Source organism: Chitinophagales bacterium (genome assembly GCA_040877935.1).
Classification (GTDB): Bacteria; Bacteroidota; Bacteroidia; order Chitinophagales; family CAIOSU01; genus JBBDNB01.
On sequence record JBBDNB010000048.1, the window covers coordinates 115,343 to 173,013 of the forward strand.

Annotated in this window: 54 protein-coding genes (2 of these 54 running past the window's edge); 18 read left to right on the plus strand and 36 right to left on the minus strand. The window is 39.5% G+C overall.

From position 1 onward, the window contains the following. Window positions 1–562, plus strand: the 3' portion of a protein-coding gene (locus WD048_13590; protein MEX0813246.1) for a hypothetical protein. It extends 320 nt beyond the left edge of the window; only the last 562 of its 882 coding nucleotides appear in the window; its start codon lies off the left edge, out of view; the stop codon is at window positions 560–562. Window positions 563–567: 5 nt separating this feature from the next. Here WD048_13590 and xerD read toward each other — a convergent pair whose 3' ends face one another. After that, window positions 568–1,485, minus strand: coding sequence for a site-specific tyrosine recombinase XerD (xerD, locus tag WD048_13595; protein MEX0813247.1), 918 nt, complete (start codon window positions 1,483–1,485; stop codon window positions 568–570). A gap of 122 nt (window positions 1,486–1,607) precedes the next feature. Here xerD and WD048_13600 point away from each other — a divergent pair, with 122 nt between their 5' ends. Then, on the plus strand, window positions 1,608–2,051 hold the full coding sequence (locus WD048_13600) for a type II 3-dehydroquinate dehydratase (protein MEX0813248.1): 444 nt from the start codon (window positions 1,608–1,610) through the stop codon (window positions 2,049–2,051). 6 nt (window positions 2,052–2,057) lie between these two features. Here the strand turns inward: WD048_13600 and WD048_13605 are convergent, their stop codons facing one another. Beyond that, window positions 2,058–3,830, minus strand: a complete 1,773-nt coding sequence (locus WD048_13605; protein MEX0813249.1) for a T9SS type A sorting domain-containing protein — start codon at window positions 3,828–3,830, stop codon at window positions 2,058–2,060. 216 nt (window positions 3,831–4,046) lie between these two features. Here WD048_13605 and WD048_13610 point away from each other — a divergent pair, with 216 nt between their 5' ends. Further along, window positions 4,047–4,769 (plus strand): T9SS type A sorting domain-containing protein, encoded by a 723-nt coding sequence (locus tag WD048_13610; GenBank protein ID MEX0813250.1) that lies wholly within the window; start codon window positions 4,047–4,049, stop codon window positions 4,767–4,769. A 38-nt stretch (window positions 4,770–4,807) separates the two neighbouring features. Here the strand turns inward: WD048_13610 and WD048_13615 are convergent, their stop codons facing one another. Further along, the gene (locus WD048_13615; GenBank protein ID MEX0813251.1) at window positions 4,808–5,320 is read right to left on the minus strand and encodes a TlpA disulfide reductase family protein; all 513 of its coding nucleotides are present in this window, start codon (window positions 5,318–5,320) and stop codon (window positions 4,808–4,810) included. Between the two features lie 134 nt (window positions 5,321–5,454). Between WD048_13615 and WD048_13620 the strand changes: the two genes are divergently transcribed. From WD048_13620 to WD048_13655, 8 genes are all read left to right on the plus strand, one after another. Further along, entirely contained in the window at window positions 5,455–7,050 is a 1,596-nt protein-coding gene (locus WD048_13620) for a DUF6029 family protein (protein MEX0813252.1), read from the plus strand. 9 nt (window positions 7,051–7,059) lie between these two features. Further along, window positions 7,060–7,914 carry an Omp28-related outer membrane protein gene (locus WD048_13625; protein ID MEX0813253.1) on the plus strand — a complete coding sequence of 285 codons (855 nt, stop codon included), beginning with the start codon at window positions 7,060–7,062 and terminating at the stop codon, window positions 7,912–7,914. A 12-nt stretch (window positions 7,915–7,926) separates the two neighbouring features. Further along, window positions 7,927–10,368 (plus strand): phenylalanine--tRNA ligase subunit beta, encoded by a 2,442-nt coding sequence (gene pheT / locus WD048_13630; GenBank protein ID MEX0813254.1) that lies wholly within the window; start codon window positions 7,927–7,929, stop codon window positions 10,366–10,368. Window positions 10,369–10,371: 3 nt separating this feature from the next. Next, window positions 10,372–10,674: a hypothetical protein gene (locus WD048_13635; GenBank protein MEX0813255.1), complete on the plus strand. Its 303-nt coding sequence runs from the start codon at window positions 10,372–10,374 to the stop codon at window positions 10,672–10,674. A 5-nt stretch (window positions 10,675–10,679) separates the two neighbouring features. Continuing rightward, the gene (locus tag WD048_13640; protein MEX0813256.1) at window positions 10,680–10,970 is read left to right on the plus strand and encodes a cell division protein ZapA; all 291 of its coding nucleotides are present in this window, start codon (window positions 10,680–10,682) and stop codon (window positions 10,968–10,970) included. Window positions 10,971–11,040: 70 nt separating this feature from the next. Continuing rightward, entirely contained in the window at window positions 11,041–12,603 is a 1,563-nt protein-coding gene (gene rny, locus WD048_13645; protein ID MEX0813257.1) for a ribonuclease Y, read from the plus strand. An 11-nt stretch (window positions 12,604–12,614) separates the two neighbouring features. Next, a complete protein-coding gene (locus tag WD048_13650) occupies window positions 12,615–13,193 on the plus strand; it encodes a DNA-3-methyladenine glycosylase I (protein ID MEX0813258.1) in 579 nt (192 codons plus the stop codon). Window positions 13,194–13,279: 86 nt separating this feature from the next. Then, entirely contained in the window at window positions 13,280–14,185 is a 906-nt protein-coding gene (locus WD048_13655) for a YihY/virulence factor BrkB family protein (GenBank protein MEX0813259.1), read from the plus strand. 45 nt (window positions 14,186–14,230) lie between these two features. Here the strand turns inward: WD048_13655 and WD048_13660 are convergent, their stop codons facing one another. From WD048_13660 to WD048_13690, 7 genes are all read right to left on the minus strand, one after another. Further along, a complete protein-coding gene (locus WD048_13660; protein MEX0813260.1) occupies window positions 14,231–14,515 on the minus strand; it encodes an SDR family oxidoreductase in 285 nt (94 codons plus the stop codon). Continuing rightward, on the minus strand, window positions 14,479–14,763 hold the full coding sequence (locus WD048_13665; protein MEX0813261.1) for a hypothetical protein: 285 nt from the start codon (window positions 14,761–14,763) through the stop codon (window positions 14,479–14,481). The genes WD048_13660 and WD048_13665 overlap by 37 nt, the downstream gene beginning before the upstream one ends. Before the next feature lie 96 nt (window positions 14,764–14,859). After that, a complete protein-coding gene (locus tag WD048_13670; GenBank protein ID MEX0813262.1) occupies window positions 14,860–15,474 on the minus strand; it encodes a YdcF family protein in 615 nt (204 codons plus the stop codon). 163 nt (window positions 15,475–15,637) lie between these two features. Further along, the gene (locus WD048_13675; GenBank protein ID MEX0813263.1) at window positions 15,638–16,564 is read right to left on the minus strand and encodes a lipoprotein signal peptidase; all 927 of its coding nucleotides are present in this window, start codon (window positions 16,562–16,564) and stop codon (window positions 15,638–15,640) included. A gap of 7 nt (window positions 16,565–16,571) precedes the next feature. Beyond that, a complete protein-coding gene (locus tag WD048_13680) occupies window positions 16,572–16,958 on the minus strand; it encodes a TraR/DksA C4-type zinc finger protein (protein ID MEX0813264.1) in 387 nt (128 codons plus the stop codon). Between the two features lie 3 nt (window positions 16,959–16,961). Beyond that, on the minus strand, window positions 16,962–20,393 hold the full coding sequence (gene ileS, locus WD048_13685; GenBank protein ID MEX0813265.1) for an isoleucine--tRNA ligase: 3,432 nt from the start codon (window positions 20,391–20,393) through the stop codon (window positions 16,962–16,964). Beyond that, a complete protein-coding gene (locus WD048_13690) occupies window positions 20,374–22,740 on the minus strand; it encodes an MMPL family transporter (protein MEX0813266.1) in 2,367 nt (788 codons plus the stop codon). Before WD048_13690 ends, ileS begins: the two co-directional genes overlap by 20 nt. 167 nt (window positions 22,741–22,907) lie before the next feature. On the opposite strand from WD048_13690, the gene WD048_13695 reads away from it, so the two are divergent. After that, window positions 22,908–25,280, plus strand: coding sequence for a two-component regulator propeller domain-containing protein (locus WD048_13695; protein ID MEX0813267.1), 2,373 nt, complete (start codon window positions 22,908–22,910; stop codon window positions 25,278–25,280). Window positions 25,281–25,286: 6 nt separating this feature from the next. Continuing rightward, window positions 25,287–25,997, plus strand: coding sequence for a DNA repair protein RecO (gene recO / locus WD048_13700; GenBank protein ID MEX0813268.1), 711 nt, complete (start codon window positions 25,287–25,289; stop codon window positions 25,995–25,997). A gap of 32 nt (window positions 25,998–26,029) precedes the next feature. Here the strand turns inward: recO and WD048_13705 are convergent, their stop codons facing one another. The 9 genes from WD048_13705 to WD048_13745 form a co-directional block, all read right to left on the minus strand. After that, complete coding sequence (locus WD048_13705) at window positions 26,030–27,220, minus strand: M20 family metallopeptidase (protein MEX0813269.1); 1,191 nt, start codon at window positions 27,218–27,220, stop codon at window positions 26,030–26,032. After that, window positions 27,217–27,630 (minus strand): hypothetical protein, encoded by a 414-nt coding sequence (locus WD048_13710; protein ID MEX0813270.1) that lies wholly within the window; start codon window positions 27,628–27,630, stop codon window positions 27,217–27,219. The genes WD048_13705 and WD048_13710 overlap by 4 nt, the downstream gene beginning before the upstream one ends. After that, on the minus strand, window positions 27,627–28,292 hold the full coding sequence (gene deoC, locus WD048_13715; protein MEX0813271.1) for a deoxyribose-phosphate aldolase: 666 nt from the start codon (window positions 28,290–28,292) through the stop codon (window positions 27,627–27,629). Before deoC ends, WD048_13710 begins: the two co-directional genes overlap by 4 nt. Beyond that, window positions 28,279–31,608, minus strand: coding sequence for a preprotein translocase subunit SecA (gene secA / locus WD048_13720; protein MEX0813272.1), 3,330 nt, complete (start codon window positions 31,606–31,608; stop codon window positions 28,279–28,281). Before secA ends, deoC begins: the two co-directional genes overlap by 14 nt. Before the next feature lie 281 nt (window positions 31,609–31,889). Further along, window positions 31,890–33,221 carry a DGQHR domain-containing protein gene (locus WD048_13725; GenBank protein ID MEX0813273.1) on the minus strand — a complete coding sequence of 444 codons (1,332 nt, stop codon included), beginning with the start codon at window positions 33,219–33,221 and terminating at the stop codon, window positions 31,890–31,892. Beyond that, on the minus strand, window positions 33,208–33,834 hold the full coding sequence (locus WD048_13730; protein ID MEX0813274.1) for a hypothetical protein: 627 nt from the start codon (window positions 33,832–33,834) through the stop codon (window positions 33,208–33,210). The genes WD048_13725 and WD048_13730 overlap by 14 nt, the downstream gene beginning before the upstream one ends. A gap of 790 nt (window positions 33,835–34,624) precedes the next feature. Next, window positions 34,625–35,710 carry a Fic family protein gene (locus tag WD048_13735; protein ID MEX0813275.1) on the minus strand — a complete coding sequence of 362 codons (1,086 nt, stop codon included), beginning with the start codon at window positions 35,708–35,710 and terminating at the stop codon, window positions 34,625–34,627. A 616-nt stretch (window positions 35,711–36,326) separates the two neighbouring features. After that, window positions 36,327–36,905 carry a nucleotidyl transferase AbiEii/AbiGii toxin family protein gene (locus WD048_13740; GenBank protein MEX0813276.1) on the minus strand — a complete coding sequence of 193 codons (579 nt, stop codon included), beginning with the start codon at window positions 36,903–36,905 and terminating at the stop codon, window positions 36,327–36,329. A 53-nt stretch (window positions 36,906–36,958) separates the two neighbouring features. Further along, on the minus strand, window positions 36,959–37,276 hold the full coding sequence (locus tag WD048_13745) for a T9SS type A sorting domain-containing protein (GenBank protein MEX0813277.1): 318 nt from the start codon (window positions 37,274–37,276) through the stop codon (window positions 36,959–36,961). On the opposite strand from WD048_13745, the gene WD048_13750 reads away from it, so the two are divergent. Further along, window positions 37,275–38,804, plus strand: coding sequence for a GH3 auxin-responsive promoter family protein (locus WD048_13750; GenBank protein ID MEX0813278.1), 1,530 nt, complete (start codon window positions 37,275–37,277; stop codon window positions 38,802–38,804). The genes WD048_13745 and WD048_13750 overlap by 2 nt on opposite strands. Window positions 38,805–38,834: 30 nt before the next feature. Here WD048_13750 and WD048_13755 read toward each other — a convergent pair whose 3' ends face one another. From WD048_13755 to WD048_13795, 9 genes are all read right to left on the minus strand, one after another. Next, entirely contained in the window at window positions 38,835–39,530 is a 696-nt protein-coding gene (locus WD048_13755; protein MEX0813279.1) for a DUF2490 domain-containing protein, read from the minus strand. Then, window positions 39,530–40,099 carry a hypothetical protein gene (locus WD048_13760; protein MEX0813280.1) on the minus strand — a complete coding sequence of 190 codons (570 nt, stop codon included), beginning with the start codon at window positions 40,097–40,099 and terminating at the stop codon, window positions 39,530–39,532. The genes WD048_13755 and WD048_13760 overlap by 1 nt, the downstream gene beginning before the upstream one ends. Before the next feature lie 89 nt (window positions 40,100–40,188). Continuing rightward, the gene (locus tag WD048_13765; protein MEX0813281.1) at window positions 40,189–40,614 is read right to left on the minus strand and encodes a hypothetical protein; all 426 of its coding nucleotides are present in this window, start codon (window positions 40,612–40,614) and stop codon (window positions 40,189–40,191) included. Between the two features lie 415 nt (window positions 40,615–41,029). Beyond that, entirely contained in the window at window positions 41,030–41,497 is a 468-nt protein-coding gene (locus WD048_13770; GenBank protein MEX0813282.1) for an RES family NAD+ phosphorylase, read from the minus strand. Beyond that, complete coding sequence (locus tag WD048_13775) at window positions 41,497–41,994, minus strand: antitoxin Xre/MbcA/ParS toxin-binding domain-containing protein (GenBank protein MEX0813283.1); 498 nt, start codon at window positions 41,992–41,994, stop codon at window positions 41,497–41,499. Before WD048_13775 ends, WD048_13770 begins: the two co-directional genes overlap by 1 nt. 140 nt (window positions 41,995–42,134) lie before the next feature. Beyond that, window positions 42,135–42,425, minus strand: a complete 291-nt coding sequence (locus tag WD048_13780) for a helix-turn-helix transcriptional regulator (GenBank protein ID MEX0813284.1) — start codon at window positions 42,423–42,425, stop codon at window positions 42,135–42,137. Between the two features lie 161 nt (window positions 42,426–42,586). Next, entirely contained in the window at window positions 42,587–43,906 is a 1,320-nt protein-coding gene (locus WD048_13785; protein ID MEX0813285.1) for a S41 family peptidase, read from the minus strand. Between the two features lie 356 nt (window positions 43,907–44,262). Further along, a complete protein-coding gene (locus tag WD048_13790) occupies window positions 44,263–44,961 on the minus strand; it encodes a hypothetical protein (protein ID MEX0813286.1) in 699 nt (232 codons plus the stop codon). Between the two features lie 102 nt (window positions 44,962–45,063). Next, complete coding sequence (locus tag WD048_13795) at window positions 45,064–45,333, minus strand: hypothetical protein (protein MEX0813287.1); 270 nt, start codon at window positions 45,331–45,333, stop codon at window positions 45,064–45,066. 198 nt (window positions 45,334–45,531) lie between these two features. Here WD048_13795 and WD048_13800 point away from each other — a divergent pair, with 198 nt between their 5' ends. Continuing rightward, complete coding sequence (locus WD048_13800; protein ID MEX0813288.1) at window positions 45,532–45,723, plus strand: hypothetical protein; 192 nt, start codon at window positions 45,532–45,534, stop codon at window positions 45,721–45,723. After that, window positions 45,711–46,016: a type II toxin-antitoxin system RelE/ParE family toxin gene (locus tag WD048_13805; protein MEX0813289.1), complete on the plus strand. Its 306-nt coding sequence runs from the start codon at window positions 45,711–45,713 to the stop codon at window positions 46,014–46,016. Before WD048_13800 ends, WD048_13805 begins: the two co-directional genes overlap by 13 nt. Window positions 46,017–46,166: 150 nt before the next feature. On the opposite strand, the gene WD048_13810 is transcribed toward WD048_13805, so the two are convergent. From WD048_13810 to WD048_13825, 4 genes are all read right to left on the minus strand, one after another. Further along, on the minus strand, window positions 46,167–47,495 hold the full coding sequence (locus WD048_13810) for a TolC family protein (GenBank protein MEX0813290.1): 1,329 nt from the start codon (window positions 47,493–47,495) through the stop codon (window positions 46,167–46,169). Window positions 47,496–47,667: 172 nt separating this feature from the next. Beyond that, window positions 47,668–50,754 (minus strand): efflux RND transporter permease subunit, encoded by a 3,087-nt coding sequence (locus tag WD048_13815; protein ID MEX0813291.1) that lies wholly within the window; start codon window positions 50,752–50,754, stop codon window positions 47,668–47,670. After that, window positions 50,751–51,818 carry an efflux RND transporter periplasmic adaptor subunit gene (locus WD048_13820; protein MEX0813292.1) on the minus strand — a complete coding sequence of 356 codons (1,068 nt, stop codon included), beginning with the start codon at window positions 51,816–51,818 and terminating at the stop codon, window positions 50,751–50,753. Before WD048_13820 ends, WD048_13815 begins: the two co-directional genes overlap by 4 nt. After that, window positions 51,815–52,324, minus strand: a complete 510-nt coding sequence (locus WD048_13825; protein MEX0813293.1) for a MarR family transcriptional regulator — start codon at window positions 52,322–52,324, stop codon at window positions 51,815–51,817. Before WD048_13825 ends, WD048_13820 begins: the two co-directional genes overlap by 4 nt. Before the next feature lie 193 nt (window positions 52,325–52,517). Here WD048_13825 and WD048_13830 point away from each other — a divergent pair, with 193 nt between their 5' ends. Further along, window positions 52,518–52,745 (plus strand): hypothetical protein, encoded by a 228-nt coding sequence (locus tag WD048_13830; GenBank protein ID MEX0813294.1) that lies wholly within the window; start codon window positions 52,518–52,520, stop codon window positions 52,743–52,745. Then, window positions 52,712–53,071, plus strand: a complete 360-nt coding sequence (locus tag WD048_13835; protein MEX0813295.1) for a hypothetical protein — start codon at window positions 52,712–52,714, stop codon at window positions 53,069–53,071. The genes WD048_13830 and WD048_13835 overlap by 34 nt, the downstream gene beginning before the upstream one ends. Before the next feature lie 196 nt (window positions 53,072–53,267). Here the strand turns inward: WD048_13835 and WD048_13840 are convergent, their stop codons facing one another. The 4 genes from WD048_13840 to WD048_13855 form a co-directional block, all read right to left on the minus strand. Continuing rightward, window positions 53,268–55,688 (minus strand): TonB-dependent receptor, encoded by a 2,421-nt coding sequence (locus WD048_13840; protein ID MEX0813296.1) that lies wholly within the window; start codon window positions 55,686–55,688, stop codon window positions 53,268–53,270. Window positions 55,689–55,783: 95 nt separating this feature from the next. Continuing rightward, a complete protein-coding gene (locus WD048_13845) occupies window positions 55,784–56,833 on the minus strand; it encodes a peptidylprolyl isomerase (GenBank protein MEX0813297.1) in 1,050 nt (349 codons plus the stop codon). Between the two features lie 23 nt (window positions 56,834–56,856). Next, on the minus strand, window positions 56,857–57,210 hold the full coding sequence (locus WD048_13850; GenBank protein ID MEX0813298.1) for a hypothetical protein: 354 nt from the start codon (window positions 57,208–57,210) through the stop codon (window positions 56,857–56,859). A gap of 5 nt (window positions 57,211–57,215) precedes the next feature. Further along, window positions 57,216–57,671: the 3' portion of an amidohydrolase gene (locus tag WD048_13855; protein MEX0813299.1), read on the minus strand. The gene runs 315 nt beyond the window's last position; the window shows 456 of its 771 coding nt (coding positions 316–771); the start codon falls outside the window, past its right edge; it ends in the stop codon at window positions 57,216–57,218.

Here is a 57,671-nt window from a genome sequence, read left to right on the forward strand (position 1 = left end):
CAAAGCAGTTGTTAAGAAAAATGGCGAAACATTTCTCACTGTACCTTTAAGTGATATTCCTCCAGGAACTTATAAATACCTGAGAGTTTCACTGGGCTATCAGAATTTTGATATTGATTTTAATGCTGTTGGTAATAGTTTCACCGGGACGCTTGCCTCTTTTGTGGGATTCGAAACCTATATCACTTCTTTTGAAGTGGATGAAAAAACACATACTGTGAATGCCAATAAAAAGCAAGGCTATTGGGCATTTGAAACACACAATGTGCCTGCCCCATATGATAAAATAATTGATGATCAGGCTCCAGGCACTACTGTTGTAAATCCTATAAATAGTACATCACCAATACCTCCCGGCTCTTGTTTGGTAACCGGCACTTTTGATCCGCCCCTGGAAATTACCGGGGAAGAATCAGGGGTTGAAGTTACTGTTTCGCTTTCAACCAATAAGAGTTTTGAGTGGAAAGATGAAAATGGAAATGGTGAGTATGATGTAGACCAAGAGGAGCAGGTGGTTGATATGGGATTGCGTGGCTTGAAAGCTTTTGCAACTAAGAAATAAGCATCCTATTTTCTTTTATTCCTCGGGTGAAAGCTTAACAATGTATCTTTTAAATAGGCACTGTCGAGATGTGTGTATATTTCAGTGGTTGTAATAGATACATGTCCCAGCATTTCCTGCACTGCCCTCAAGTCTGCGCCACCTTCTACCAAATGTGTAGCAAAAGAATGGCGAAAAGTATGCGGGCTAATTTTTTTCTTAAGTCCTGCTTTTTCCGCCAGTTGCCTGATAATGGTAAAGATCATTACACGTGTAAGGGATTTTCCCCTGCGGTTTAGAAAGAGATGGTCTTCAAAATCTCTTTGAATTGCTTGATGCACGCGCACTTCCTCCATGTAAATTTTAATAAACTTAGCGGCATCTCTACCAATAGGTACCAGCCGCTCTTTATTTCCTTTGCCAGTTACTTTTATAAAACCCACATCAAAATACAAATTGGAGATGCGCAGTTCAGTGAGCTCAGACACTCGCAATCCACAACCGTAAAGCGTTTCAACAATCGCTTTGTTGCGCATTCCTTCAGCTTTGCTCAGGTCTATAGCCTCAATTATGCTTTGAATTTCCTCATAACTCAATACATCGGGAAGTTTTCTTGAAAGTTTTGGGCCTTCGAGCAGCTCGGTCGGGTCAATTGTGATAATGTCTTCCATTAGTAAATAACGGTAATAGGCCTTGATTCCTGAAATAATGCGTGCCTGCGACCTTTCATTGAGCAGCAATTCGTGAATATGACCGAGAAATTCCTGGAGCTCATTAAGTGTAATTTGATCCGCTCTTTTCCCTTCCAGCTGAATGCAGGAAAATTGAGCCAATTTATTGATGTCTCTGATATAGGCATCAACGGAATTGTGGGACAGTGAACGCTCTAATTGCAGATAGTGCTTAAAACCAATGATACTGCTCTTCCAGTCAATTGCTGCCATAGTTTTGCGAATGATGAATTTACCCGGATTGGCTGATTTTCTCTGGCAAACCTGTTATGTAACATACAAGTTTGTTTTTAGGCCAAGACGGGTTAAATTTATGAAAATAAAAATCAAGGCAAATGCACTGCCTTTTATTTATGGCAAAGAAAAAAATCATCATCATCAATGGGCCCAATTTAAATCTATTGGGAAAGAGAGAGCCGCATTTATATGGCTCGCAGGATTTCGAGTCCTATTTCAATGATTTGATAGAGTCCTACCCCGATCTTGATTTATATTATTACCAAAGCAATATTGAGGGTGAGCTGATTGATATGCTTCAAGAAGTAGGTTTTAGCTACGAAGGGATTATACTTAATGCCGGAGGATATACCCACACATCCGTTGCACTTGCAGATGCGGTTGCAGCCATTGATGCTCCAGTAATAGAAGTGCACATTACCAATCCTTATGCGCGTGAAGAAGTCCGCAGAAAATCTTTATTGAGCCAATATGCAATAGCTCTGATTGCCGGGTTTGGCTTGCAGGGCTATCGCTATGCTTTGGAATACTTTGACAGATAAACGCTGCTATTTCTGAATAATAAATTTCTCACTTGTCATTTCCTTACCCGATTGCAACTGAAGAATATACATTCCATTGCTCAGGTTTGCAGTATTGATCCTGAAGGTATTGCTTCCTGACAATGTGCCTGTTTCAAATTCTTTTACCAGCCTGCCCATCTGATCGTAAATCCTGATACTGCTTTGTTTGGCATCCAGGTTTTTTACCTCATAGCTCAGGTAGAGTTCATTTTGGGCGGGGTTGGGGTAGAATTTCAGGGTATTTCCTGATTCCATTTCTGAAATGGAAGTTTCTTCTTCAGGGATACTGACATCAGGTTCGGCCTTTAAATTGATGTAATCGGCCTGTACAACTTCTTTGGTAGAATTGTTCTGAACAAAAAACACTACTGCAAGTTCATCTTTGTCATAAACATTTTTAAGCCCCCATTTTCCTGATAAGCTAAGCATGTCTCCGTTCTGCATTGGATCCAGGCTTGTTCCAAATTGATTAGGCACCATGTACTTCATTACATAAGGAAAGTGGGTTTCACCATTCGTGCCCGGAGGGTTATTAAACCATATTTCTTCTTCTACTACTACCATATGTACTACATGCCCTACGGGTATATCACCTGTAGCATTGAGAACAGCGGAAAACTTGAGCGTATCATTATTTGCTGTATCTGTATGAAGTTCTATATTCAGGTCTTCAAATTGTGCAATTGTGGGGATTGTAACAGCAGATTCCAATGTGTCACTGGTAAAATACACTGGATGTTCTTTAAAGTAATTTCCGTTGTAAACCATATGGGGTACACCACTGATGTTTCCATAATAGCTCCTGCGGCTTTCAACATGTTGCGGGTTGTGGTCGTACATAGGATCTGGCCCTACCCAATCTGTTTCGTATGCAATGGCATAGGTGTGTGAAGGCCGCGACATTACTTCTTCCAAAAGTGGTGGAACATATATGGCACAATATCCGCAGCTCGCACCTGTCCATAGTTCAACCAATCCATTTCTGGTTTTTTGAAAAACTTCAAGGGAATTAATCAGTTCATCGTTGTTTGGATTTTCATCTTGAAGTCCGTTTACATTTGTTAGCCATACTTTCAGCTCTTTATTTCCAATACCTGTTGCTTTCCATCCCAGATCAGCTGTTAATTCCTGGCTTGCGCCCGGAGCAATATTTATTCCAAAGAAATTTTGTGTTCGTGTTGGTTCAGAATCTACCGTCCAATGCAGCTTTACACTTTTGACGGTATCTTTTCCTGAATTCTGCAGCGTTGCTTTCACAAAGTTTTCGAAGCCTTTGCTAATTTTTCCACTGGGGGAAATTTTTGTAAGCCCAAGGTCAAGGTTTGGCAAAGGAATGGAAAACTCAAATTCAAGGAGCTCATCATAATCATCTTCTTTATTACTGAAAATCAGAATATTATCAACTAAAATAGTTATTTCAGTTCCACCATCTCCATAATCATCATATAATTTCAGAAGTAGATCAGAAGGATATGGAACACAAAAATCAAAATTGTAAGAAGCATTTTCGTTGTATGCTCCGGGATCAGTTTCATCAGCGATTTGTTGTCCTGGTGGTTTTGCGTTGGGGTTTCCACCAAATTGTAATACACTGTTGTTTGATTGATCGATAAGTTCCCAGTAGGCTTCATAACCCCAATTGTCAGTGGAAAGTTGAATTGTTACATTAATTTCTCCAGAGGGACACTGAGCATAAACAGGATGGGTTATGCCAATTATAAGAAAGAGCATTGTGAACCCAATAAATAAATTTTTCATGTGTTTGTGTTTATCTTTTATGGTCACATGGAACTCACAAAACAAAAAAAATTGAGCGTATTCATGTGTGTCAATTTTTTTTTGTCATGTTCGTTTCATCTCAAATTTTAAAGTCATCAATTATTATGGTCTTAAAGTTAAACTTTTTTAAAAACCTAACATCAAAATTGCTCCTTGATTTTCTTTTGCGTATATTCGATTAGCGAATTTTTTCTTATGAAAAGGCAATTTATCTTTCTTATTCTCGTTTTGCTCGGCTTCTCGGTATGGGCGCAAACATTTGTTGTTGATGAGGATTCTGTATTTAAAAGCGGGTATGCTGATAATGAATTTATAATTGTCAAGAATAATCTGGAAACTCCCTCTGATTTTGATACTGTTCGTATAAGGTGGGAAAGAATCGTAGAAGATATCCCTTCAGAGTGGGGCGGCACACGAATTTGCGATAATAAAATTTGCCATGGTAAAACAGTAGGGGTATCCCCCATACCTGCAGTAATTTCAGGTGAGAAGAAAAATAATATAGATGTATATTTCATCCCGGATAGTACTGAAGGTGAAGGGGTTGTTCACCTTCGTGTATGGAATGAAGACAATCCTTCAAATAGTGATACATTGGTTTTTACTGCCAAAGCGGAAGGCTATAATATAGAAACTTCCACTGAAGATAAGATTTCAGACAATCCGAAAATCAAAGTTTACCCCAATCCGGCAAGGGACTTTATTTACCTGAGAGATTTGCCCTATAATAAAGATGTAAATGTTGAAGTCTATAATATTCTCGGAAGGAAAATGCTGAGTGAATCTTTTAACTCCGGTTCTTCTGCTACAGAACAGCGCATTGACATCAACGATTTGCAGAAAGGCATTTACCTTGTGCGTGTTTTTGACGATCAAATGAATATTATAGCTACACACTCTATTTCTAAAGTGAAGTAATCAGCTTTTTTTATTTTTTGGTGAATTCCGACCAATCGTTATTTCATTAAAGCCTTGATTTTATCTTCCAGAATAAACTCATCACCGGGTTTATAGCCGGAATGTACGGATACAATCTTACCTTTTTGATCGGTCAAAACGGTATAAGGGGGCATTTGAAAATTTAAGGCTCTTTGCAAATCCCTGTTGGTATCCAATAGAATGATGTATTCCCATCCACTGCCATTTACCATTGATTTTACTTTGCCCGTATTTCGTGAATCATCAATTGAAACAGCAACAAGCTCCATATCGTAATCTTCCTGCCAGTAATCGTAAATCTCCGCAATACTGTTCAGTTCTTGCTTGCACGGGCCACACCAGGTTGCCCAAAAATTGACTACAGTGACTTTTCCTTTGCCGACATAATCTCTGATATTGACACTTTCACCTGTCAGGGTTTTGAGTTCAATGCTGGGCAACTCCTTTTCAGTAAAAGCTTCTTTTACCTGGGCTTTCACTGAAATGCCAAAAATAAAAAGAAAATAAATTAGTATGAAAATCGGCTTCATAAATTTCTGTTTTTTGATTTACAGCTCAAACTGCTGATTTTATTGATATAAAATCACAACTTTGCGATTTATATTTCCGGGCATTCCTCTGCTAACTTAAGAATTTAATGAGACATTCAGTCTTTTTAACAATTATGATTCTTCTCTCCCTACCTGATCTATTTGGGCAGGGCAGTTTTTTTGGCGGCTTGCAAATGAACAATTACTTCTACATCTATGATAGGGATATTATTCAAACAGGCATACCACAATATGAAAACCTGAAGTCCTCAACAGACAGCTGGCTCAATTTAAATTACAATAACAATGATTTTAACCTGGATGCAGGACTACGGCTGGATCTGTATTTGAACTCAAACTTGCACAACAGAACTTCGGCATATTCTGCACAGGGCATTGGTACTTTTTATATCAGAAAGCGCATTCCGGCAGCAAACATGGAGATTACAGGGGGCTATTTTTACGATCAGTTTGGAAGTGGCATTGTTTTTCGCGCATACGAAGATCGAGCACTTGGAATAGACAATGCAATACTTGGTGTGCATGTGAAATATAATCCAGTAGAATACTTGAGAATCAAAGCATTTGCCGGAGTGCAAAAAAACAGATTGGATTTGCACAGGCCTGTAATAAAAGGTGTAAATTTTGAATCGGACTTTTTTATTAAAAAGAAAGTCCAACTTATTCCCGGTGCCTCACTTGTGAACCGAACTATCGATCAGGAAACTATGAATGTGATAGTCTCTGAGATTGAATTGTATCCTGAGGAAGAACGCTTCGTGCCCAAGTACAATGCTTTTGCCTATAATATTTACAATACACTGAATGTCGGAAATTTTGCATGGTATGTGGAATATGCTGGAAAAACTTCTGAAGCTATTCGCGATTTGGATGATCAGTTGAAAAACAGAATGGGACATGTGTTTATGTCATCATTGAATTATTCCCTGAAAGGTTTTGGTGCTTCGCTGCAATTTAGAAGAACAGAAGACTTTCAGTTTAGAACCAGCCCGAATGAACGATTACTTGAAGGAATGGTAAGTTTTATGCCACCCATCAGTCGTCAGAATTCAGTTCGTTTGGCAGCGCGCTATAATGCTGCTCCACAGGAAATTAGTGAAATGGGTACCAGCCTGGATATTACTTTCAAACCTTTCAAAAAACTGATTGTGACATTAAACTATTCTGAAATTGGGGGGCTCAACAAACAATTTATAGCAGATGCCAATCCTTATTTTAGGGAAGTTTATGCCGATTTTAATTTTAGAATCTCAAGGAAAATAAAGCTTGACCTGGGCTATCAAATCCTGCGCTACGATCAGAAATTTTATGAAGGAGAGGCTTATACACCGGATTCGCGTGCAGTAATGGCACATACTTATTTCTCAGAACTGGTTTACAGGATCAACCGCAAACATTCGCTGCGTATAGAATTGCAACAAACCTTTACTGATGAGGATTACGGCAAATGGATTTACGGCTTGATTGAATACAATCTGGCACCCTGGTTTTCACTTTCTGTTTCAGATATGTACAATTATGCACCCAATGAAGGACGTGTAGATAAAGCCATTCACTATTATTCTGCCTTTGCAGGTTTTACTTACAAGGCTAATGTTTTTAATTTAGCTTATGTGCGACAGGTAGAAGGAATTGTTTGCACAGGAGGCGTATGCAGATACGAGCCAGCTTTTAACGGTGTGCAGTTTAGCATTAATACCACTTTCTAAAACGAGGAAATGTACTTTAAAAAATCAGGGATTTTCTTTTTGCTTATCGGAGTTTTCTTTTCCTGCGAAGAAATCGGGCCTGAAATTCGTTTGACAGATCCCGAAGTTTCTGTTGAATTGGTAGATACAAGCTATTTGCTCACTACAATACCCGCTGCGCAAGAAAAAAGAGTGCTTATAGAAGACTTTACGGGTGTAAAATGTATTAATTGTCCCAAAGGGCATGATATGGTTGATGATTTGCGAGCAGCTTATCCGGGAAAAGCAATTCCAGTGGCCATGCACAGTAATTTTTTGGCAAATCCCTATGCCGGAGATCAGGATTTACGAAGCCCAGAGGCACAATCATTAGATCAAAGACTGGGTCCCACAATTGCAAAACCTACCGGTGCTGTAAATAGAGTAGAAGTTAATGGAGAGCAGCTTTTTTTCATCAATGAATGGGCGCAAATATGTAGTGATGAAATTGCAAAAAACAACATAATAAATGTGCATCTGGAAAATACGGCAACAGAAACTGAGCAGGTATTGGTAAAAGTGCGGCTTGAATTTTTAGAGGAAATTCAAGAAGCCCTCTCTATTTCTGTATTTTTGCTGGAAAACGATATCGAAGTTACACAGCTTACACCCGATGGAGAAGATGAAGCGTATATTCACAACCATGTGCTCAGAAGAACTTTAACGCCATTTGCAGGGTCAAGTCTTGAACTTACTGTATTTGAGGCCGGAAGGGTTATAGAGAAAGAATTTGAACTGATCACTTTTGAAGAAAGCTGGAATCCTCAAAATTTTGAAGTCGTTGCATTTGTTCATCAGTCTGACGGTAATCTAACAGTTTATCAGTCGGCTGTCTTAAAGCTATAATTAAAAAAGTAAATGAAAGTATCATACAACTGTTTAAAGGAATTAGTAGATTTTGAGCTTGAACCTGAAGCACTGGCAGAGGTATTGACAGATACCGGCCTTGAAGTTGAGGGAATAGAAGAATACAATGGCCCCGGAAATGGCATGGAAGGGTTACTTGTTGCAGAAGTAAAAAGTCTTAAATCACACCCTGATGCAGATCGCCTGAAAATTGCAGAGGTGAATGATGGCTCAGGCAAATTACTGCAAGTAGTTTGCGGTGCACCTAATATTGCAGAAGGACAAAAGGTTGTTTTAGCCCCTGTTAACAGTACGCTTTATCCCGAAAAAGGCGAACCCTTTAAAATTAAAAAATCCAAAATCAGAGGAATGGAATCCTTCGGGATGATCTGTGCAGAAGATGAAATTGGCCTGGGGATTAATCACGATGGAATAATGGTTTTAGATAAAAGTGCAAAGGTAGGGCAGCCTTTTTCCAAATACCTCGGTATCCAAAAAGACACTATTCTTGAAATAGGACTTACACCTAATCGCTCAGATGCCATTGGCCATATTGGTGTAGCCCGTGATATTGCCGCTGCACTTACTTTTCAGGAAGAAAAAGAATATGAGCTCAAATGGCCGGCAAGTTTCCTGGAACTGGAATTAGACAACAAAAACTGCCCGGTTCAGGTAGCGGTAAAAGACCCAAAAGCATGTCCCCGATACAGTGGTGTGGTAATTGAAAACATTAAAGTGGAGCCTTCTCCATTTTGGTTGCGCGAAAGATTACTGGCTTTGGGTGTACGCCCAATCAATAACATTGTAGATATTACCAATCTGGTTTTGCACGAATTTGGCCAACCACTCCACGCTTTTGATTTAAAAGCAATTAAAGGCTCAAAAATTGTGGTACAAAAATTAAAAAAGGGCAGTAAATTCATCACATTGGATGAAGCAGAGCGCAAACTGCACGAGGATGATCTGATGATTTGCAATGCCAAAGAGCCTATGTGTATGGCAGGTGTTTTTGGCGGAATAAATTCAGGTGTAAAAGCTGAAACAACTGCTATATTTCTCGAAAGTGCCCATTTCGAAGCCATTGGAATAAGAAAGACTGCCAATCGTCATTTATTGCGTACCGATGCAGCTCAGAAATACGAAAAATCAACAGATCCAGAAATCACCATAAAAGCTTTGGGACGTGCTGTGCAACTAATTACTGAAACAACAGGGGCACAGGTAAATGGTACTGCCTGTGATTATTATCCCAAGAAAATTAAACGAGCAAGTGTTGATCTGAAATTCTCTTATCTGGACAAACTTTGTGGCATAAGTATTGACAGAAAACACATTCATACCATATTGGACAAACTTGACATTGAAATTGTACTTGAAAAAAAAGATACACTGAACCTGAGTGTCCCCACTTACCGGGCAGATGTGAAAAGACCGGCAGATGTAGTAGAAGAAATTATCCGTATCTACGGGCTCAACAATATTCCCGTTTCTGAAAAAATGCAGATGAATCTATCTTTTTCTGAAAAGCCCGATATTGAAAGTTTCAGAAGAAAAACAAGTGAATTTTTGGCGGGAAAAGGATTCTCTGAAATGGTGAACAATTCCATTACCCAATCGGCTTATTATGAGAAAGCCAAAAGCCCTGAGCGCAAACAACTGGTGAAACTGCTGAAACCTTCCAACAGTGAACTGGACACTTTGAGGAGCAATATGCTATTTCCTGTTTTGGAACGTATGGCATTTAATCTGAACAGAAAAAACAGTCGGCTTAAGTTTTTTGAATTTGGGCATACTTATTTGCAAAAAGAAAAGCTGGCTTTTGCTGAAGAGGCACATTTAATATTAGCGACCACCGGTAATATTTATGATGAAAGCTGGATGCAGGATGAATTAAAAACTGATTTGTATTTTTTAAAACCGATTGTAGCATATATTCTGAGTTATCTTCCCCAGGAATTTAAAGTGAAGCCATTGGAAAACAATCCTTATTACAATAGTGGACTGGATTATCTTATTGAGGGCAAATCAATTGCGCAACTGGCTGTTGTTGACAATGAATTGGCAGAACAGCTATTTGATATTGATACAGAGGTGACAGTTGCCGATATCAACTGGACTTTGCTTTGTGAAAAGCTTGGAGAAACTAAAATTCGCTTTAAAGAATTGCCAAGGTATCCCTCAGTGCGCAGAGATTTGGCTTTGCTGCTTGATAAGGAAGTACATTTTGCAGATATTGAAAAAATTGCCAGAGAAGAAGGTAAACAACTTTTAAAAGCAGTAAATTTATTTGACATTTATGCAGATAAAAAACTGGGAAGCGGCAAGAAATCATATGCAGTGAGCTTTGTTTTCCAGGATAAGGATAAAACACTTACAGATAAAGCCATTGATAAAACGATGACCAAACTGATAAAGCGTTATGAGACTGAACTTTCAGCACAGTTAAGAACTTAATTTATGAATCAGGATTCCGAAATACGTCTAAAGGCATTGCGTGGCAAAATTTCTGATTTTGCAGAAAAATACAAAGAAAAAGAGCTTCGTATCCATGCGCTTGAAAAAGAAAACCTTAATTTAAAGGCCGAATTGAAAAACAAGTTGGAATTCATTGCTGAAATGGAGGAGAAATTGAAAGTTGTGAAGCTTGCAGGGCAAGTAAGAGGAGAAGAAAAAGATAATTCGGCAAACAATATGCTTAAAAATAAGTTGAACGAATATATTAAAGAGATTGATAAATGTGTTGCCTTATTGAACAATTAAGGTAGATGGAAAATAAAGACTTAATCAATATAAATCTGTTAATTGCAGACCGCCCCTATCCCTTGAAAATAAAACCCGAGGAGGAGGAAATGGTCAGGAAAGTAGCGAAAGAGATCAATGAAAAAGTAAAACAATTTCAAAATCGCTACGCGGCAAAAGACAAACAAGATTACCTGGCCATGTGTGCCTTGATGATGGGCGTGGAAAAAGCTTCCAATGCTAAAAACAAGGATAGTCTGGGTACTGAAGTAGCGGAAACAATAGATGATATTGAGTCTTTAATAAACAGCTTGTAAGGCTGTTCCTTCCCTTAAGCCTATTGGGCAATACGATTTTTTATTACTGTATTAAAAAATAGAGAAAATTATGACGTGGATAATTACAATAGTCGTGGGACTTGTTGCGCTTGCAGCAGGTTTTTTTATTGGCAAAGCACTTTCGCAAAGTAAAGCCAGGATAGAAGAAGAGCAAGCTAAAATCAACGCACAAAGAATTACAGAAGAAGCCAAAAAAGATGCAGAAAATATTCTCAAAGACAAGCAACTTGAAGCCAAAGAAAAATTCTTTCAGAAAAAAGAGGAATATGACAAATACCGCCAGGAGAAATCTAGGAAATTAGAAGACCGCGAGCGCAATCTCAAGCAAAAAGAAGATCAGGTGCGGAATCTGCGCGAAGAGCTAAAGCGCGATAAAGCTGCTTCAGACAAAATTAAAGAAAGCCTTAGCCAGCAATTGGAATTGGTCAATATTAAAAGAGAGGAGCTTGAAAAATCACAGGGTGAAACCATCAAAAGACTGGAACAACTTTCAAAACTTTCGGCAGATGAAGCTCGCGAAAAAATGATGGAAGTCATCAAAGAAGAGGCGCGCTCTAAATCCATCAGTGTAGAAAAAGACATAGTGGATGAAGCTAAGCTAAAAGCTAAAAAAGAAGCCAAACGCATTGTGCTGCAAACCATTCAAAGAACAGCTGCAGAGCAAACCATTGAAAATTGCGTTTCGGTGTTCAATCTCAAATCAGACGATCAGAAAGGACAGATAATCGGTCGTGAAGGTAGAAATATCCGTGCACTGGAATCAGTTACCGGAGTTGAAATTATAGTGGATGATACACCCGAGGCCATAATTATTTCGGGATATAACCCTATCAATAGAGAAGTAGCCCGGCTCTCGCTTCAGAAACTGGTGGCAGACGGAAGAATTCACCCGGCACGTATTGAAGAAGTGGTAGGCAAAACCAAAAAATTATTAGACGAACAAATCCTTGAAATAGGAGAGCGAACAGTTATTGAAATGGGTATTAACGGCCTGCATCCTGAGCTGGTTAAGCAAATAGGAAGAATGCGTTTTCGTTCTTCTTACGGACAAAACCTCTTGCAACACTCTCGCGAAGTCGCTAACCTTTGTGCGACTATGGCGGCAGAACTCGGGCTTGATGCTAAGAAGGCAAAAAGAGCCGGAATGCTGCACGATATAGGTAAGGTGCCAACAGAAGAATCTGAATTGTCACATGCCCTGCTGGGAATGAAATGGTGTGAGAAATATGGTGAACACCCTGAAGTTTGCAATGCTGTGGGAGCACACCACGATGAAGTAGAAATGACCGGATTGCTATCGCCTATTATCCAAGCTTGTGATGCTATTTCTGGTGCACGTCCTGGAGCGCGAAGAGAAATCATGGAAAGCTATATCCAAAGAATCAAAGACCTGGAGAACCTGGCGAAAAGCTATGATGGCGTACAGAATGCATATGCCATACAGGCGGGAAGAGAACTTCGCGTGATTCTTTCTAGCGATTTAATGGATGATAAAAGTGCAGATTTGCTGGCCTATGAGATAGCACAAAAAATCCAAGACGAAATGGTTTACCCTGGCCAAATCAAGATCACTGTGATTCGTGAGAAACGAGCAGTGGGCTATGCGAAATAGAATGCTGAAATATGCCTGAAGAAAAACCCCGCTGCGAATGGTGCCTGAAAGACCAACTTTATCGCGATTACCACGATAAAGAATGGGGCATTCCCCAGTACGACAACAAAAAGCTTTTTGAACTCCTAATTCTTGAAGGTGCACAAGCGGGGCTAAGTTGGCATACTGTATTGAAAAAAAGAGAAAGCTACCGCCAGGCTTTCGAGCAATGGGATATAGAAAAAATTGCCCGTTACGATGATGCAAAAAAAGCAGAATTACTCAATAACCCCGGTATTATTCGCAACAGGTTAAAAATAGCTGCAACCATCAGCAATGCGCAAGCATATTTGAAAATGCAGGAAAATGGCGAGGGTTTTTCTGAATTCATTTGGTCATTTACAGCGGGGAAGCCAATTGTCAATCATTTCAACAGTTTGAATGAGCTACCGGCTAAAACAACTCTTTCCGACAAAATGAGCAAAGCCCTAAAACAAAAAGGCTTTCGTTTTGTAGGCAGCACTATTTGTTATGCTTTTATGCAGGCGGCAGGTTTGGTGGATGATCATATGCTTTATTGCTGGAAACGCAGTACCAATCAATCAGGTTAACGCATTATTTAAATAAAAAACTTTAGTGTGTTTAAAACAAACTAAATTCAGCTTGTTTATATTATTGGATTCTACATTTAGCCATAATGATAAGTTACTACTTAAAAATTTTCTACAAAGCCATTAAGAAATTTCCGAGTGATGAACCTATGGAATATGCATCTTCTATAGGCTTCTATACTATTTTTTCGCTTCCCGCTATTTTGGTAATTGCAGTATATGTAGCAAGTGTAACCTATGAAGATGAACTTGTGCGGCAAAACTTAATGGAACAGATCCAGACCATAACAGGACCTCAAAGTGCGGTTGCAGTGGATAAAATATTAAGCAATGCCGGTACTATGGGCGATGATTTTTGGACCAAAGCTTTTGGGTTAGGTGTTTTAATATTTAGTGCCACTACTGTTTTTGTCTCTTTACAAGATGGGCTTAATAAAATATGGAGAATCAAAGCAAAGCCAAATAAAGAAGTAATTTCTTTTTTCATTAACAGACTATTGTCTTTAGCTATGGCCGTAAGTTTTGGGTTTTTGCTCCTGGTTACATTAGTCCTGGATACTGTAATTGCAATCCTTAACTCTTTTATTACAGACCTGCTTTCGGGGGCTGCTTTTTTCGTTATTACAGGTATTAATCTCTTATTTTCATTTGGTGTGATAACCGTGATGTTTGCTATAATTTTTAAAGTTTTGCCCGATGCGGTAATCAAATGGAAAGATGTATGGGCCGGAGCATTTGTTACTACCTTATTATTCACTATAGGTAAGTTTCTTATAGGATTTTATTTAGCCAATAGCCCTATTAGCACAACTTATGGTGCAGCTGGCTCCCTGGTATTATTGTTGGTCTGGGTGTATTACTCCTCTTTGATTGTGCTATTTGGAGCGGAATTCACATATACTCACGCATTGGAAAGAGGCCATAAAGTAATCCCTAAAAAACATGCAGTGGTAGTAAAAGAAACTGAAGGAAATACCAGTACTACTGAATGAAAGCTTATGAATTTGAAGTGCATGTTGAGTTATAGCTGGGGCAATTTATTGTGCTACCCAGCCACCATCTACAGTTAAGGCATGTCCGGTTACAAATGATGAGGCGTCAGAACAAAGCCAGATAATAGCTTCTGCCACTTCTTCAGGCTCGCCCATTCTACCAACAGGTTCCATATCTTCAAACTGCTTTTCTACTTCTTTGACTTTTCCGGTAAACCGGTCAATCATTGGTGTTTTGATAATTCCGGGACAAACGGAATTTACACTTATGCCCTGTTTGGCATATTCCGGGTTTAATTGCTGCCTTGCTTTACGCCCAGAGAATGGAATTCTTGACCATTAATCGTATAAGCTTTGTAATTTGCTGCATGCCAGCCATTGATCCATTTAAGATCTACATTTACATTGCCGGTAACAATAGAGTCTATTTGTCCGCCATGAACATAGGTGTCAACAGTGTTCACTACATTTACTTTTTGATTGCCGGGCAATATGCCTGCATTTTGTAGTACTATGACCCAAATACCAGCTCCAATAACAGCTAATATTGCTTTAAGTGATAGGTTGTTCTTGTCCATTGATTAAGCTATTTAATTCAAAAAAAATGTGGTAATATTCTTGTTTTTATGATATTTGATACACCTCCTGTATCTTTCTAAAGATAGAGTATTGAATCAATATCTCCACCAATAATACAGTAGCTTTATGTACTCATTGTTGACATTGATCATGTCCTGTTCATTTTGCCACCAATAGGGAGGATCGTGTCTGCGTATATGTCCCCGCACTATAGTTTTTATACCCCGGTCTTTGAATTTTTCTTTAAAAGTTTGCTGAATTCTGCGCGTATGAAAAGCACTGCTTACAATGATCACTGTTTTAAATCCCTGCTTTTGGCAGTAATCCAAAATGGCTGCTGATTCTTCAAAAGTGCTGCTCCCTTCAGGCAATATTTTAACATGCTGTTCGGGTATTTGCATGCTGTGGATCAAAAAATGTTTGATCAGCTCAGATTCTTTGTAATTAAATCCCAGTGCACGAAGGTCTTGCGGTACCACTGAGCCCATGCAAATAATAGTATCGGAGTAGCCCTGAAAATAAATATCCATTGCTGCCATACCGCGTTCGAATGGCCCTCCGGACAACACAAAAATAGCATCGGATTTTTCTAAGGGATCTTCGGCAATCAGGTAATTGCCGGTAGCATAAAGAATTTGAAATTTGAAAAGGTAAGCAGATAGAGGCAACAGGCTTATAAACAGAATTGCTATAAGTCCTTTCTTTTTCATGTGTTAAAAATTTTTCTGCGAGTACCAAAAATGCAGAAAAAATTTTGCACACATGCCTGCCCGAACTGGGACAGGCGGGGAACCGCTTCGCTCTCACATGAATTTATTTTAGTCATCCTCATGTGTGAAGTTTTTGATTAAAAAAATTCATGTTCGTTTCATTTTAGTGACGAATTTCGAAATTGCTGAAATCTTCAGAAGCTTTATCCAGATTTTCTATAGTCACATTTTCCACTTCGGCATTTTCCGGCCCTTGTTTGCACCACTCTATCAACTGATCAATTTCTGTTTTTAATCCCAAAGCTTCAATAAATACTGTACCGCCTTCCAGGTTCTGAACATAGCCTTTTAATCCCAGTTCTGTTGCTTTATCCTGGGTTGATTTGCGAAAAAATACGCCCTGCACTTTTCCACTGATCTGAATAGTGACTGCTGTTTTTTCCATTGCTGCTTTTTCTTTTAGTTTCTTTTTTTCTTTTTCGCTCTCATCCTCAGCAAAAAAGGACTTTTGAAAAACAATGATGATAAAGACCCCTACTGTAATTGCTGCATCTGCAAAATTAAAAACCGGCCGGAAGAAAATATAATATTCACCACCAAGAAAAGGCACCCAATCTGGTGCATATCCCTGTAATATAGGGAAGTAGAACATATCTACAACTTTGCCGTGAAAGTAATCGGAATAGCCACCACCAGCTGGTAAAAATTCCGCTACCCTGTTGATGCTGTCAGAAAAGACAACACCGTAAAATACACTGTCGATGATATTGCCTATTGCTCCTGCCAAAACCAATGCAATGCTGTAAACCAATCCTTTGTGGATTTTGTCGCGAATAAGTGTATAGAGGTAAAAGCCAATAAGTGTTACGGCAACTATACGAAAAAGGCTCAATAGGAGTTTACCTGTTCCATCGCCAAAACTCATTCCGAAAGCCATGCCTTTGTTTTCGGTGAAATGTATCTTGGCCCATTCACCAAATAGCACAAACTCCTGACCGAGGTACATATTGGTTTTGATCCAGATTTTAATAACCTGATCAATCAGTACTATAGCCAGAATTAAAGTTACCGGTTTGAGGTATTGTTTCAATGCTTTGCTAGTTTTTATTCTGAGCATTTTTAGCTTCAATGCTCAAAGTAGCATGTGGTACAGCTTTTAGTCTTTCCTTGGAAATCAGCTTACCGGTTTCACGACAAATTCCATAGGTTTTATTGGCAATGCGCTCCAGTGCTTTTTCCAAATGGTCAACAAATTTCATTTGCCTTGCAGCCATTTGGTTCAGGTATTCTTTTTCCTGTGTGGCAGCACCATCTTCAACTCCACCAAATTTAAAATCACCTCCTATGGATGATTCCGAGGAAGTATTGATCTGGTCTTGCAAAAATTTCAATTCTTTTCTTGCAGATTCAATCTTTTGCTCTATAAGTTCTTTAAATTCAGCCAATTCAGCGTCTGAATAGCGTGTTTTTTCTTTATCAGCCATTTCTTAATTTTTTGATATTTCAACAATTACAGGAACCCCATTTACATCAATAGTAGTTCCGTTTTTTATTTCTGAATTTTCCGACAGGTTTTCTGCCAAAACTTCGGTGCAAATATACTCCTTAAATCGAATTAGTGCAGACTTGATTTCTGTTTGCCCATCTAATGTAATATTTATTCTGTCTGTTACCTCAAATTTTAGATCTTTCCGCAAATTTTGAATTTTATTCACAAATTCCCGGGCATGTCCTTCATCCACCAAATCATCAGTTAGATTGATGTCTAAAGCCACTGTAACACCTTCGTCAGAGGCAACCAGCCATCCGGGAATATCTTCCGAAGTAATTTCCACTTCTCCCCTCTTTAGATCAATTTCTTCGCCATCAATATCTAGTCGAGTAAAACCTTCTTGTTCTATTTTTGATATATCTTCTTGCGAAAAAGCCGCTAATGCCTGGCTCACCGCTTTCATTTTTGGCCCCAGTTTTTTGCCCAGTAATTTGAAATTGGGCTTGATGTTTTTGGTCACAATTCCACGGGTATTTTCAACATACTCGACCTCTTTTACATTCACTTCTGAAAGTATAAGGTCTTCTACTTTTTGAAAGCGCTGCATTTCTGCTTTATCAGCAACCGGAATCAATACCTTGTTGAGCGGTTGACGCACTTTTATATTTTCCCTCTTGCGCAATGAAAGTATCAGCGAGGAAGCTTTTTGTGCCAGGAACATGCGCTGTTCCAAATCAGTATCTATAATATTGGCATCGCTTTTCGGAAAATTACTTAGGTGAACAGAAATTTCATTTTCTTTTGCAGTAGTTTGGTTTAAGTTTTTAAACAGAAAATCTGCAAAAAATGGAGCTACAGGAGCAATTAAGCCCGAAAGTGTATTCAAACAGGTATAAAGTGTCTGATATGCCGCGATTTTATCTTCGGAATATTCCCCTTTCCAGAACCTTCTTCTGCAAAGGCGCACATACCAATTGCTCAAATGCTCATCTACAAAATATTGAATGGCACGTGCTGCATTTGTGGGTTCGTAATCATCATAAGCTTTTTGCACTTCTTCAATAAGTGTATGCAATGCGGACAAAATCCAACAATCAATTTCAGGACGCTTTTCCAGGGGAATTTCATCCTCTTTGTATTCAAAACCATCAATATTGGCATAGAGGGCAAAAAAGCTGTAGGTATTGTAAAGGGTGCCAAAAAATTTGCGCTGTACTTCTTTTATACCCTCGGTATTAAAGCGCAAATTTTCCCAGGGTTTTGCATTGGAAATAATGTACCAGCGCGTGGCATCTGCACCATATTTTGTAATGGTTTTAAAAGGGTCTACCGCATTGCCCAGGCGTTTGGACATTTTCTGGCCGTTTTTGTCTAAAAGCAGGCCATTGGAAATCACATTTTTATAGGCTACAGAATCAAAACACATGGTGCCAATGGCATGTAAAGTAAAAAACCAACCCCTCGTCTGATCCACACCTTCGGCTATAAAATCTGCCGGAAAATTGGCTTTGAATTGTGGGTTGTCTTCCGATTTACTGTGCCATTGCGCAAAGGGCATAGCTCCTGAATCGAACCAAACATCTATCAAGTCGGCTTCTCGGGTCATTTTTCTGCCCGAAGGAGAAACTAAAATAATATCATCTACAAAAGGCTTGTGCAGGTCAAAATCTTTTGGCAAGTTTTCTTTCATAAAACCGGCCTCAATGGATTTCTCTATTTCTTTTTCCAATTCTTCTATTGAACCAATGCAAATTTCTTCCTCACCGTCTTCCGTACGCCAGATAGGTAGAGGAGTGCCCCAGTAGCGGGAGCGGGAAAGGTTCCAGTCTTGCAGGTTTTCCAGCCAATTTCCAAAGCGACCGGTGCCGGTACTTTCCGGTTTCCAGTTGATGGTTTTGTTCAGCTCAATAAGCCGATCTTTTATAGCTGTTGTTTTAATAAACCAACTGTCAAGCGGATAATACAATACAGGTTTATCGGTACGCCAGCAATGCGGATAGCTGTGCTCGTATTTTTCTACATGAAAAGCTTTGTGCTGTTCTTTGAGCCAGATGGAAAGCAGTACATCGGTATTTTTCAGCTTTTTTTCATCTTCAACATCTTGTGCTTTCATTTCAGCTTGAAGTTCGCTGTCTGTGAGGTATTCTTGTTTTACATATCTACCTGCAAATTCGCCCATTTCCTCTACGAATTTGCCTTGTCTATTTACCAGTGGCACCTCTGCTTTGCCACGGGTAACTGTGATTCCTGCAATTCCTGCAATTTTACCAACTCGTGCATCATCTGCACCAAAAGTGGGGGCAATGTGCACAATTCCGGTACCGTCATCTGTTGTCACAAAATCTCCGGCAATTACCCTGAACGCATCGCTTTTAGGAGCTACAAAGGGAAACAGTTGTTTGTATTGAATATCAAGCAAATCTTTTCCTGTAAAGGTCTCGACTATAAATCCGGGTTTTTTCGAGCCTTTAAATGCCTGATCAATTTGTTGTAAAGTGTTTTCTCCCAGTGCTTCAAAACTTTTATTCTCAGGAAAATCAACAGGTGTATTTTCTTTATCGAGCTTTTCTGCATCGAGAAAATAAGTTGAAAAAAGTGCTTTTGCCAATACCACACTTACCGGCTCAAAATTGTATTTGTTGTAGGTTTTTACTTTTACGTATTCTATCTTTTCACCCACTGCCAATGCTGCATTTGAAGGCAATGTCCAGGGCGTGGTGGTCCAGGCAAGCAAATAGACTTTATCTTCAGTATCAAATAATTTTTTGGATGCCGCATTCCTTTCCACTTCAAATTGTGCAGTTACAGAAGTGTCTTTTACATCGCGGTAGCAACCGGGTTGGTTGAGTTCATGCGAGCTTAGCCCAGTTCCTGCTGCCGGGGAATAAGGTTGAATAGTATAGCCTTTGTAGAGTAGGTTTTTGCTGTGCAGTTTTTTCAGTAAATACCAAAGGGATGCAATGTAGTCATTTTCATAAGTGACATAGGGATGGTCCATATCTACCCAATAGCCCATTTTTCGGGTCAGGTCATTCCACACATCAGTATAGCGCATTACAGCTTCGCGGCATTTCTGATTGTATTCTGCTACGCTTACTTTTTTGCCAATGTCTTCTTTGGTGATGCCCAGTTCCTTTTCTACGCCCAATTCTACGGGCAGACCATGCGTATCCCACCCAGCTTTGCGCTCTACTTTATAGCCTTGCATGGTTTTATAGCGGCAAAAAATATCTTTTATGGTACGTGCCATCACATGGTGGATGCCCGGCATACCATTGGCAGAGGGTGGCCCTTCGTAAAAAACGAAATTCTCTGCATCAGACCTGTTTTGAATGCTTTTTTCAAAAACAGTTGCCTTCTTCCAGAATTCACTGATGGATTGATCAATTTCTGGCAAATTGAGTCCTTTAAACTCCTTGTACCCCATTTTTTCTTTGCTTTTTAAGTTCTTTCTTTCTTGCTGATTTACGTTTGATCTTATCGAATGACATCAGTAATGACGGCAAAAGTAAAAGATTGGCAAATAAGGAAGCTACCAATGTGATAGAAACCAATAGCCCCATATATTTGGTGCCGTCAAAACTGGAAGCGGTAAATGTAATAAATCCAAAAAACAGAATAAGTGAAGTGTAGATCATGCTCGGGCCAGTCTCCTGAATGGTATCGGCTACCGTTTTTGGAATATTCCAATCGTGGCGCGCCAGCTCCTGTTTGTATTTTGCCAAAAAGTGAATGGTGAAATCTACTGAGATACCAAATGCCACACTGAATACCAATACAGTAGATGGTTTTAGCGGAATATCAAAATAGCCCATAATTCCGGCTGTAAAAAACAAGGGGATTATATTGGGTATTAGTGAAATAATCAACATTCTGAACGAACGGAAAAGATAAGCCATAATAAATGCTATCAGCACAAAAGCTATAGCGACACTATTGACCAGTCCATTGACCAGATATCGATAGCCTTCATATGCGACTATACTTGTTCCGGTAAATGAAATATCAAAATCTTCAGCAGGGAAAATAGGTGCAAAAATAGCCTCTAATGTCTGCATCAACTCGGGCAATTTATCGCTGCCAATATCCGGTATTTTTGTGCTGATGCGCGCTATTTGTTTTGTGGAATCAACAAAATTATTAACCAGCCCCCTGTCGCCCTGTGAGTTTTTCAGATAAGTCATAATGAAGCTCATTTCAGGAGTCATGAAGTTGTCTTTGGGCAAACGATAATGGGCGGGGTTTCCATTAAAATAAGCCTGGGTAGAAAACTTGAGACCATTAACTATAGATGTGGGTTTTGAAAACCACTGATGCGCAAAAAGACTGTCTTGAACCTGATTTACCTTATTGAGGAATTTAAGATCCATTGCCCCTTTCGGCTTTTTTGTATCTACAAGGATTTCGAGCGGCATAATGCCTTTGAAGTTTTTCTCTACGAATTGTAAATCCTTGTAAACCTCACTTTCATGGGGCACATCATCCAGGATAAAGCCCCTGGTTTGAAGCAAAAGACTGCCCGAAATGGCAAAGGTTATTACAAGCGCGGCAATTAGATAAACTTTCTTGCGGTGACGTGTAGCAATACCGTTCAATGCTTTGAGAATACCGGCCAGTGCTTTTCGGTCTAAATGTTTCATTTGCCCTTCCATTGGATCGGGCAGGTAGCTGAAAATAATAGGAATGCAAATAAGCGAGATCAGGAAGATCGAAGAGATCATGATACCGGCAACTATACCAAATTCTCTAAGCAGTCCGCTGTCGGAAAAAGCAAAAACACCAAAGCCAATGGCAGTGGTCAGGTTGGCAAAAAAAGTTACATAGCCTATTTTCTGGATTACACGACTGAGCGCTCTTGCTTTGTTGCCGTGTTTTTTAAATTCCAGGTGATATTTATTCAGCAGATATACACAATTTGGGATACCGATAATAACGATCAGATTGGGTACCAGGCTGGTAAGTACATTAATTTTGTAATCAAGGACGTGTAAAAGTCCGCCACACCATATTACGCCAATACCAACTACCAGCACAGGGAATATTACAGCATAAACTGAGCGAAAAAGGAAAAAGAGGATGCTGATCAAAATCAGTACGGAATAAACCAGTACAATGACCAGTTCAGCTTTCATGGTTTCCACCTTGTGATTGCGGATATAAGGCAGGCCGGAAATGTGTAAATTTAAATGATTGTTAGATTCGTACCTGTTGATTATCTCATCGAACTCTTTAAAAAAGGCAACCCGCACTTCAGAATCAATTTTTTCTTCATCCATAGTCAGAGCCATGAATGTGATGCCTTTTTCTTCATCGAAGAGTAATTTATCGTAAAAGGGCCGATCTCTTAAAAGTTGTGCCAGAACTTTCATTTCTTCCTGTGTTTCAGGAATTTTAGTGGGGATATGAACCAGTTCAAACTTTTTTTCCTCCTTGTTTTTAACAAAATCATAGGCATTGCTAATACCAAGGAATTGTTCAATGCCATCCAGTTCTAAAAGTTCATTGCCCAGTGCTGCCCATTTTTGATAAAAATCGAGCTCAAAAAACCTTTTCTTTTCAACTGCTACAATGATTACATTGCCGTCTTCACCAAATTTTTTTCTGAAGTTTTGATAATCGATTAACTTTGGATGATCCTTTGGAACGACTTTGGACATTTTATAATCGATCTCTAAATCCCTGGCCAGGTAGCCCATCAACAAGGTGAATACCCCAATAACAATCAGGATAGGCAGACGGTATCGAAGGATTAATTTAGAGGATTTTAAAAGCATAGATTGAAAGTGGCTGCAAATTTAAGGTTTTGACCATAAATATTTATATCCTTGTCAGTCCAATTTACAGTGCTTTATGCCAATGAAGAATGTGATTGTAATATTGTAGCAGCAAAATAAGAAGGTGTAAATCGCAACATTGAATATAAGAAAAGCATTACTGTACTATGCGCTGCAAACAATCGTTTTATAAATCAAAGTACAACAGATTGCTCAAAACTATTTATACTTTATTATTGATCATTGGTATTCTTGGTTCTCTCGAAGCACAGCCTTTGGCTATTGGAGAATGGCGCTATCATGCTGCTTATGGAAATGTTCAGTCTATTGCTGTTGCTGAACAGGAAAATTTAGTTTATGCTTCCAGTCCCAATGCCATGTTTAGCTATGATACCGAAACCGAAGAAATTCAGCGCTTTAACAAAGTCAATGGCTTGAGTGATGTGGGAATTCAAAGAATAGATTATTCAACTGATGCTAAGACACTTGTTATTTCCTACTCTAATGGCAATATTGATTTGTTGAAAGAAAATACAATTGTAAATATTTCCGCACTTAAACGTTCGCCAATTGCAAACACCAAGATTATAAATAATATTTATTTTAGCGACAGCCTCGCTTTTATGTCGTGCAGTTTTGGGATAATGGTGTTGGACTTAACCAATGAATTAATCAGGGCAACATACATTATTGGGCAAGGCGGACAACAAACTGCTGTTTCTGATTTTACAATTTTTGATGGCTATTACTGGGCGGCTACATCTGATGGATTAAAACGTGCAAATCCTGTTAATACCAATCTTCAGAATTTTGAGTTCTGGGAAACGGTAAGCTATCCCGGCAGCGATAGTATAAATATCTTAGAATTAGAAAACTGGAAGGAAAAGCTTGTAATTGCTACTGACAAAAGTGTTTATTCAGGAAACCTCAACTCCTGGAACCTCCTTGTTGAAAGAACGAATGCAGGGTATAGTTTTTTAAATTCCATGAGCGACCAACTGATAATGTTAGAAACCAAAAGTGATACAACAGGGGTCGAACGTCAATATATTTTATATCAATCTGAAACAGATTCATTGCATATTAATAGCAGATTTATATCTTTTCCAAGTGATCTTATATTGAGTTCTAATGGCGAAATATGGGGCGGGGACAAAGGGCGTTCCTTATTGCATTTTGACGATTATGATATTGAACCGGAACGCATATCGCCCAGATCGCCCTATACAGAAAAAGTATTTGACATGGATGCCGCTAATGGTAAACTCTGGGTTGCGACAGGGGGCTATAGCAGTACTTTTAATTATAATTACAATGCAGATGGCGCACTTAAATTAGACCAAAGCTCCTACTGGTCTTTTTACAATCAATTTTCCCATCCTGAATTCCAAGGTTTTTTAGATATAGTGACAGTGAAGATGCATCCAAATCCCAACAGGGAAGATGTTTATTTTGGTTCATTTTATGCTGGACTAATGCATTTTGACGGGGAAAACTTTAAGCAGTATGATAATGAGAACAGCATTCTGAAAACCAGATCAGGAGATAGCTTACGCACTGCAATTAACAAACTGAATTTTGATGCTTCAGAAAATCTTTGGATGACCTCATACGATACAGAATTTCCAATCACAATTTTGACTGCCGATGATGAATGGTTGCAATTAAAACCATCGGTTACAGTGGCCAATAATTCTCTTACTGATTTTGTGTTTGACGATGCAGGACAAGTCTGGTTTTTAATACGCAGATCAAATGAGCAGGGACTTCTAGTGCTCAATCATGGCAACACACTTGATGATCCTTCAGACGATGTGTACAGGATATTGAGAAACGGAGAAGGCCTTGGCAATCTTCCCTCAAACCAGGTGCGCAGCATTGCTAAAGATAAAAATGGAGATATCTGGGTGGGAACTGAGCAGGGAATAGCGGTTTTCTATTGTGCAAGTTCTGCATTGACTGAAAATGGCTGCGATGCCCAACAAATATTTGTAGAACAGGATGGGCTGGGCGCGTTTCTTTTGGATGATCAGGCTATTAATGCCATTGCTGTGGATGGAGGAAACAGAAAATGGATCGGAACAAGCAATGGTCTCTGGCTTTTTTCTCCTGATGGAACCCGGCAACTGGAATATTTTAATGAAGAGAATAGTCCACTGCCCTCTGACAATATTGTAAGTATTGCTATAGATGGAAAAACCGGTGAGGTATTTGCCGGAACAGAAAGAGGTATTATAAGTCTGAAAGGAGAAGCCACAGAAGGCGGTGAAGAACACAGCAATGTGTATGTATATCCCAATCCGGTGCGGCATGATTATCACGGACCAATAGCGGTAAAGGGTTTGGTGGATGATGCTATTGTAAAATTCACGGATGTTAGTGGCCAACTGATTTATGAAACCCGTGCCTATGGTGGACAGGCCATTTGGAACGGCAGAACCCCAAATGGGCAAAGGGCAAAATCCGGGGTTTATCTTGTTTTTTCTTCCAATGATGATGGCTCTGAAAAATTTGTGGCCAAATTTGTCCTCATAAAATAAGCTGCTGTGCTGCTGCAAACCCGCGGATTGGTTTTAAGAATCACCAAATACTCTGAGAGCAGTATTATAGCCCGCGTATTTACCAGGGAAAGAGGCGTGCAATCCATTATATTGAAAGGAGTACGTTCCTCAAAAGCCAAAAACAAAGCAGCAATTTGGCATCCGGGGAATTTACTTGACATGATCATTTATTTCCAATCCGGGAAAAACCTGAAAAACATAAAAGAGTGCAGACTTCACCATATATACAATCGCGTACAGGGAAATATGCTCAGAAGTGCCATGCTGATGTTTTTAACAGAGGTCTTGAATGCAGTGCTTAAAGAAGAGGATGAATTGGAGAACACTGTGGCTTATGAATTTGTAGAGCAGCAATTCTTAAAACTTGATGAAGCTGAACTGCCCGATAAAAATTTTCACATCCGCTTTTTGCTTCGCCTGAGCAATCATTTTGGAATTTATCCCAAAGACAATTATTCGCATGTAGCACCTTACTTTAAATTTTCAGAAGGAGCATTTTCTTCAGTAAAAGGCAATGACGTGCTAAATGCTGAAATAAGCAAGCAGCTTTTCAGAATTATGAATGGCGAAAATTTCAACATTACTACGGCTCAAAGAGCACAGTTGATAGAAGCACTACTCAATTACTACCGGGTGCAAATAGGGGGTTTTGGAACCATTCGTTCGCATTTAATTTTGCATCAGGTTTTTGCTTGATTGTTTTTCCCCTTTAGTGCATTCGTGTCCATTCACTCCAAATCCTTCAAAGCCAAATAGGCCATCCATCCGGGGCTTTGTTCCAGGGCTTTTTTATCGATGTCAAAGTGTGGGGAATGTACGGGATAGCTAATGCCCTTTTCGGGATTGCCCACGCCCAGGCGGTAAAACAGTGCAGGTGCTTTTTGTGAAAAATAGGCAAAATCTTCGGCTGTCATGCGCATTTCCAGTTCGTGTACATTCTCTGCTCCCCAGAAATCCTTGGCCCACTGCATGGCCTTTTCGGTCAATTCTTCATCATTATATACAAAGGGGTATCCTCTTCTGATTTCTAAATTAAACGTAGCTCCTGTTGCCAATTCAATGCCCTTGGCCACTTCCCGAATACGCTCATGCGCCTTTTCGCGCCATTCCTCGTCAAAAGTCCTAAAAGTGCCTTCTACATGTACTTTTTCGGGGATTACATTGGTAGCACCGCCATCGGAATTTATTTTGCCAAAACTCAATACCGTGGGAACAACGGGCGGTGCATTTCTACTGATTACCTGCTGTACCGTTATCAAAAACTGTGCAGTGGCAATGATGGGGTCAATATTGTAATGCGGCAATGCGCCATGTCCGCCCTTGCCGACTACTTCCAAATAGACTTCATCGGCAGAGGCCATATAGCTTCCGGGCCGCATCCCAATTTGTCCGGCAGGCAACTCGGGATAAACATGCTGCCCAAAAATATGCTCTACCTTGGGATTTTCCATCACGCCTTCTTTGATCATCACGGAAGCACCACCGGGCAGTTTTTCCTCAGAAGGCTGAAAAAACAATTTGATGGTTCCGCTCCATTCGTCCTTTAGTTCATTCAAAATCCAGGCCGTACCGAGCAAGCTGGAAGTGTGCACATCATGACCACAGGCATGCATCAATCCTTTGGTTTTCGATTTATAAGGCACATCATTTTTTTCCTCAATCGGCAAGGCATCCATATCGCCACGCAGGGCAATGGTCCTCGATTCAGGATTTTTGCCTTTCAGGTAGGCCACTATTCCTGTTTTGGCCACACCAGATTTATAGGGAATTCCCCACTCGTCTAATTTTTCGGTGACTTTTTGGGAAGTGCGGTTTTCGTTAAATGCCAATTCAGGATGCATATGCATGTCTTCCCTGAATGCCAGCACTTCTGGGAAAATTTTTTTTGAAAGCGTTTTTATTTCATTGATATCAATCATAAATCCTCCAAAGGTATGTCGTCTTGAATAATAAAAGCATCCGGAAACTCTCTCTGGATCAGAATCAACTCCCTGTAGGCATCAATCTTGCTGCGGTAAGCACCTTCCCTGAGTTTGAAATTGGGTTGCTGATAGATCATTGTTGAACGCTTTTCGGGGAATGCTTTGTAAAAATCAGATTTGAAATTTAGAATGGCTTGCCTGTTTGTTCCGGCAATCAATTGAATCCGATAACCAGAAAAAACAGCTTTTTGCTTATTATTAATAATAAAGTTTTTGATTAGCGTGTCTAATTTTGCGGGATAATGATATGTGATTTTCCCCACTTTCACACTGTCTTTTTCGCCAGCTTGAACGGCAAATGCGCACATTGCTAAAGCAAAAATCAAAATACCTTTTAAAATTTTCATTTCCCTATAATTTTCAACCCGGAAGAAGTGCCGATTCTGTCAGCACCGGCAGCAATTAATTTGTTTGCAAATGCAGCGTCTTTAATGCCTCCGGAAGCTTTTATTTTGATGCTTTTAGGCAAAAGCTCGCGCATCAATGCCACAGCTTTTTCACTAGCTCCTCCGGCAGGGTGCAATCCTGTAGAAGTTTTTACGAAATCTACTTGTAGTTCGGCACACAAAGCGCAGGCTTTTTCTATTTCCTCATCGCTAAGGGCAGCAGATTCAATAATGACTTTAAGCACTTTATTGCTCCAGCGTGCAGCCGTCAAAACACTGTCGATATCATTGCGCAAAAATTTGAAATCATTGTTTTTCAATGCCGCAATATTGATGACCATATCCAATTCATCCACTCCATCATTCACAGCTTTTTTCACTTCTTCAACTTTAGCAGAAGTGGATGTGTAGCCCATAGGAAATCCTACAACGGAAATGATTTTGACATCTGAATTGGCTAAAAACAGCTTTGCTTTATGAATATAATAGGGAGGCACACATACACCAAAAAAGTTGTTTGCTTGTGCCTCTTCACACAAAGCCTTGATATCACCTTCCAGAGCATCAGACTTCAAAAGTGTATGCTCAATTTTTTTTGCTATTTCTTCATTATGCTTTGCCATGGCAATGTTTATATTTCTTCCCGCTTCCGCAGGGACAAGGATCATTTCTACCAATTTTTTCTCCCACTCTTACCGGTTCGGGCTTTTTCTGCTCCTGCTGTTGTGGCTGATTGCCCCCGGCATTTGAATTGCCTCCTACGAGTGCATTGTTGCTGTCCCTTCCGGCTTTCATCTTGGACATGTCCGTTTTCTGTTGACGCGCCTCCCGCACTTTATCGGGATCGCTTACGGGAATATTTCCCTTAAACAAGAAAGCACTTACCTCTGCATTCATTCTGGCCACCAAAGCCTTGAACAGATTGAAAGCTTCCAATTTGTATATCAAAAGCGGATCTTTTTGCTCGTACACGGCTGATTGAACGGACTGTTTCAATTCATCCATTTGGCGCAGGTGATCTTTCCATGCATTGTCAATAATGGCCAATGTTATGGATTTTTCAAAAGCGCGCATCAGGTTTTTGCCCTCATTTTCCATCACTTCATCCAATACGATGGGCACATTCAGTTCCTTGCTGCCATCGGTAAATGGAATGACCACTCGCTTGATTACCTCGCCCCTGTTTTCATAAATATTTTTCAATACCGGAAATGCCGTTTTAGAAAGCATTTCGCCTTTTCTTTTGTAAAATTCCTGGGCTTGGGCATAGAGTTTTTCTGTCAGTTCATTGATATTTCCCTTTAAAAACTCCTCCTCCTCAATATTGGTCTCCATGGAGAAATTGCGAATCACATCCATTTTGAAGTTTTCGTAATCTTCTACTTCGTGATTGTTTGCAACAACTTCCTCTGCCAAATCAAAGAACATATTGTTCAAATCAACGGAAAGCCTTTCTCCAAAAAGTGCGTGTTTTCTCTTTTTGTAAACTACTTCACGCTGCGCATTCATTATATCATCGTATTCCAGCAAGCGCTTCCTAATCCCGAAATTGTTTTCCTCTACTTTTTTCTGCGCCCGCTCCAATGATTTGGAAACCATGGAATGTTGGATCACTTCGCCTTCCTCGTAGCCCATTCTGTCCATCAGTTTGGCAATCCTGTCGGAACCAAAGAGGCGCATCAAATTGTCTTCTAGCGAGACAAAAAACTGTGATGAACCCGGATCTCCCTGACGACCTGAACGACCGCGCAACTGCCTATCTACCCTTCGGGACTCGTGGCGTTCACTGCCTACAATGGCCAAACCTCCGGCTTCTTTTACTTCCTTGCCAATTTTAATATCCGTACCACGACCAGCCATGTTGGTGGCAATGGTTACCGCTCCGGGACGACCAGCCTCAGCCACGATATCCGCCTCACTTTGGTGCTGCTTGGCATTCAATACTTTGTGCTTGATGCCTTTCATTTTTAGCATTCTGCTCAGCAATTCAGAAATATCCACAGTAGTAGTACCTACCAAAACAGGTCTTCCCGCTTTTACCAATTCCTCAGTGTGACTGATAATAGCGTTGAATTTTTCACGATTGGTCTTATAAACCATATCGTCTTTATCATCCCGAACAATGGGTTTGTTGGTAGGAATCACAACCACATCGAGTTCGTAAATTTCCCAAAACTCCCCTGCTTCTGTTTCGGCAGTACCCGTCATACCGGCCAACTTGTGGTACATGCGGAAAAAATTCTGCAAAGTAACCGTGGCAAAAGTCTGTGTAGCGGCCTCCACTTTCACGTTTTCCTTGGCCTCAATGGCCTGGTGCAATCCATCGGAATACCTGCGGCCTTCCATGATACGGCCTGTGTTTTCATCCACAATTTTCACCTTGCCATCCATTACCACATATTCCACATCGTGCTCAAAAAGCGTGTAGGCTTTCAGCAATTGGGAAATGGAGTGAATGCGCTCGGATTTTACTGCAAAATCCTGCATCAACTTGTCCTTGCGCTCCATTTTTTCTTCTGAAGTAAGCTCTGCTTTTTCTATTGTGGCAATTTCACCGCCCACATCGGGCATAATGAAGAAGTTGGGATCTTCACCACTTCCGGTAATCAGCTCAATGCCTTTTTCGGTCAATTCAACTGAATTGTTTTTTTCATCAATTACAAAATACAGTTCCTGATCTACCTTGGGCATATTCTTTGCCTGATCTTGCAGGTAGTGGTTTTCCGTTTTTTGCATAATGAGCTTATTGCCCTGCTCACTCAGGAATTTTATCAGGGGCTTGTGCTTGGGCATTGCCCTATTGGCACGCAATAAAGCCAAACCGCCCTCGCCTTCCTCCGGACCGGTTTTGCCTTCTTTTATCAATCTTTTGGCATCGGTCAAAAACTGGGTAACGGCTTTTTTCTGCACATCTACCAATCTTTCGATGCGGGGTTTCAATTCGTGGAACTCATGCTGATCGCCTTTTGGAACGGGGCCGGAAATGATCAATGGCGTACGCGCATCATCAACTAAAACCGAATCCACCTCATCCACCATAGCGAAATGCAGCTTTTGCTGAACCAGCTCTTCGGTTTGTCCAGACATATTGTCCCTCAAATAATCAAAGCCAAACTCGTTGTTGGTACCATAGGCAATATCGGACTTGTAAGCTTTTTTCCGTCCATCGGAATGCGGTTGGTATTTGTCGATGCAATCGCAGGTTAGCCCCAAAAAGTTAAAGATGGGCGCCATCCATTCGGAGTCACGTCTGGCCAAATAATCATTCACGGTAACAATGTGCACGCCCAATCCGGTCAAGCCATTGAGATAAGCCGGAAGCGTTGCCACCAAGGTTTTACCCTCGCCTGTGGCCATCTCCGCGATTTTCCCTTGGTGCAGCACAATTCCACCGACCAACTGAACATCATAATGCAGCATGTCCCAAGTGATTTCGGTGCCTGCTGCCAACCATTTGTTGTAATAAGTAACAGAATCGCCATTGATCTGGATGTGATCGCCAAGCGTGGAAAGTTCTTTGTCCAGCTCTGTTGCCGTAGATTCCAACTTTTCGTTTTCCTTGAATCTGCGGGCGGTTTCCTTCACTACCGCAAAGGCATCGGGCAGAATTTCCATCAGCACTTCTTCCAATTGCTTGTCGCGCGTTTCCTTGAGCTTATCCACTTGCTCGTAAACGGCTTCTTTCTCGTCCACATCCATATCCGGATTGTCGCTCACGCTTTTGAGCAGGGCATCAATTTCATCATCGGTTTCCTTGACGTATTCGCTTATGCGCTGGCGAAATTCCTTGGTTTTATTCCTCAACTCATCATTGCTGATACTGGAGAGCCCACTGTAAATTTCATTGGTTTTCTCCACCAAAGGCATAATGGATTTGATGTCTTTCTCTGATTTATTGCCGAAAATTTTCTCTACGGCTTTATTTATAAATTTCAACATAGTGTATAAACTGGGATTATTTTTTCTATTGCCCAAAAATAAGGTTTATGGGCGAAATAGTTGACTGCTTGCTTAGCTGACTAGAGAATTTGTTGCTTAGGGAGTGGGCTTGGTTTTGGCTATTGGTTTAGAGGGATTGGGTGACTGGGTTTGAAAACTGTAAACATTAAATGACAAGTGTGCAAATCATTTCAAGTTACAAACTTGATTTTGTTTGCCAGAGGATGTGATCTTGGGGAAGGTTAGGTTCGAGTGGGGAAGGTTAGGGTGACATTATTAGTTTATGAACTTCTAAAATAACCTAAATCCTCACCCATCTTTTTAAACAATTTGTTTTGCAGGCCTAAACTGCCCGCCCCTGAAAAGTCGCTGTCAGGAGAAAAATATTTTTTCCCTTTAGAAGAAATTTTTTCAAAAATTGAATCAAATTTAGCTGTTAGATCATCTTCAGTAATATTATGTAGATCAACATCACTTCTTTGTAAGTCCCTGTATATTGGGTTAATAAGCTTAATTAATGCCCCCATACCCGTAGTTTTACATAATATATTCTTGTAACTTCTTGAGGTAGTTTCATGATCTTTTGGCCAAAATTCATAGAAAGATTTTTTTATTGACCTAAAATATGCTTTGAAAAACTTGGGTAATATTTTATGTTTTTCACCTCCATTTAGATAATCTAAAGGGAGACTTCCCCAAACTCCTTTAGGTCTAAAATGATCTACTATCGCTTCTACAAAAAATGCTTGTGAAAAATAACCAGAGCCAGCTCCCAGCATTTTTATAAATCCATTTATTGGTGATTTAGAACTATTGTTTAAATGCATCGCCAACATATGAGCTAAAAAGATATCGTTTTTATCTGGGTTAGGAAAGGAACCAAAAATGTCATAATACAAGGATTTATTCACTGGTTTTTGATTAAAATTTACATCAGCAAATACCTTCCCTTGTTCCCATCTGTCAAAACCTATCAATAATGTACAATTAAACTCAAATTTTTCTAATGAGGTAATAATTAACTCATTTGTTAAATCAGGGTATTCATGTTCTAACTTATTCCTACCAATCTTGATTGAGTTTGATTTAGCATCCTGATATAGTTTTGTCATAGCAGCTAATCTATGCTGTCCATCAACTATTAGTGAAACTTTTCTATTTGGCACATATAATTCGATGTCATTCCCATTGACCTTATAAAATGCACCACTATATTCTGAAGATTCTAAGCCTTCAAAAAAAGTTTTAAAACCTTCCACGTTCTCAAATTCTTCATTTAGATCCATAGACAAAATAATTGCTGTTGGGAAAGATCCTAAAGCATTATTTCTTTTAGTATTTACATTGTTTATTTCAGCAAGAATAAAGTTGTAAATATCCTTAACCCTTTTCTCATTAGTTAATCTTTGATAATAGATCTTGTTAGCGTTATCCGCAATTTGACTTATATCATGATATGGATTAAAGGGGTCATAACTATCAACCTTTCGAGCTGTAAACTTTATTATTTCCAATAAATCGGTAAAATTTATTGATGTTGTAGCTATGGGCTTGAAAGTTAATTGGTTAACCAAAAAGCCTTTGACATAAATTATTCTGTTAATCTTCATCATCAAAAGGTCGTTTTGGTTCACTATTTTCTTCTTCAGTTTCTTTGGTTTCTTCACTTTCTACTTCCGTTGAATTTTCCAAATTGGTGACTCTAGAATCTAAATCACCAATTTCATTTCTAATTAATTCAGTAACGGCACTTGTGCATTCCTGAAAAACAGATGCTTTATAAGTATCATTGAAAATCTTAGCAAATTGTTTTTGTGCTATTATATTAGCTTCTTCTTTAGCATCTTTTACAGCTCTTTCTTGTATTTCAGTAACGGATTTAAAACCGAAAAATCCAGCTAAAGCTAATATTATGGCTATAATTGCTGTATAAAGTCTGTTAAAGAAATTATCATTCTCTTTTTCTTTAACCAAATTTAATTGACGGTTTTGTATTTCATTCGAAGTTTTCTGAATTCCATGCAGTAGTGAATCAATTTTTCTTATTTCAATTATACTCAAATGGTTAACACTATCTAACTTTACTTCATGATACTCAATCTTAATTGTTTTGATTTCATCTGGTTTTTTAGATAGGTTCTTAAAACTAATTAAAAGAACTCCAATCACGGTTATTCCGATGATAGTAGCCGCAATAAAGTTTAAATATGAGCTAAATTTTTGCATTTACAATTTAATTTTTCATTAAGCCATGCTTATAGTATATTATATATGACTAGCTATCGATAGTTGTGCAAGCATGATAAATGCTTTTTTTAATTTCCAAGATTGATAAAGATAAAAATTATTATAAATTATCAGATGGATTTTGGTGCTTAGGAGTAGGAAATCTTCTAGTGTCAAGTCAAATAATAACAAGGGATGGCAAATAAATAGTGTCAAGGTTTACAACCGTTTTCAAACCCGGCATTTCTACTGCCCGCCAGAATGAATTCTTTCGGGCGGGCGCTCAATGACCCCATTAACACAAATCCGCATAAGGGATGACTCCGATAGCTATCGGAGCGTCAGACCTTAGCGTTGGGGCAAGCAAATGTGCCTATTTGCGCGTTGGCTTTTTTTTGCATGCTGCACAACAAAACGCTATTTCTTGTGCATTACAAATTCTCGTGGACAAGAATTGCTACTTCTTTGTGCATGAAGTTTTAACGTGGATAAAAAAGTCGGCTTTTTTATCCATGACAAAAGAACGTGGTCAAAAACCTTTACTTTCTTATCCATATTGTTTGTTCTTGTACAAGAAAAGTCCTTTTTCTATACACGTTATCCTTATGTGTATAAGAAATGTCCTTTTCTTATACATGTTATCTTTCCTTTAATATTTTCAAGAGTGGTTCATTTATATAGTAATTACTCCGCCTTATTTTAATGCGCACAACAAAACGCTATTTCTTATGCAGACTTTGATTCTATGCACAACAAAACACTATTTCTTGTGCATACTTTGATTTATCCATCATCTCTCTTTTAACAATTTCAACAGTGGTTCATTCATGTAATAATTTCTATTTCCCACTTTCACTTTGGTGAGCAATCCTGCTTCTGCCAGGGTGTTCAAGTAGCTTGATGCGGTGTTTCTATGAATTTTTAATTCTCGTTCCAAAAAACTGTTCTTGGTATAAGGATACTTAAAAAGGATGTTGATTAAATCGTGGCTGTAAAAACTAAAGTTGCTGCGGATTTCCCTTTTGTATTCGTCCATTAGCAGTTTTATTTTGTTTACCACTACAATGGTTTCTTTAGCGGTAATTTCTACGCCTTTTAGCATCCAAACAATCCACTCTTCCCAACTTCCTTTGGTGCGAACTTCTTGCAATAAGCGGTAATAATCGCTTTTGTTTTTAATGATGTAACTACTTAGATACAGAACAGGAATGTCTAACAACCCTTGTTGCACCAAGTATAGAATATTTAACAAACGACCCGTTCTGCCATTACCATCTAAAAAAGGATGAATGCTTTCAAATTGAAAGTGGATGATGGGCATTTTTATCAAAGCATCTATATCGTGAAATTCGGCCACGTTGATGTAACGCTCCAAATTATCGAGTAAGCCCTGGATTTCATCATAATGTTGCGGTGGTGTGTAAACAACTTCTTGCGTTTTGGGATTTTTTAAAACAGTTCCCGGTATTTTCCGAATAGGGTGATTGGGTGAAATTAATTCCTGAATGCGTTTTATATCATTGACTGTTAGCAATCCTTTATTTCTAACAATATCCAACCCTAATTTTATGGCCTTGGAATAGTTAAGCGCCTCTTTTGCCGTAACCGAAGCCACCGTTTCATCAATGCTAGCTTGGTACATTTCATCATCTGTAGTTACTATATTCTCAATTTCATTACTGTCTTTTGCTTCTTGTAGGGTAAGTGTATCGAGCAAAATTTGAGAATTTGGTATTTTAGAAACCTCTCCTTTAAGTTGACCTAATGCTCGTGAAGCTTTATTGAGCTGCTTTAAAATTGCCACAGATTCAGTATCTACTTTAGGCGGGAGTGGGTAAATGATGAATGTAGAATTATGAGTGTTGGATTTACTCATTTTTTTAAGTTTTGTTTTACCGTTAGAACTGAGCTTTTGATGATTTTTTAAAGTTCTATCGCATTTTCATTTATACTTTCAAATTCACTTTGTATAATAAATTCTGTTTTCATCTTTTCAAGATTGATGAAGATAAAAAATATTATAAATTATCAGATGGATTTTGGTGCTTAGGAATAGAAAATCTTCTAGTGTCAAGTCAAATAACAAACAAGGGATGGCAAATTAAATAGCTGCAATGATTACCACCGTTTTCAATCCCGGCATTTCGACTTCCCGCCAGAATGAATTCTTTCGAGCTGGCGCTCAATGTCCTCGCTTTCGGCTACCTGACCGAACTACAATGGGTCATGACCCATTGTAAAAAGCAAAGAGCGAAAGGCCAAACAAAGATGTCATCTCTTGCGCGAACACTGGCAGCAAAGCCCTTTAAGAATTATCTCCCGTTTGGTTGGCAATTTCCAAATTGGAAAACTTCTTATAACCCGAGTAGTTTTCACTAGTCATATATCAATATTTTAAATTTAAATTATAAGATAGGGTTTATAATTGGATGTGTATTGCTGAATTCAAGAAAGCCAAGGTACAATATCAGTTAAACGGGAAACTCAGGTATTCATACTGTTTTTCTAAACCTCATCATTATTTTTTCCATGCTGACTATCAACTTTTGAAAACTCTTTGAATTACCATATATCATACTTCCCTGCATGATTGAATAATCAGTTTCCCAATCTTTTATTACTTCTGTTGGTGGTATCAGGTTCACCTTGTGTGGCTGGTGATTGGCATGGTCAATTCTTTTTACGGGATTGAAAATTTGTCGGTGTTCGATAATGGATTGATATAATTTTGTGTCCGTCATAGCTTCCTTGCTATGGTCAGTAGCCGCTAACCTGTCAAGATCAAAGAGATGGCGACTTAGCCTATCAACTTTGATATGCTCAGACGGTTTTTGAAATTCTTCGTGCAGCAGAAATGCTTTTTCAAGAAAAGTCCGTTTTGGCAACACCGTGGGTATAAGCTGTGGCTTATCTGCAAAAACCTGGTCTGTAAAGTTTTCACCTACAATAGAAAGGATTTCTCTTTCCGTGCTTGGCTCCATTAGCGACCGTGCTCCGGCTTCAATCAGAACTCTCGGTTGTAAATAGGATATTTTTTCTGTCAGTGGCTTATAATGTAATTCCAATGACAAAGGATCGGTATTGGATGCTTTGAAGTCAGGTATATTTGGGTTATGAAATCACTTCACTCCTTCAAAAACTTCCCCTCAGCCGTTTTGCCATCATGCATTTTTACCCGATAAAAGTAAATGCCATTCATCAAGTCATCCATGCCAATTTCAGATTCGGAAGTCTTTAAGATCACTTCGCCTTTGGTGTCGATCAGGTCAATGGATTCTACATTTTCAATAGAATAAAAATTCAGGGTATTGCTTACCGGGTTGAGTTGGGGCTCAATTTTATCGTGGTAAATAATATTGATATCCTTTGGATTTCGGTTTTGTTGCGAAGCGCCTTGAATGGATATCGAAATAAGAATAACAAGAAAAAATGCTTGTTTCATGACCAAGGGGTTATTTTTACATTCCATTATGCTCAATTCCATTCTAAAAATCTATTTAAAAAAACGCGCTCAGCGTTTTGCCCATTTCAGTGATTCGCCAGAAAAAATACAGCAGGCTGTTTTGGAAAAAATATTGAATTCAGCTTCTAAAACTGTTTTTGCAAAAAAATACGAATTCAATTCCAATACAAGTTACAAGGAATTTCAACAGCAAGTTCCACTTTTCACCTATGATGCCCTCAAACCTTTTATCGAAAAAGCCATCGCAGGAGAAAGCTCGGTTTTATGGCCCGGAAAATTAAAATGGCTGGCGAAATCTTCCGGCACCAGTTCCGATAGAAGTAAATTCATTCCCGTTACCGATCAGTTTTTGAACGACACACTTCTGCAAGGCGGCAGGGATGCACTGGCACTTTATACTTTACAAAGACCCAATCACAAATTGTTCAAGGGCAAGGGCTTGATCATGGGTGGCGGTCATGAATTGGTGGAACAGAATCATCAAATCAGAACGGGTGATATTTCGGCCGTGATGATGCAGAATATGCCCGCCATTGCCCGCTATTTTCTCACGCCAAATTTGCAAACTGCTTTGCTGGGCAATTGGGAGCAAAAGCTAGAAACCATGCTACAATGTGGCAAAGAAAAAGTCAGCAATATTTCTGGCGTCCCTACTTGGACATTGGTCTTGATACGCCAATTATTGAAAAAGTACAATGCGCAAAACTTGAGTGAAATATGGCCTGAGCTGGAGCTTTATATTCACGGGGGTGTAAATTTTCAGCCCTACATGGATGAGTTCGAGCATCTAATGGGCCAGAAAATTGATTTTTTGGAAGTGTATAATGCCTCAGAAGGGTTTTTTGCCATTCAGGATAATTTGCGCAATCCGGGCTTGTTGCTGATGTTGGATTATGGGATTTTCTATGAATTTGTGCCAATAGAGGAGTTGGCAAATAAAAATCCAAAAGTGCTTAGCATATCGGAAGTTGAGCTGCAAAAGGAATATGCGCTATACATTACCACAACTGCCGGACTTTGGCGCTACCAAGTGGGTGATGTAGTTCGTTTTACTTCTTTGCTGCCTCCCAGAATTCAAATCAGCGGCCGTGTACAGTCCTTTATCAATGCTTTTGGCGAAGAGCTGATGTTGCATCAAAGCGACAAGGCCCTATTGGAAGTTTGTCGTCAGCAGGGCTATTTTTTAAGGGATTACAGTGCTGCACCTCTCTATATGGAAGGGGGCAAAAAAGGCGGACATGAATGGATCATCGAGCTCGACCGCATACCTGAGGATAAAGCATTTTGGATCGAAGCACTGGATGCAGAGCTTCAAAAGCTCAATTCAGATTATGCTGCCAAGCGCAGTGGGAATATTGCGCTCAGCCTTCCCAAAATCCATTTTGTAGAAAAAGGCTTTTTCGATAATTGGCTAAAACAAAAAGGAAAATTAGGCGGGCAGCACAAAGTCCCTCGATTGAGGAATGATAGGGAGTTGATAGAGGAAATGTTGGAGAATAAAGACTAAATCCCCCTATCCGCAGCGGTTTTGGTGGGTTTATTTTGTTTTAGATAAGCTCACATACCAACCTGCTTTGGCCCAAATTCTATGCCGGCTGCCGCCATCAAGGAAATCATCCGTACGGTAATCTATCCCAAATTCGGCTTTGTGTTTTCGGTTGAAAAATTTGCCAACGGAAAATGCCAATCTGTTTTCAATTCCGAAGTCACCGCCTTCATAACTAAAAATAGCTTCATCGGAGCTGACCATGTAAAATTCGCCCGGATCCAATGATTTTCCCTGCATGGGTATTTCAAATCCAATTCTGTATCGAATCCGGTATTCGCCAGGCTCAGCAGGGGTAAATTTTTGATCGGTCCTAAGTCTGTGTGCCATTCTAAACCCCGCTTTTTTCTGCAAAAAAGATATTTGCTGAATGCTTCGGTGGCTGTTGCTTGCGCCTCCTTCCCAGCGGTATTGGTAACCTCCGGCTATGGAAATAAAGGGGTTGATCCTGGTGCCAATAAAGAACTGAAAATCCGTTCTATCGTGCATGTATTTTAAATTGGCATCAGTGGCTTCTTCCTTGCTCAGCAATACATGTTGCGACTCGATTTTGCCCGTGAATTTCAATTTGTTTTGAGTGGTATAGCTCACTTGCGCCTCTGGAAATAATCCTGAAAATGCGCTGTGATTTTGGGCAAACAATTGGCCAGCAATGAATGGTATTAATAGTAGAAATAAAACGCGCATTAGTAGCTCAGGTTATCTGCGGGGTTGAGGGTGATCTTTCTTTTCTCCAGCAACTTACCTTTTTCATCAAAAAGTCCTTCCCACAATGTTTTTTCATTGTCGTCATTTCCATAAAATTCTATTTCATATTGGATGGTAATTCCTTCCATTTCATTTTCATCTAAATAGTCTTCCAAATCATCTGAATGGCCGCTGAGCTGTTTTTGTATCTTCCTGATTTTATAGCGTTTGTAGCTTGTTTCAAAGTATTTTTCTAATTGCTCGGTCAATTCTGGCGAAAGTGCTTCCCATTTTTCAACAATCTCAATGTCCTCAATATTTCCAAGTGTATCAAACTCTACGCTGTATTGTTTTTCTTCCCATTTCAGCTTGGCTTCGTAGCTTTTTTTGTCCGAAGTTTCCTCGTAATGCCATTTGATTTTTTTCCTGCCTTCAAAAGCATCCTTCATCCATTCTATGGCAGGGCTGGGAACTTCTTGCTTTTTTACGGGACGCTCTATTTCACTTTTTTCCTGCGCTAGCACAAGAGTTGAGAAAAGTGACACAATCAATAAGTAATACACCTTCATGTTGAAATATTTATACTGCAAATTTACTGATTAATGGCAAAAAACAGGCCTCTCTTTCTGTAGCTTCCTCGCTACGGATTGTTAAAACTTCATGTCCTCTTATCCAACACCCCCAATATGCTTTCGATCATATACCCGAAAGCTGCCCACAGCGGAAAATAGTCGAGCCGGATATAGCCCATAATGTGCCAGCCGCTGGTATATTCCCAGGGACATTGGCCGGTGAAAAAATCCAGTGCTGCACCAGCGATAAACTCAACAGCTAAAATCCCAACGCCATAAATACTGACCCGCAGCAGCACATGAAAATGGCCAATGTATTTCAGAACAATGGGGAAAAGCAAACCTGCCAGACCATAAATGGGAAACATCCAAATGTAGGATTGCCCTTTGAGCCGCCAGTCAATCGGCTGATTGTTTTGAAAGGCCGTGATGTTATCGGTAATGGCAGTAAAGAAAATCTCTGTGGTGATGCCCACACAGGCAAAGGCGCAAAAAAGAAATAGTTTTTTCATTGTCTTAATGTGAATAATATTTAACCATTACCCGGTATGGCAAGCAAAATACAGTAGCAAAGGATTCAACCCGGAATATGCATTAGGAAATCTATTGCAGCATGAAATCACTTCAAAATCAGATACTTCGTTGCTGTTTTCAATTTCACCATAGCGATGCTATGCTAAAATTTCCAAACAGCCTGATTTTATTGTGCTTTCAAGCTTCCTGCCCGACTAAAGTCATTCAGGCGGGCATGACAAAGTCCCAATGCATAATCCGGGTACAAAATACAACTGGCTTTGATCTCTTATTTTTTTACTCGATAATCGAGGTTTAAATGCTCCGAGGCTTGCCTCGTAATCAAAAGTATTTTTTCCAAATAAATGCCTCGTGGGCTTGTCCCGAAGTTGTTTACTCACCTGTTTGAGAAATTTATTTTTTCAATCTTTTATCAAATTTCATTGGGATCTTGCCAATAAGCCTAACCTTTTTAGAATCCGGATGAAGCGGGTTTATAAGGTAATTGTACTCCTGCGGTACAATACTACTGGGAACTTTGAGAATTGCGGCTTGATTTTTTCGAACGAAATCGTCACCTATTATTTGAGTTACACGCAATGGAGGTTTTGAATCCCAATTTTCTGGTAAATCAGCCAATTCAACTTCTAGGGCGGAAATATCATCAGGTATTTCAATTTCAATAATATACCTGTCATTAGGTAAATCTTCGCTAAGATCTAAATGAACTGAAACTTCCAGTATAGCAAGGGCTCTGGTTTCAGCGGTATATACCAGCCTAGTATCTTCACTGTTCCACCTGAAACCTTTCGATTTTGAAGCGCCAATCCCTGATAAACTTGTTTTGAGGTATTTTTCGCGTTCAATTCGGTAAAGCTTCATTAGGCAAAATTTCCATGTTCGATTCTATTCAGGCTGGATTTCACCTCGTTGATACCACTGATTGTATCAAGGAAATTGATTGGCGGAGATCCTCCTAATGAAAGGTTTGGTTTGTTTAACCATCGTTGGAATTTTTCTTGCTCTTTGTTGAATACGTCAATTCCAAAATCAATTAACTCAGAAATGCGCAGCACAAGCTCGCTGTCCCGACTGTCCAAAAGAGAATGACTGCCCTTCTTTTTATTGTAAGTAGTTTGAGGAATACCAACAATATTTAAAACCGATTTAACAGGGCTGTTGATTTTCTTACTTATTATTTCCAATGAAGCATAAGGGATGCCTTTGCGAATAAGCTGGACTCTTTCCAGCCTATTTGACCAGTTAAAAGTTTTTCCATCAGTATTTAAAGTCCATTTCCGAATATTCCTTTTTCGAAGCTTGGCTTTGTCAATACTGTCTCTGGTATCAAATCGAGATGTTTTAAGTGATTGGGCCATTGCAGCAGATTTGTTGTGAATATACAAGCAAATTGTTGGATTGGCAATTTTTTAATTGCCAAAAAGTTCGGGATTTGCGGGAATGTCTTTCAAGATCGTATCTTGTTTCATTTCCAAAACCATTTTAAGTTACAAACTTGTTAAGCTATTTGAATATTCAGTTGTTTCCCAAGTCCTATCTCTATCAATTTGTGATAGGTTGAAACCTGAATATCGCTCAATCCACGCTCGATTCTGGAAATATAACTTTTCTTTGTGCCAGTTCTTTGTGCCAGTTCATCTTGTGTGAGATTTGCCTCTTTTCGAGCTTCTTTAAGCATTACGCCAAGCCGGAAAGCAAGAGAGTCAGCGTCATATTTATCACGCTTTTCAGTTCCTTTCTTTCCGTATTTTTCAATGAGTATGTCCTCAAAATCTGTTATATTTTTCATATCAACTGTTTTTGTCTTTTAGATATCACCACACTCGTTCGCTATGCTACAAATGCCAGGCGGTAAACGAGTGAGTGGGGTATCTTTATCCAGAAAGGCTACCTCAAACTGCACCGCGCTCCTATCACACTGTATTAGCGTTTAATTGTTATATTCTATTTTTATTGAGTTTTAGGTGATTTATCTAGTCTTCCACTATCATAATGTCCTATCAGTGCTATTGTATTCTCACCATCTATCTCAAATTCAATTCTAAAATAACCTAAACCGTCTAGCATAAACCAGTGATTACCCATTGGAATCAGTTTAAACTTGTTCCTTCCTTCAATTTGATAGAACAGCTTCCCGTTCTCCAACATAATGGTTCGGGTGCCATACGTTCCCTCATATTGTTCAAGGTTTAATTCTTCAGAATTAACTGGATTCATTTTTGTTTTAATCCCTTCCAGATGCCAACTGAAGTAGCTTTTCCGTTCATTGTCTTCGGTGGTATTAATTAAATTATTGAGCGCCTCAAGTTGCGCGGTTAGTAAAGCATCATCCGGTGAAACTTTTATATGAGGTTCTACACCGGTTCCTTCCCAGTTGGTATTGGTGTTGGGGTTAATTGCCCTGCCTTGTGGAATCCAAACCATAAATTTGTCGGTTACATTGATGAAATCACCGGGATGTGCACCTCCTCCTGTCGTTTCTCCAATCAATGTGGCCCGTTTCAGGTTTTTAAGGTTATAGGAGAATTCTTCCGCAGCAGAAAAGGTCCGTTTGCTTGTCAAAATATAAACCGGAATAGTGGGCATGCGCTCGCCCTGTACGTGAGGTAAGGTCCAGCTTTGAGTGTATTCATCACTGGGTCGCCAGTAAAAGTTGTTCAAATGAACAGGTTCCGATTCGTACAGGTAGCTTGTTATCAACTGGATCATTGCCGGTTCACCTCCCCCATTTAGCCTCAAATCAATGATCAACGCATCGGTGTTACTTAAAAAATTCATAGCAGCTACAGCCGTTTCACCTGCGTATTGAGGATCATAAAACCCTCTCAGATCCAGATAGCCTGTGTTTCCTTGCAAAATCTTAACTTCCTGAAAGCCGAAATTACTCCTTTTCATTTGTTCAATCCTTCGCTTTTCCAATACTTCATTGTCTGCCTCAGAGACGGCATTATTTTGTTCAGCGATTCGGTCTGGTGCGTACATGACTCTGAGATGGAGGTCATTGCTAACTGATTGGAGGTCTTGGGTTAGTTGTTCAGCAAATTGAAACGGATCAGTAATCGATTTGTACTCTTTCTTTTTGAATTTTTTGATTATCAGTTTATTCATTTTCTCTGCCATATCAGGAAATACGTAATTGGCTTTCAAGTTAGAACTGATGGAATCAATGGTTCTTTTTTGTTCCTGTGAATCTATTTTGTAATCAGTTGATTGAGCAAATAAGCCACTAATAAGCAAGAGGAATAGAAGGGTTATGGTGTGTTTTTTCATTTTTAAGGTATTTACATATTACGGCAGTCCGTCTAAAAACCTCCTGAACTGCCTGTTTTTTGCCTCAAAATAAGGCTTTCTAAGCTACTTTGAAATTTATCCGGAAAAAGTTCTTGATTTTTTGGTGTGCCTGAAAGGTGTTTAGTTCTTTCCGCTAAAATATTGCTTTCTCTTATATCACATCATAGTATTCTGTCACCGCACTCGTTCGCTATGCTACAAATGTCAAGCGGCAAACGAGCGTGAACGGGGAAGATTTTGTTGAGAAATCTCCTTAGCAAATAAACTTAAAGTTGCTAGTTTAATTATAACGTAGGTGAACTTCATATTACTCACCTCTGTTGTACATCATTTTTTTAATTAAATTTATTATTGTCATTTATCCAATCATATTCAGTTTTGAATGATTTTCCAAATTCATCCTGATATTTTGAAATTATCTTCATATCCTTTAATAAAATATCAGCATTTTCTTCTAGGTATTTATCCGCATCCAAATGATTTCCAACAACATTCTGTGTCAGTTTGAAGGTGAATTCAAATTTGTCATCCGGTTTAATTGGTTGAATTTTTCCGATTTCGCCTTCTAATTCAGTATTGGCTGGTTTGTTTTCATATTCAATAATATTGCTATAAGCAGTTACAGAAGAGTTGTTTCTTATCTCCAAAGTATATGTCCAATCCAAATACCAATATTGTTCAACTTTGTCGATTCCAACTCTAATAACTCTCGGATTATTTGCTGTGTAATAACCTAAAGGTCCCCGCCCAGAAATATTCTTTTTTCTGTGAAAAACTATTTTTGGTCTTGGTTTTTCTGTTTTATCAAATATTTTTGTCAAAACACTTGCAATCAAAAATCCACCAGAACCAATCATAACAATTAAAGGTTCTTCTTCTTTAGTTCTTAAATACCAAATAAGACCTAGAAAAAATATTGCTACTTCAACTACGATTGTTACTACGTTTTTTAAAATTTTCATTGGACTTGTCAGATTGTGTACAACGGTTCTGGCTATGGGCTGTATTTGGAACACATCACTGTCCCTTCTCACTGGCGCGCATTTGCAGCCCAGCCAGTGTTTTGCATGTGTGCCTACCTCACACCGCACTCGTTCGCCATGCTGCAAATGCCGGGCTACAAACGAGTGAGTGGATTAAGCTTGCCGAAAACCAATGCTATTGTTTAAAAACTTTCTAATTATTTCTAAACCACTTTTAGTGTACGCATTTTGATTTTCTAAGTAAAGGTTAAATTCTTTAATATAGTCTTTTCTTCCTATTAACTTACTTTTTTCATTTAATGCACTAAAATGATATTTTTCAATCATTTTCATTATGTCCTCAACTATTTGCTTCCTTTCTTCTTTAGTTGCGGCATCGTACAATTCTTTAAAGTGGTTATTTAATTGGTCAACCTTATTCATTTTTTAAATTTTAGCGAATCTAATCTTGTTCCATTCAGAAAGTATTCCAAGTTACAAACTTGTTTTTATTTGCCAGTAGATTAGAGGAAGCCTGTTAAAGCTTTGATAATCAAAAAACATCATCAAAAGAACTCAAATCTGCAATGAATAGGTTATAGAAAATAGGATTTTTAAACATCAATTTATTAAATTCAAAGTATGAAAAAAGTAGCCTTAAAAAAGTACCTAATTGAGATAGCAGACAATTTAACTTCCGAATCAACCTTGGAAGATGTTTATGAGCAACTCTCTCTTCTTGCTGATATTGATGAATCTGAACTAGAAGAGCAAGATGGTGAGGTCTTAACTCAAAATGAAGTTGTAGAAAAATCTAAAGAATGGCTAAAGTAATTTGGACCAAAAAAGCATTTGGCCAATTAGAACGAGCCATTAAATACATCAAAGAAGAGCAAGGTAGATCTTATGCGGAAATTGTTCTCAATAAAATTTTAACAACTACTGAGACGCTTGAACATTCTACAAAAGCAGGAACTGTTGAGCCTTTACTTAAGCATAAAAAATCTGAATATAGGTTTCTTGTAGTCTGGAGCTATAAAATTATTTATCGATTAGGTAAAGATAAAGTCGTCATCTCCAGAGTATTTCACACTTCAAGAAATCCTAAATATTTAAAAGGCATATAGTATTAACTATTCAGCCACCTCCTTGTGTCTTTTTAAAAATCATCCTAAAACCCACCAGATTTCTCAAAATCCACTCCTTTCGGAGCTATATTTTATCAAAATGACGACATTGATTTTAGATTTTGCGAACGCAAGTGGGATATCAATAAATTAAGGCGCAGCGCTTTCTTCCAGTAATTTTCCGCTTAAGCGCAACAGTACAGTCTCGGCCAGTTTGGCTCGGTAGCGGCTATTGATGTATCGGTTTCTGGCCTCTAGCAAATTGCTCTGCACATTTCTAAAATCTATGCCAGAAATCAGGCCGTTTTTGTAGGTCTCATAGGCCAGTTCCAGGTTTTCCGCTGCCGATTGTATATTTTCCTGCTCCAATTCGGCAATTTCCCTACTGGAACTGTAGTTTTTATAGGCTTTCCACAGTTCGCTGTTCAGTTCCAACTCCAGATTTTCGCGCATCAACTGGCTGTTTTCCACCGTAATCCGCGCATTTTTTATTTGTTGGTTCAGTTGCAAACCATTGAACAGATTCACACTGGCATTGAGTCCGTAGTAGGGGCCAAAAGATTGACTGGTGGTCAAAAATCCGGCATCGGAACTTTGCTGTGCGTAATCGTATCCACCCCTAAAATTCAAAACGGGCGATCTTTGTCTTTTGAAATTTTTCAATTGATACAGCGCAATTTCCCTTTCCGTATCCTGTACTTTCAAATTGGTGTTTTCAGCTTCCAGCGCCATTTTCAATGGGCCGTATTCCAGGGCTGCATTTAAAGAAATGGTATCGTGAACAGGCAGGATTTCCGTATCCACACTTCGGCTCAGCAAAGTATTCAAATTTGACTGCGCAATGGACAATATTTCATTCAATTCTATCAATGCAGATCGATCTGCATTCCAATCTACACGCGCTTGCAGGTATTCCACTTTTGAGCTGCTGCCCGCCTCCAATCGCAATTCGGCCAAGTCCATCCTTTCTTTTGAAAGGGCAATGATTTCCTCGGTACTGCGAATATTTTCCTTGATGCGAATGATTTCATAATACAGACTGATCACATCCTGAATGGTATTTTCCACTTCCAGCCGAGCTTCCAATGCGCCCTTTGCCTCAAAGCTTTTCAACTGTTTGTAGGTGGTAAACATTTTCAGGCCATCGAATAGCGTCCAGTTCATTTCGGCCACGCCACCAAATTGAGCGCTTTTTGCACTGGGGTTGGTGTTTTCGTCTCCACTTAAAAATTGCTGTTGGATATTATTCACGCTATTGTTCCAATTTCCGCTCAGATCAAGGGAGGGCAGCATTCCCGCATTTCCAACATGGGCATTATTGCTTTCTATGGCCGCATTGTTCCTGGCAATTTTAATTTGGTAATTGTTTTCCAAAGCCAATTCAATTACCTGCTCCAAGCTCAATTTTTCTTGGGCCAATACTTGAAAATTCGCCAGCAGCAAAAAAGCGATAAATGAGGTAAGCAGCGTATTGTTCATGTGTTTAAAATTTTTACTACGGCTCCCAAAATGCAGAAAAATTTCTGCACACATGCCTGCCCGACCAAATGGCCATTCAGGCGGGGAACCGCTTCGCTCTCACATGAATTTATTTTAATCATCCTCATGTGTGAAGTTTTTGATTAAAAAAATTCATGTTCGTTTCATTTGATTAAGCATTTTCGTTTTCCAATTCATCAGCATCCAAATTAGTCACTTCCTTATCTGCCTCTGAGATATAGGAGTACATGGCCGGAATCACAAAAAGGGTGAGCAATGAGGCAAAAGTCAATCCGCCAATGATGGCCACTCCCATTGATACCCGGGATTCTGAACCCGCACCCAATGCCAATGCAATGGGCAATGTGCCCAGAATAGTCGAGAGGCTGGTCATTAAAATGGGGCGGAAACGAGCAGCGGAAGCATCTTTAATGGCTTCCATCCTACTTAGGCCCGCAGCTTTACGCTGATTGGCAAATTCAACGATCAGAATGCCGTTTTTACTCACCAAACCGACCAACATAATCATTCCTATTTGACTGAAAATATTGAGCGATTCGTGATAAAACCAAAGCGTAAGCATGGCTCCTGCCAATGCCAAAGGAACGGTAAACATAATGATCAAGGGATCCCTGAAACTTTCAAACTGTGCTGCCAATACCAAATAAATCAGCACCAAAGCCAGTAAAAAAGCAAATATCAAACTGGAAGAGCTTTCTGCAAAATCCTTGGATTCGCCAGCCAATGCCGTACTGAAATTATCATTTAAAACCTCTGCCGCAATGGCATCCATTTCCTCTATACCATCGCTCAGGGTATAGCCTTTGTTCAAAGCTGCGGAAACTGTGGCCGAAACATATCTATTGTAGCGATAAAGCTGCGGGGGCGTAACGGTCTCCTCTAATTGCACAAAATTATCCAACTGTACCATTTCGCCTTTGGCACTGCGCACATACAGCGATTTCAAATCCAATGGATCGTTGCGGTTTTCCCGATTGACTTGGCCGATGACCTGGTATTGTTTTCCATTCATAATGAAATAGCCAAAACGCTGCCCACTGAATGCCAAAAGCAGGGTTTCGGAAATGTCCTTTACCGAGACACCGATATTTCTGGCTTTTTCACGGTCAATGCTCACCTGGATTTCCGGTTTGTTGAATTGCAAATCAACATCGACAAAGCCAAATACATCAGACTTATTGGCGGCCTCTAAAAATGGCGGGATTTTTTCTTTCAGCTCGTCCAAATTGGGTGCTTGAAGCACATACTGCACGGGCAATCCACCAAATTTACTGCCAATAGTTGGTTCTTGGGAAACATAGGTGGTGGCCTCTGGCATCTGTTTTACAATTCCACTCAACTCGTTTGCTATCTCCTGCTGACTGCGCTTTCTATCAGAGGCATCTACCAATTTTAAACGAACAAAACCGGAATTGATCGAAGTAGAAGCTCCAAAACCTGGAGAGGTAACGGAAATAATGGCTTCACTTTCAGGCACCTCCTCCTGAATGGTAGCTACCAATTCGGTCATAAACCGATCCATATAATCAAATGTAGCGCCCTCTTGTGCCTTGGAAAACAATCGCAAACTTCCACGATCTTCTAGGGGTGCCAATTCAGAAGGCAATGTGAAAGCGAAAACCGCAATCAAAGCACCGGAAATCAAAATCACCACAAATGCCAGCCATCTTTTTTCCATAAAACCACTGAGGGCATTGCGGTACCATTCATTTAATTTCAAAAAACCAGGCTCGGTCAAATTGTAAAAGGCATTTTGTTTCTTCCTTTTTTTCAATAATCTGCTGCTCAACATGGGCGTAAGCGTCAATGCCACAAAAGAGGAAATGACCACTGCACCTGCCAATACTACTCCAAATTCGCGGAACAATCGACCAATGATTCCCTCCAGGAAAATTACGGGCAAAAACACGGCCACCAAGGAAATGGTAGTGGCTATTACAGCAAAGAATATTTCGGCAGCACCTTGAAGCCCCGCTTCTTTGGGATCCATGCCCTGTTCTATTTTCGTGTAAATATTTTCGAGCACCACAATGGCATCGTCCACTACCAGGCCAATGGCCAAAACCAAGCCCAATAAGGTGAGTACATTGATGGAAAAATCTGAAATGTACATGACAAAGAAAGAACCAATCAAGGCGATGGGAATTACTGCCACGGGAATGATGGTGGTGCGCCAATCCCTTAAAAAGAAGAAAATCACCAGAATGACAAGGGCAAATGCCAAATAAATGGTCTGCTGCACTTCACTGATGGAATCGCGAATGTATTTGGTGGTATCAAAGCCAATTCCGATTTCAATATCCTCGGGCAAGTTCTTTTTGATTTGCTCCAATCGAACATAAAATTCATCTGCAATTTCAATGTGATTGGAACCGGGCTGTGGAATAATGGCATTTCCCACCATAGGAATATTGTCCCTTTTCAAAATGGTGCGCAATTCCTCGGGACCCAATTCCGCTTTTCCTATATCCTTGAAATAAACCGTTCTGTTATCGGATTCGCGAATGATCATATTGTTGAATTCCTCGGTGGTGGTCAATCGGCCAAGTGTTCTTACCGTCAATTCAATATTATCGCCTTCTACCGAGCCAGAGGGCAATTCCAGATTTTGCTCCTCCAAGGCAATTTGCACATCCCTGGCAGTGACATCATTTGCCGCCATTTTTTGTGGATCGAGCCACAGGCGCATGGCGTATTTTTTCGAGCCCCAAATACGGATTTCACTCACCCCGTTGATGGTTTGCAATCGCTCCTTGAATGTTCGCTCTGCTATATCGGTCAATTCCAATAAAGACCTTTTTTCGCTTTTAATATTCAGGAAAATAATGGGACTGGAATCGGCATCTGCCTTGGAAACAATCGGTGGATCGGCATCTTCGGGAATATTGCGCACCGCTCCCGAAACTTTGTCGCGCACATCATTGGCAGCAGTTTCCAAATCCACTTCCAAATCAAACTCTACTTTGATGGTACTTCTTCCATCCCTGCTGGTGGAAGTCAAGGTTCGCACACCTGAAATTCCGTTGATGGCTTCTTCTAGCGGTTCAGTTATCTGCGATTCAATAATATCGGCATTGGCACCCACATAATTGGTGGTAACGGTTATCTCAGGCGGGTCAACACTTGGATATTCGCGCACGCCCAAATAAGTCAAGCCAATGATTCCAAACAGTACAATCACAATGGAAAATACCGTAGCCATTACCGGCCTGGATATGCTTAATGACGATAAACTCATAGTGCTGGTGATTTAGAAACCGCTTTTACGGGCAATCCTTCTTTTAACTGGGCAATACCGCTCGTTATCACCGAATCGCCTACGGAAAGCCCTTCTGTAATTTCTACTTGGCTGTCGTTCCGAATACCGGTTTTTACTTTTTTGGAAGTGCAAAGTCCTTTTTCGATTACGTATGCTTTTTCTGAGCCCAGCTCCAAAGCCACTGCCTGAGCGGGAATTTGAAGGGCTTCGTCTTTTTCGCTCAATACCACTTGCACATTGGCAAAGGCACCTGCTTTGAGGGAATCTTTGCGATTGTCATATATTGCGCGAATTTGAATCGTTCTTGTAGATTGGTCAATTTGCGGATTGATGGCGTAAACTTTAGCTTTTCTCAATTTTTCATCGCCCGATACATTGAACAATACTTCCTGTCCATTTCTCACTTCCATGGCAAAGCGTTCAGAAATTGAAAACTGGACTTTCAATTGATTTACATTTACCAATGTGGCAATGGATGTGCCGCTGCTCACATATGCGCCCGGGCTTACATTTCTCAAGCCAACCTGTCCGCTGAACGGTGCCCGCAGTGTGGTTTTTTGAATGCGTGCGGCTACCAATGCCGAATCTGCCTTTAGGGTCAAAACCTGAGTTTTTGCTTGGTCAAATTCACTTTGGCTTACGGCCTCTCGATCCAGTAATTTCTCATAGCGTTTGAGCTGGATATTTGCCAATTCTATTTCCTGTTTTATTTTGTTCAGTTCGGCTTGCAAATCTGCATCATTGATGCGCACCAGCAAATCTCCCTTGCTGACCTGCTCTCCTTCCTTGAAATAAATCCCGGTAATCATCCCTGCCGTTTCGGTGGTCAACTCTACCGACTCGTCCGCTAAAATGCTTCCGGTGGCTTTTATTTTTTTCTGAATGGATTCTGCTTCCAACACTTTTATGGAAACGGGCAATTCTTTTTGGGCCGTGCTCTGTTGGGCAGATGCTTTTTTTGAGCCTTCAAAAACGCCCAATCGCCATGCCACCAAAGCAGCTATTATCAATGCAATAATGGTCCAACTGATGTATTTTATCATTTTAGGGATGCTTTTAAGGATGCTTTGCTAATATTGATTTTATTAAAATCCAGAAATATATTGTCTCCGGGCTCTTGGGATAAATTGCATATCATTTTGCCAAAAACATTGAAAAATACTTCCTGTTCTTCTTTGCCTACCTGCTGCAACAATTTTTCATTTACGCCTTCAAAGGCTTTTTCTATTTCGGGAATGTGATTTTCTGCCAATTTGGTGAGCACCAAATAATGGGAGCGCCTATCATCGGGCTTCACTTTTCGTTTCAGCATTTTATTTTCCTGCAAATAATCCAGCAACCTAACCGTAGAAGTTTTGTCAATTTCCAGCATTTCCGACAAATCCTTTTGGGTCAGCGGTTTTTCAGTTTTGTGAATCAGCAATAAAACATAGAAATACCGCTCTATGGGAAGATCTTCCAATTGCTTGGTAATAAAGCCAATATAGAGCTTGGTGAGTTTGCCAAAGAGGCGGCCAATGTGTAAAAGTTGAGGTTCTGTTTCAATCATTTAGCAAAAGTAAATTTAATTGTAAGGGCATTAGTACACATTAACAACTGTTAACGGTGTAAACTTTATTAGTGAGACGCAAGCATAAAAAAAATATCAAGTTGAACCATTAGCAATTATAATTTGATTGATTAAATGCAATATTTGCAATTACGTTTAAGGCAGGTTACTTTTATAAGGTAAATTTTTCAATATGGGATTAGCAATCAAAAAGGAATTATTAGAAAACATACTTCGCTTAAGCAATTCAGGTCAAGACCAAGCTCTAGGTTATATCAAAGCATTGTTGGAAGATCAGGAAATGGAGCAGAGGACGCTCGCATCAGAACAAGACATTGAAAAAGGCAAAGTGAAATCTATTAAAAAATTCAAAAGTGATTTTGAAGCTTGGAAAAAACAGAAACGCCAGAATATGAAGTAATAATTACAGATACGGCTGAAATTTACTTTTACGAATTAGCTGAATATTTGTATGAATATTATTCTCTCAATAGAGCTGAAGATATTTTAGAAGATATTCAGCATACTACCGAAAGCCTTAGTTTTTTTCCTGAAAAAGGTAGTGTAGAAAGTAAATTAGCTCATCTAAAAAACAAGTACAGATTTATTCTATATAGAAGAACTTCAACCACTACGATAAAAATCATTTATTACATTGACAAGGTTGTTAAGAAAGTTTTTGTGACCGATTTTTTCCCAACCGAAAAAGATGATCAAGAAATCCTAAAAAGAAACAAAGGGGAATAGGCAATTATTGTATTGCTCACGGCCACAGCTCGCGTTCCCAACTTGAAGTGCGGGACAGGCTCCGCGAGTGGATAATTGGTCAGCCTCCGGCTGAATGTTTAAATATTTTGCGGGACGCAATTCAAATCCTCACTCGCTGGAAGCGGAGCGAGGGCAAAACTTTCGATTTGGGTATGCTCAAAAAGGTATTGAAATCCTAAAAATCCATCATATCATCACCATCTGGTCTTCCTCCGGATTTTTTATTGGGATTTTGGTTGATCCTGTAGGTGAATGACAGCAAATACTGGCGCACTCGCCATTGGTATTCATATTCGCGATAAAAATCTTCATTGTCTATTACGCCCCTCCATTTCCTGCTATTGAACACATCTTGTACACTGAAAGTGAGGGTGGCTTTTTTCTTTAAAAAATCCTTTGAGATACTTAAATCCAAAACATTGAGCGCCAACAAATCGCTTTGGGTATCGGTGTATGGCGAGCGGAAACGCCAATTGGCCTGTGCATTGAAATCCTTGGGCAATTTCCATTGAGAATTCAACCTGAAAGTCCACCTAAATGTAGAGGCTTCAAAGCTCTGTCCCTCGTATTCGCCATCTCGGGTAAACCAAAACAGATTCACATTGAAATTAAACTTCCACCACTTAAATATATTTTGGCTAACGGTAGCCTCATATCCCCCAGAACTTTCGGTAGATAAATTGATGGGAAATCGAACGGAATTTCCTGTGCTATCTACAAAAACAACCCTATCAACAGCACCCGTGCTGTAGCGGTAATAAAGCGAGGAGAAAAAGGAACCGGTTTCCCAATATTTCAAATAGCCCATTTCTATAGAATTTGTAAAAGTGGGATCTAAATCAGGATTGCCTCGATAGAAATTTCGCGAATCGCTGTAATTGGAAAAAGGCAGCAACGAACGATAGTGCGGTCGGCTGACACGGTAACTATAACTGAGCTGAAGGGAATTTTTATCATTAAATTCATAAGACAAATGCGCACTTGGAAACCAGTTTAAATATTGCTTTTTATTGGTGCTCGCATCACTTTCAGAGCTGAGGGTTATGTCGGTATATTCTGCACGAATACCTCCTTGATAGGAGAGTTTTCCATTTTTGTTTCCCGCCATGGCATAGGCCGCAAAAATATTTTCCTGATAAGTGAAATCATCTTGAAAACCGCCAAAAACCTGCCATTCTCCATTATTGAATTGCTCTACTTTATAATCATTGTTTACAGTTCTGATGGTCGTTCTCACCCCTGTTTCAAACTTTCCGTTTTTGGCAAATGGTTGAACATAATCGCTTTGAAAAAGCCAATTTTGCCCGCCTTCCAAATTGCTCACCCGCTGCTCGGTCTCTGATCCAGTATTCAGGTTTTTTTCAATTACATCCGATTCCTCTAAATCATTGGATATGCTCCACTGCGCATCAAAAGTGAATTTCTGTTCTTCTTTTTTAAAAGTTTTTACATAATTCAAATTGGCTTCATAATCTCTTTTGGTCTCCGTTTCATTATCATCGCGTGTAACTTCCTGCACCAAATCACCGGCCTCATTAAAATCCAAATAGCGCAAATTGGTTTCGTTGTTTCTGCCAGCAGGACGAATGGTTCCAGAAACAGTAAGGGTGTTTTTGTCATTGAGATAAAAATCCGTTCCAAATTGAAAAGTATTGCCCAAACCTCCTCTGGTTCTGTCCCTTATTTGCTCGGAAATCTCGGTAGTGTTCGCATTGTAAACTTCCTGATACAAATAGCCAGTGCCAGGTGATTTTCTATAATTCACGCTGTAGCCTCCAAATAAATTAAACTTTCCCTTTCTGTAATTTAGGTTTACCCCCAAGCTGTGGTTGTGCGGAAAACCAGTAGTTGCCGTTACCGCACCATTGATTCCCTGCTTTTTGTTCTTTTTCAAAATGATATTGATAATCCCCACATCGCCTTCGGCCTCATAGCGCGAAGAGGGATTGGTTACCACTTCTACCCTTTCAATCATATCGCCCTGAAGCAACAACAATGCATCAGAGCCACTCATGCCCAGCATTGCAGAAGGTTTTCCATCTATTAAAATCCGTACATTTTCACTGCCTCTTAAACTCACACCGCCTTCCTGATCTACTTCTACCGAGGGGATATTGTCCAAAATTTCCACTGCATTGGCTCCTGTATTCGACAAATCTTTCCCCACATTGAATATGCGCTTGTCCAGCTTTAATTGCATCTGGGATTTTTCACCAATCACCTCAACCTCTTCCAAACTTTCGGAATCTTCATTCAAAATAATTTCTCCAGCATTTACTCTTTTTTGGTTTTCCCCGGGAGAAAATGCTTTGGTGTTTTTACTCAAATAGCCCAGAAACCTTATTTCCAAATAAAAGGGTGCTGACTTGGCATCAATTGAAAAATCCCCTTTTTCATTGCTTATCCCACCTCCGATAATAGTAGAGTCATTTATGCTATATGCACTAATGGATGCATATTCAAGGGGACTGTCAGTCCCACCGTCAATGATTTTCCCTGTGATCTGGATTTTTTCATTCGACTGGGAATAGCTTTTGCTAAAAGGGGATACAAATAGTAATAAGATAAGGAGGGCAGGAATAGTAGAGCAGTTCATGAAATTAGCAGCAAATTTGATCGAATAACAACAGTAATAAAAAAAGCCCGATCTGTGTATGATCAGGCTTTTTAGACGCATTTTTTTGTTAAGGTTTAATTCACCTCGATTAATTCCACATCAAAAATCAAAGTGGCTTTTGGAGGGATTACAGGTGCTCTTCCCTGTTCTCCATATGCAAGATAATATGGGATAATCAATTTGGCTTTACCGCCTTCTTTTAGCAGGGCAATACCTTCGTCCCATCCTGGAATAACCATGCCCTGGCCCAGAGGAAATTCAATAGGCTCACCGCGATCTACAGAAGAATCGAATTTTTTACCATCTTGTAAATAGCCTGAGTAGTGTACTTTCACTGTCTTTCCGGCTGCTGCTTGATTACCTGATCCTTCTTCTTCGATAATATAATGCAGACCGGAATTGGTGGATTTAGCATCGGGGTATTCCTTTTTTACAAGGTTTTCAAAAGATTCGCGAGCGGCAGCTTGTGTTTTTTCTTTTTCAGCTTCTAATTCAGCCTGAGCCTCTTCAAAAGTTTTAGCAGCATCAAAGTTTTTGGCTTCTTTGCCTTCTCTGTGAATAATTACTTTTTCCATCACATCATCCTGGGCTATGGAGTTTACCACATCCATTCCTTTAATCACTTTTCCAAACACAGTGTGTTTGCCATCCAAATGAGGCGTGGCTTTGTGTGTAATGAAAAACTGGCTGCCATTGGTGCCGGGACCGGCATTGGCCATGGAAAGAATGCCAGAAGTGTCGTGTTTTAATTCAGGAACAATTTCATCGGCAAATTTATAGCCGGGTCCACCTCTGCCCGTTCCTTCAGGATCTCCGGTTTGGATCATAAAATCAGCAATTACACGGTGAAATTTAATGCCATCGTAAAAAGGTGTGCCGAGCTCTTTGGCTTCGTTTTCAATTTTACCTTCTGCCAAACCTACAAAGTTGGCAACTGTCATAGGTGTTTTGTCATGGTACAATTCCAGGAAAATGGTTCCTTTATTGGTAACGATTTCTGCATAAATACCATCTTCTACTTCATGTCCGAGTTTCTTTTCCAAGGCGCTGTTTTTCATTGAGTTACAAGAGAAAAGGCTGATAAGCACAAAGCCAAAAGCCAATATTTTAATACTGTTTTTCATGTGATTGATTTTTTTACTTTTTTCTAAAGTGCATCAAAGTAACGAATTATATATTGTTTGAGCAAATACTCTTGATCCTCTCCATTCAGCTTTGGCAGGGGTTTTTTAGCTTTCCAGTGGGGCCATCCATCTTCATCTGTGCCTTCCAGTTGATAATAGCCATCTTCACTCATCAGCCGGCACACAGCTATATGCATCAGGTATGTTTTCTCTTCTTTATTAAATTTTATTTTTAACTGTCCCAGTTCTCGCATACCAATGATAAAAAGGCAGGCATCTACATCCGGGTTTTTCTTGAATTGCTTGTAGATGCGCTTGCGGACTTTTACAAAGTCTTGGTCTATTTGTCTTTTGTCTAATTCTATTGATTTGTTCATTTTTCTCAATTTATTTCAAACTCATCCCTATCCCTCAAAAAACCAAAACGCTCTCTTGATTCTATGAGTTTTCCTTTTGAAAGGTTAATGGTTTTTACTGCTTGTTTGTCAGCTTCCTCCCATAGTATTTCACCCAATGGATCAAGTACTATGCTGTTGCCGGAATGATAAACTCCTTTTTTATCTTCTCCTATTCGATTCACCCCTATGGTATAAGCCATATTTTCAATGGCTCTGGCTATGAGCAAATGCCGCCAGGCATAGGTTCTACGAGCGGGCCAGTTGGCTATAAAAAAAAGGAGATCATAATCTTCCTGGTTTCTGTTCCAGGCTGGAAAACGCAAATCATAACAAACCTGTGGGCAAATTTTCCAACCCTTCAATTCTGTAATTAATTTCTCTTTTCCGGCACTGTATGTTTTTTCTTCGCCAGCATAAGTGAATAGATGTCGTTTATCGTA

Coding starts and splice junctions, on each gene's coding strand:
- xerD (MEX0813247.1), bottom strand. CDS start 1,485: ATGGCAGCAATTGACTGGAAGAGCAGTATCATTGGTTTTAAGCACTAT.
- WD048_13780 (MEX0813284.1), bottom strand. CDS start 42,425: ATGAAAAATATAACAGATTTTGAGGACATACTCATTGAAAAATACGGA.
- WD048_13650 (MEX0813258.1), top strand. CDS start 12,615: ATGCCTGAAGAAAAACCCCGCTGCGAATGGTGCCTGAAAGACCAACTT.
- WD048_13665 (MEX0813261.1), bottom strand. CDS start 14,763: ATGGACAAGAACAACCTATCACTTAAAGCAATATTAGCTGTTATTGGA.
- WD048_13725 (MEX0813273.1), bottom strand. CDS start 33,221: ATGATGAAGATTAACAGAATAATTTATGTCAAAGGCTTTTTGGTTAAC.
- WD048_13625 (MEX0813253.1), top strand. CDS start 7,060: ATGTACTTTAAAAAATCAGGGATTTTCTTTTTGCTTATCGGAGTTTTC.
- WD048_13840 (MEX0813296.1), bottom strand. CDS start 55,688: ATGAACTGCTCTACTATTCCTGCCCTCCTTATCTTATTACTATTTGTA.
- WD048_13845 (MEX0813297.1), bottom strand. CDS start 56,833: ATGAAAAACAGTATTAAAATATTGGCTTTTGGCTTTGTGCTTATCAGC.
- WD048_13615 (MEX0813251.1), bottom strand. CDS start 5,320: ATGAAGCCGATTTTCATACTAATTTATTTTCTTTTTATTTTTGGCATT.
- WD048_13605 (MEX0813249.1), bottom strand. CDS start 3,830: ATGAAAAATTTATTTATTGGGTTCACAATGCTCTTTCTTATAATTGGC.
- WD048_13600 (MEX0813248.1), top strand. CDS start 1,608: ATGCACTGCCTTTTATTTATGGCAAAGAAAAAAATCATCATCATCAAT.
- WD048_13705 (MEX0813269.1), bottom strand. CDS start 27,220: ATGATTGATATCAATGAAATAAAAACGCTTTCAAAAAAAATTTTCCCA.
- WD048_13655 (MEX0813259.1), top strand. CDS start 13,280: ATGATAAGTTACTACTTAAAAATTTTCTACAAAGCCATTAAGAAATTT.
- WD048_13830 (MEX0813294.1), top strand. CDS start 52,518: ATGGGATTAGCAATCAAAAAGGAATTATTAGAAAACATACTTCGCTTA.
- WD048_13635 (MEX0813255.1), top strand. CDS start 10,372: ATGAATCAGGATTCCGAAATACGTCTAAAGGCATTGCGTGGCAAAATT.
- WD048_13765 (MEX0813281.1), bottom strand. CDS start 40,614: ATGAAAAAACTATTTCTTTTTTGCGCCTTTGCCTGTGTGGGCATCACC.
- WD048_13810 (MEX0813290.1), bottom strand. CDS start 47,495: ATGAACAATACGCTGCTTACCTCATTTATCGCTTTTTTGCTGCTGGCG.
- WD048_13620 (MEX0813252.1), top strand. CDS start 5,455: ATGATTCTTCTCTCCCTACCTGATCTATTTGGGCAGGGCAGTTTTTTT.
- rny (MEX0813257.1), top strand. CDS start 11,041: ATGACGTGGATAATTACAATAGTCGTGGGACTTGTTGCGCTTGCAGCA.
- WD048_13745 (MEX0813277.1), bottom strand. CDS start 37,276: ATGAAACAAGCATTTTTTCTTGTTATTCTTATTTCGATATCCATTCAA.
- WD048_13750 (MEX0813278.1), top strand. CDS start 37,275: ATGACCAAGGGGTTATTTTTACATTCCATTATGCTCAATTCCATTCTA.
- WD048_13815 (MEX0813291.1), bottom strand. CDS start 50,754: ATGAGTTTATCGTCATTAAGCATATCCAGGCCGGTAATGGCTACGGTA.
- WD048_13710 (MEX0813270.1), bottom strand. CDS start 27,630: ATGAAAATTTTAAAAGGTATTTTGATTTTTGCTTTAGCAATGTGCGCA.
- WD048_13760 (MEX0813280.1), bottom strand. CDS start 40,099: ATGAAGGTGTATTACTTATTGATTGTGTCACTTTTCTCAACTCTTGTG.
- WD048_13805 (MEX0813289.1), top strand. CDS start 45,711: ATGGCTAAAGTAATTTGGACCAAAAAAGCATTTGGCCAATTAGAACGA.
- WD048_13640 (MEX0813256.1), top strand. CDS start 10,680: ATGGAAAATAAAGACTTAATCAATATAAATCTGTTAATTGCAGACCGC.
- WD048_13670 (MEX0813262.1), bottom strand. CDS start 15,474: ATGAAAAAGAAAGGACTTATAGCAATTCTGTTTATAAGCCTGTTGCCT.
- WD048_13770 (MEX0813282.1), bottom strand. CDS start 41,497: ATGAAGCTTTACCGAATTGAACGCGAAAAATACCTCAAAACAAGTTTA.
- secA (MEX0813272.1), bottom strand. CDS start 31,608: ATGTTGAAATTTATAAATAAAGCCGTAGAGAAAATTTTCGGCAATAAA.
- WD048_13825 (MEX0813293.1), bottom strand. CDS start 52,324: ATGATTGAAACAGAACCTCAACTTTTACACATTGGCCGCCTCTTTGGC.
- WD048_13735 (MEX0813275.1), bottom strand. CDS start 35,710: ATGAGTAAATCCAACACTCATAATTCTACATTCATCATTTACCCACTC.
- WD048_13850 (MEX0813298.1), bottom strand. CDS start 57,210: ATGAACAAATCAATAGAATTAGACAAAAGACAAATAGACCAAGACTTT.
- WD048_13730 (MEX0813274.1), bottom strand. CDS start 33,834: ATGCAAAAATTTAGCTCATATTTAAACTTTATTGCGGCTACTATCATC.
- ileS (MEX0813265.1), bottom strand. CDS start 20,393: ATGGGGTACAAGGAGTTTAAAGGACTCAATTTGCCAGAAATTGATCAA.
- pheT (MEX0813254.1), top strand. CDS start 7,927: ATGAAAGTATCATACAACTGTTTAAAGGAATTAGTAGATTTTGAGCTT.
- WD048_13680 (MEX0813264.1), bottom strand. CDS start 16,958: ATGGCTGATAAAGAAAAAACACGCTATTCAGACGCTGAATTGGCTGAA.
- WD048_13820 (MEX0813292.1), bottom strand. CDS start 51,818: ATGATAAAATACATCAGTTGGACCATTATTGCATTGATAATAGCTGCT.
- WD048_13755 (MEX0813279.1), bottom strand. CDS start 39,530: ATGCGCGTTTTATTTCTACTATTAATACCATTCATTGCTGGCCAATTG.
- WD048_13795 (MEX0813287.1), bottom strand. CDS start 45,333: ATGAATAAGGTTGACCAATTAAATAACCACTTTAAAGAATTGTACGAT.
- WD048_13610 (MEX0813250.1), top strand. CDS start 4,047: ATGAAAAGGCAATTTATCTTTCTTATTCTCGTTTTGCTCGGCTTCTCG.
- WD048_13690 (MEX0813266.1), bottom strand. CDS start 22,740: ATGCTTTTAAAATCCTCTAAATTAATCCTTCGATACCGTCTGCCTATC.
- WD048_13775 (MEX0813283.1), bottom strand. CDS start 41,994: ATGGCCCAATCACTTAAAACATCTCGATTTGATACCAGAGACAGTATT.
- WD048_13800 (MEX0813288.1), top strand. CDS start 45,532: ATGAAAAAAGTAGCCTTAAAAAAGTACCTAATTGAGATAGCAGACAAT.
- deoC (MEX0813271.1), bottom strand. CDS start 28,292: ATGGCAAAGCATAATGAAGAAATAGCAAAAAAAATTGAGCATACACTT.
- WD048_13695 (MEX0813267.1), top strand. CDS start 22,908: ATGCGCTGCAAACAATCGTTTTATAAATCAAAGTACAACAGATTGCTC.
- WD048_13785 (MEX0813285.1), bottom strand. CDS start 43,906: ATGAAAAAACACACCATAACCCTTCTATTCCTCTTGCTTATTAGTGGC.